The following is a 56,449-nucleotide window of genomic DNA, read 5'->3' as shown; positions in this document are numbered from 1 at the left end:
TCCAGCGCGTCCGCGGCCCGGAAGGTGAGGTCACGTTCCACCGATGACGGCAGCTGTGCGTTGCTTTCGTGGATCCAGCCGTGCAGCGCGATCTCGTGCCCGGCGTCCACATAGGACTTCGCCTCCCCGTCGTGCAGCAGCGCCGACACCGCGGGCGTGAAGAACGTCACCGGCGCCCCGAACCGGTCGAGCAGCTTCAAGAGCCGGGGCACGCCGACCCGCGAGCCGTACTCCCCCTGCGACAGCTTGCCCGGCAGGACCTGGCCGTTGTACAGCCCGCTCGTCTCGTGGTCGGAATCGAACGACAGCGCCACGGCCACCCTCGCTCCGCCCGGCCAGGATTCCGGCCGCAACGGCCGCCCGGCACGCACCCGCGCGACGTGGTCCCGCCAGGTGCGCTCGCTCCACTGCCACGGTTCGGTCATGCTTCCCCCCAAAACGACGTCAAACCCCACCCTACTCCCGTGCCACGATGAGGAACAGTAGCCCGAAAACTGGTACGATCCCGGCTTTATGCAGGAGGAAGAGGCCGACAAGCCGGCCAGCAGCGTCCGTTCGATGAACAGCGTGCTCAGCACGCTACGGGTCTTCGAGGAGGTCGCCCAGCGGCAGCCGGTCGGCGTCTCGGAGCTGTCCAGGTGCACGGAAATCCCGAAAAGCACCGTGCAGCGCGGGCTGATCACGCTCCAGCAGGCGGGCTGGCTGAAGGTCGTGGACGCCGAACGCGCTCGCTGGGGCGTCACGACGAAGGCCTTGTCCCTTGGCCTGCGCAGCGCCGGGGAAGTGGACCTCAAAGAGGTCGCCGAGCCGGTCATCAAACGGCTCGCCGCGGAGACGAACGAGACGGTCATGCTGGCCACCCGCGACGGGGACAGCCTGGTCATCGTCGCGAGCCAGGACACCGACCAGGTGGTGCGGGTCGTGCTCGACGTCGGCACCCGGGTGCCGCTGCTCGCCACCTCCGGCGGCACGGCGATCATGGCCCTGCTCGACGAAGCCGAGGTCGACGAGCTGCTCACCCACGAGCTTCCCGACTTCGCCCAGACTCCGGATTTCACCGCGCTCCGCCGCGACATCGCCCAGACCGCGAAACGCGGGTACGCGCTCAACGGGTCCTCGTCGTGGTACCGCCCGCAGGTTTCGTCCATCGGCGCGGCCATCACGAACCCGGCCGGACGTCCGGTGGCGGCAATCACACTCGCCGTGCCGGACACGCGCTACACCCGTGTGCAGGAAAAAACCTTCGCGCCGCTGGTCGTGGCCGCGGCGGCCGAGGTCAGCCGCCTGCTCGCCGCCGGCTAACCCAGGCTTGTACCGCATTGCGACACGGCGTACCGTATTACGACATGAGCGAGTTCAGCGCGTCCAGCGCGGAGTTCCCGGAGACGACCCCGTTCCGCTTGCGCGACGTCACCTTTCGCAACCGCGTCTGGATGTCCCCGATGGCCCAGTACGCCGCGGGTCTGGACGGCCTGCCGACGGACTGGCACCTGGCGCATTACGGTCCGCGCGCGCTCGGCGGCGTCGGGCTGGTCATGGTCGAGGCCACCGCGATCAGCCCGTGGAACCGGTGCACGGCGGCCGACCTCGGGATCTGGAGCGAGGAACAGGCGCTCGCGCACCGGAAGCTGACGTCGTTCGTCTCCGGCCACGGCGCGGTGCCCGCGATTCAGCTGAACGCCGTGGGCCGCAAGGGATCGCACCAGGTCCCGTGGGTCGGCGACGGGCAGAACGGGCCGGTGCCGGTCGCCGACGGCGGCTGGGAGCTGATCGCGCCGTCGGCGATCCCGTTCGGCGACCTGGCGATGCCCCGGGTGGCCACCGAGTCCGACCTGGACGACGTGGTCGAGGCGTTCGCGCACGCGACCCGGATGTCCGAGCTGGCCGGTTACCAGGCCGTCGAAATCCATGCCTCGCACGGATATCTGCTGCACCAGTTCCTGTCGCCGCTGGCCAATCAGCGCACCGACCAGTACGGCGGGAGCGCGCAGAACCGGATGCGCTTCCCGCTCCGCGTGGCCCGCGCCGTGCGGGACGCGTTCCCCCAGGACAAGCCGGTGTTCGTCCGCATCACCGCCACCGACTGGGTCGAGGACAGCATCGCGCTCGACGACGCCGCGGTGTTCGCCAAGGAACTGGCGGCCATCGGCATCGACCTCCTCGACGTCACCTCCGGCGTCCTCGTGCGCGATCGCGGGGCCCGGCCGCCGAACCGGGAGGGCGTGAACGTCGACTTCGCGGCCGCGCTCAAGGAAGCGTCCGGACTGGCTGTCGCGCCGGTCGGGCAGATCAGCGATCTGGCTTCGGCGGGCCGGATCATCCGCGAGGGCAAGGCCGACGCCGTCCTCATGGGACGCTCGCTGCTGCGCGATCCGTACCTCGCGTTGCGAAACCAGCCCACACAGGCCTGGCCCGTCCGCTACCACCGCGCGTTCTGACCGAGGAGCACTCCACAATGGACAACAACCAGGCCCGCCGCCCGGACGGTACGACAATCCATTACACCGCAACCGGTCCGGCCGACGGGTCAGTGCTGACGCTCGTCCACGGCTGGGGCTGTGACCGCGCGGACTTCGACAACATCATCCGCCATCTGCCCGAAGACCTCCGCGTGCTGGCCGTCGATCTCGCCGAGCACGGCGACTCACGGTCCACTCGCGACACTTGGACAATGGAGGAATTCGCCCGCGACGTCGCCGCCGTACTGGCCGCCGAGTCGGTCGATTCCACTGTCGTAGCAGGACATTCCCTCGGCGGCGCGGTCGCCGTCGAAGTCGCCCGGCTGCTGCCCGACACGGTCACCCAGGTGATCGCGATCGATGCGTTGCACTACCTCGGCTTGTTCCCCGCGCAAAGCGAGAACGACGTCGAAGCGTTGGTGCGACCGTTCCGCGAGGACTTCGCCGGGGCGATGCGCGGCATGGTCGAGAGCGGCTCGCCGGAGGGTACCGATCCGTCCTTAGTGGACGCTTACACCAAGAAGATGAGCGCCGTACGCCAGCCGGCGGGTCTGCACGCTCTCGAAGGCCTGGTGCGCTGGGACATGGACGCGGCGCTGCGCGAGGTCGCCCAGCCAGTCGTGGTGTTCGCCGTGCGGTCGATCATCACCCAGGAGGCCATCGACCGCTACGGCGAACGGATCCGGATCGAGCTGGTCGACCTCGGCAGCCACCACTTCCACGTCGAATCCCCCGCCGAGACCGCCCAGCTGCTGGCCGGGGTCGTGAGTGGCGATCACGGTTAGAACCGTGATCGCCACTCACGACCCCCACCTACGCCCGTCGTCCGCCGTCGACCGACAGCGTGGTCCCGGTGATGTACGACGCGGCGTCCGAACAAAGCCAGACCACGGCTGCCGCGGCCTCTTCCGGCGTGGCCAGCCTGCCGAGCGGAGTGATCGCCTCCTGCCGGGCGATCATGCCGGGGTCGTCCGCCCATTTGTCGAACCCCGGCGTCCGCGTCGGCCCCGGGCACACCGCGTTGACGCGGATGCCCTGCGCCGCGTAGTCCACCGCGGCAACCTTGGTCAGCCCGACGATTCCGTGCTTCGCCGCGACATAAGCCGGCGCGTTCGGGATCGCGTACAGCCCGCCGTTGGACGCGACGTTCACGATCGCGCCGCCGTCGAGGTGCGGCAGTTCGTACTTCATGCAGAGGAAGGTGCCCGACAGGTTCACCCGCACCACCCGCTCGAAATCGGCGGGGGTCAGCTGGTCGATCCGCTGGCGAGACGACAATCCAGCGTTGTTCACCGCGAAGTCGAGCCCGCCATACACCTCGACCGTCCGCTCGATCCCGGCGCGCACCGAGCTTTCGTCACCGATGTCCACCCGGACGGCCAGCGCCTCGCCACCGTCCTTTTTGATCAGTTCGACGGTCTCCGCCGCCGCGGCCTCGTCGATGTCCAGCACGGCCACCGCCGCCCCGCCCCGGGCGAACTCGATCGCCGCCGCCCGGCCGATCCCGCTGCCCGCCCCGGTGACGAGCCCACGCCGTCCGGTCACGACAGCGACTCGTGGTTCGCCCACGCCACCCGGTACGAATGCCGCGCCTGCCACCGCTCGATCACCTCGTGCAGTTCGGGCGCGGTGAAACTCTTCGCCAGCGTGTCCAGGTCGGCAAGGGTGACCTGCACGATCGCCGTCGCGATGAGGGCCGGGATGGCGTCCTCACCGGGGATCGGCAGGTGCTTGCGGGTCTCGACCGACTCGGCGTACCCGGTCGCCAGCATCGCCTCTTTGATATCGCTGAGGTACTGATCCAGCTCCGCGTCGGGCACCGGCTTTTCGAACGAAACAATCATCGTATGCGTGATCATGCTTCAAGTTTTGCCCGTTCAGGTGCCGATCGTCCAAGACCGGTTCGCTATTCGACGATAACCTGGAGGCATGGCTGAGCTAGAGACCCGCGAACTCGAGTACTTCCTGGCGGTCGCCAGCGAGCTGCACTTCGGCCGGGCCGCCGTGCGGCTGTCGATCGCGCAGCCCGCGCTGTCGAAGGCGATCCAGCGGATCGAAACGCGGCTCGGCGTGCCGTTGTTCTCCCGCTCCAGCAGGCACGTCGAGCTGACCGCCGCGGGCGAGGCGCTGCAGGAACACGGACGGCACGCGCTCAACGCGGTCAGCGCCGCCGCCCGCAGCGCCCGCCGTGCCGGCGAGAGCCACCTGCGCCTGGTGCTGAAGCCCGGCGGCGACGCCGGACTGCTGTCCGGGATCCTCGCCGAGTACTCCCGCCATCCCGACGCCCACCAGGTCGACATCCTGTTCAGCGGCCCCGCCGACCGCAACGACTTCCTGCTCAGCGGGCGCGCGGACGTCGGTCTCCTGTTCGTCCCGTTCGACGATCTGACCGGCCTCGCCCACGAGCCCCTGCACGCCGAGGACCGGGTGGCCATCGTCCCCAGCACGCACCGGCTGGCCCAGCGCGAGACCGTCCGGATGTCCGAGCTGGCCGGGGAGACTCTGCCGTCGTGGAAGGGGGTGCCCGGGATCGAGGGCTCCGGCCCCGAGGTCGCCGACGTGGTCCAGCTGCTGCACCTAGTCTCGCTGGGCCGGATGGTCGGCGTGCTCCCGAGGTCGCTGGTCGACCAGGTCCCGCCGGGCGTGCTGTGCGTGCCGCTCGCGGACGCTCCGCCCAGCCAGCTGGTGCTCGCCTGGAACGAGCAGGACCGGCGGCCGCAGGTGGCTTCATTCGTGACCGCCGCGCTGGCGTCCGTGCACTGAACTTCGCCAGAACGCCGCCAGCAGCAACGCCACCACCGCGAGCGCGAACCCGACGTTGCCGAGCACCGCCGTCATCCGCGGAATGTCCATGTCCCGCGCATGCTGCCAGCCGACCCAGACGTAAGTCACCAACGCGCCCGCCGCGAGCGCGAGCCGGTGCCGCGCGCCCCAGCCAGCCGACCGGCACCACCGGATCACCAGCGCGACCGCCGCCGCGACCAGCAGGCACCAGGCGACCGACACCGCCGCCTGCGGCACTCCGTCCGGCAGGAATTCCCGGCACCACACCAGACTCGTCGCCCCGAACGCCGCGACCCCCACGACCGCGGGTGCGGGAGCGACGCCGTCCCGGTGCGGCAACGACCTCTTGCCCAGCCAGAAGCCCAGCACCACCAACCCAGCGATGACGACTGCCGACCACCCCAGCTCGCCCGCCGAGGCGACGAACCCGGTCGAAGCGATCTGCATCGCGCACAACGCCGCCGACCCGGCCACGAACACCACCGCGACCACCGTCAGCCCGGCCTTGCCCAGCCACGGCTCAGTCCGGTTCCGGCAGAAGGCTTCCACGATGGCGATCGGCACGCAGATGCTCCAAACCGTGTGCATGGTCAGCACGTCCTGAAGCATCTGGACACTCGTCCCCAACGCCGGAACGTACGTTTCGGCGTACGCCGCCGCGATGTCGAACCCGCCGTAGGTCGGATTCCACAGCATCATGTCGATCGGCCCCTCCTCCAGCAGCGCGTACGCCGCCGCGAAGGGGACGATCGCCGCCCAGCCGCGCCCGGTGCGCCGCGCGACCTCACGGATCAGCAGCGCGCCGCCGCCGTACATGGGTGCGAAGAGGAAGAGCGAGCCGACGTCGGTCACCGGCGTGTTGCCCAGCAGGTACTCGCCCACCAGCGGCGAGAGGAAGAAGAGGGCGACTGCCGGGATCATGCTCCTCAGGCTAGGGAGGGTGCGCGGCGGAGACATCCGTCCGCGGTCGATCCCGGATAGCCGCCGGGCTAATCGCGTTCAGCCTTGGGGAGAAGGGGTGTCATGCTGGTCCGCGTGGAGGACATCATCGCCGCGGTCGGACCGCGGTTGCGGCATCTCCGGCGGCAACGGAACTGCACGCTGGACGAACTGTCGAACGCGACCGGGATCTCGATCAGCACCCTCTCGCGCCTCGAATCCGGTCAGCGCAAAGCGAGTCTCGAACTGCTGCTCCCGATCTCCCGCGCGCATCGCATCCCCCTCGACGAACTGGTCGGCGCGCCGCCCGTCGGGCCAGAGCCGCTGAAGCCGATCACCCGCAGCGACCGGACCGTCGTTCCGCTCACTCGCCAGCCCGGCCAGCTTCAATCGCTCAAGATGATCTTCGCTGCCGACCGCTGCGAGCCCGCTCCGCGCACCCATCCCGGCCACGAGTGGCTGTACGTGCTCAGCGGCAGGGGCAGGCTTGTCCTCGGCGAGCACGACGTCGTCCTCAAGGCGGGCGAAGCCGCCGAATTCGACACCCGGATCCCGCATTGGTTCGGCAGCACCGGCGACGGCCCGGTCGAGATCCTCAGCCTGTTCGGCAAGCAGGGCGAACGCATTCGCGTCCGGGCCACCCCGCGCTGATTACTCCGTCCGGCGGCATAACCCGTTCATCCGGCCGGAAACCTATACCCCCGCCGACCTGCGCGAATCCGAATACCCCGCCGAAAGACGGTGCCCCGCAAGAAAAATCCCGCCTTAACATCCGGGTCCCGCGGACGGACCCCCTTTTCCCTCCGCGCGTTTCCTTCGTCTACGAGGAGATGCATCGATGCGGAAACTCTTCGCCCTGCTCACTTCCGCCTTGGCGGCCGCGGCGGTCGTCGCCGGCAGCCCGCCGGTATCCGCGGCGCCGGACAGCGGGGTGGTGCCCGGGCTGACCGGGACCGCCGCGAAAGCCGCCGCCGGCGCCTCGGCGGACCGATTCCTCCAGCTGCGCCGCGAAAAAGCGGGCCACGCCATCAAACCACGCGCTCCGCAACGGCACACCTTCTGGGGCCCCGAACCACAACTGTCCACCGGCGCGGACGGGATTCTCGTGACGCACAGCGTCGTCCCCGGCCTGCGGCTCTCGAACAACGCGGACGTCGTCTACGCCCCGACAGTCAAACCCACCGGCCATTCCTGCATCGAGGTCGTCACCGCGTACGGACTCGGCCAAGCCCCGCAGGTCTGGGCTTGGGACTGGTGCGGGACAATCGGTCCGGCGAAGGTCGTCCCGCTGGACAGCTCGTTCCTCAGCAATTATACGTCCACTGTGGACGGAAACCCGGCGTTCACCGTCCAGGAGGTCCGGACTGACGCGGGCAGCAACAGCTGGACGGCCTCGTTGTACAACGTGAAGACCGGCAAGTGGGACAACCTCTTCACCCAGCGCGGAAGCGACCAGAGCACCCTCAACGAGGGCTGGGACATCTTCGAGCTGTACTCGACCGTCAACCCGTCGACCGGCCAGGCTTACTACTGCTCGGACGCCAAGGGCAAGGTCTTCGAATCGAGCAAGCTGCAGCTGCGCATCGGCGGCCAGTGGACGCCCGCGACGCAGTCGAACTCGCCGTTGCAGCCCACCTCCAACCCGAGGCCGAGCGACTACAGCTGCTCGTCGCTGCGATTCGAGGTGCCGACGCCGAACAGCAACTGGCGGGTCACCGTCTGATCCCCGCCCCGGCCGGCAGGAGTGCGTGCCACCAGCGGTCAAACGCGGCACTGCACCCCTGCCGGTTGGCGTAATCGTCAGCCACCTGCCGGTGAATCTCGTCCACCCGCGCCGCGACCGCGGTGCCCGGCCGGTAACACAGCCGAAGTTCCTGCCACAACGGCGCGTCCTCGATCGCCCGCACCACAATCCCGCCCTGCCGGTCCTCGCGGGTCGCCAACGCCGGCGCGACCGCCATTCCCTCGCGCACCAGGTCCAGCAAGGTAGCCAGGCACTGCGGCCGGTGCGGCTGATCGAGCACGACTCCGCGTTGCCGGCAAACCTCCTGCAGATACACCGACCACCGGGTGGTCCACGGCGGATCGTCCGCCCACGGAAACCCGGCGATCTCCTCCAGCCGGATCTCCGGGCGCACGGCCAGCGGATGATCCTCAGCGAGGATCACGAAAACCGGCTCCCGTGCCTGCACCACGACGCTCTCGACGCCGTCCGGAACGATCCGGTCCGGAAGCGGCGCGAGGTACACCAGCGCGAGATCGAGTTCCCCCTCCGCGAGCGCGGCCAGCGTGCGTGCCTCGTCCTGCTCCTCGTGCACCCGGACGGCGGGACACCACGGCTGGTCCCGCAACCACCGAGCCAAGGCGAGATGCAAAAACCCGCTGTACCCGCCGACCCGCACCGCCGCGGCCGGTTCCCGCCGCGCACCGGCCCGTTCGGTCAGCGCCGACATCCCGGCCAGCACCGCCCGCGCGTCCGCGACGACGTCCTCCCCGAGCGCCGTCGGCACACACCCGGTCGGCGACCGCGCGAACAGGCTCCCGCCGACCGACCGTTCGACCCGCCGCAGCAACCCGGACAACGCCGGCTGGGAAACGTGCAGCACCTTGGCCGCCCGGACGAGACTGCGCGCGTCGGCGATGGCCACGAGTGCGCGCAGATGGCGCAGTTCCAGCTCCATGAGTCCTCCGGCCGCAGGCCCCTCGCCTGGCCACTTTAACGCCGAAGATCGTGGGGAATTACCGACGCGAGTCGGTACTCGGTGAGTTCTGGTGCAGGGATTCCGCCCGTAGGGGCACCTTCGGGCGGACTCCGCAGCGAAGTCCCCGGTGTCCTGATCGCCTTGACGAACAGGAGAACTACCGAAGGAGAACACCGGTGCCCGCAAGAACAACCACGGCCTGGCTCGCCGCACCAGCGATCCTGCTTCTCACCGCGTGCGGCTCGACCGACGTCGCCGGATCACCCAGCACGCCCACGGCGAGCAGCGCGCCCAAGACGTCCGAGGCGAAGCCCGGCGCTCCGACCTACCAGGTCGCGGTCGAACGCTGGGTCACCCAGATCCTGCAGAAGCACTACGCGAAAGCCTGCCTGTCCAGCGCGCCGGTGCTGCCGCCCGGCCAGGACGCCAAGACGCTGTGCAAACGTCCCGAGGCGCAGAAGAGCGCCGAGTCGCTGCACGACGCCTGGGCCAAGCCCGGCGTTGCCCTGCCGCCGCAAGGAAAAGTCACCGTCGACGAGGTCAGCGCGACCGGAGACCAGGTCACCGTGCCGGACACCGCGGTCAAGCTCGACGGCCGTACGCTGCGCAGCCTCGAACTCATCGGAGCCACCGGGAACACCGGCTCGTTCAGCCTCACCTTCAAGGTTCAGAAGCACGAAGGAGCCTGGTACGTCCAAGGCTTCGATATCGACTTCTGAGGCGATCCCGACTTTCGTCGGTCCGATAGGTCTGGACAACCTGCCAAGTGGTCTAGACAATAGCGGCTAGGGGGCCGTATCGGACCGGAGGAACGCAATGAAGCGTGCTCGTTTCCTCGTCGTGCTCCTGCTCGCCGCCGCCGGGCTTGTCGTCGGCGGGCCCGCGCAGGCGGCGAACCTGCTCGCCAACCCCGGCTTCGAGGCCGGTTCCACCTCCGGCTGGTCCTGCCCCGCGGGCACGGCCGTGAAGACGCCGGTGCACTCGGGCACCTACGCGCTAGCCGTCTCGCCAGGCGCGGCTGACCTCGGCAAATGCACCCAAACCGTCTCCGTGCGCCCGAACACGACCTACTCGGTCTCGGCCTGGGTGCAGGGCTCGCCGGTCTACCTCGGCGTCACCGGCGGCTCCTCCACTTGGACGAATGCCGCCGCGTACAGCCAGCTTTCGCTGTCCTTCACCACCACGGCAAACCAGACTTCCGCGGAGCTGTACCTGCACGGCTGGTACGGCGGCGGCGCGTACTACGCGGACGACCTCGTCCTCGACGGCCCCGGCGGCGACACCCCAGGAGCCCCCGGCGTCCCGGGAGCCCCGACCGTCGGCACCGTCACCAGCACGTCGATCGCGTTGAACTGGGGCGCGTCCGCAGGCACCGTGACCGGCTACCGCGTCTACGAGGACAACACCCTGCGCGCCACCGTGACCGGCACGTCCGCGACGCTTTCCGGGCTGACCGCCTGCACCTCGCACAGCTATTCGGTGACCGCCTACAACGACGCAGCCGAATCCGCACACACCGCCGCGGTTTCCGCGTCCACCAGCGGCTGCACCAGCACCGGCCTGCCGAAGCACGCGCTGATCGGCTACGTCCACGCGAGTTTCGCGAACGGCTCGGGCTACCTGAAGCTCGCCGACGTCCCGCCCGCCTGGGACATCATCAACCTGGCCTTCGCCGAACCGACGTCGGTGACCTCCGGCGACGTCCGCTTCAACCGCTGCTCAGCCACCGAATGCCCCAGCGTGGAAAGCGACGCCGACTTCATCGCGGCGATCCGCGCGAAGCAGGCGCAGGGCAAGAAGGTGCTGATCTCGATCGGCGGCCAGAACGGCGAGGTCCGGCTCACCACCACCGCCGCCCGCGACGCCTTCGTCAACTCGGTCGCGGCGATCATCGACAAGTACGGCCTGGACGGCTTGGACGTCGACTTCGAAAGCCAGTCCCTGTCCCTGAACTCCGGCGACACCGACTTCCACAACCCGACCACGCCGGTGATCGTCAACCTGATCTCCGCGCTGAAGACCCTGAAAGCCCGCTACGGAGCCAAGTTCGTGCTCACGATGGCCCCCGAAACGTTCTTCGTCCAGGTCGGCTACCAGTTCTACGGAGGCGCGGGCGGCGGCGACAGCCGGACCGGCGCGTACCTGCCGGTGATCTACGCGATGCGCGACGACCTGACCGTGCTGCACGTCCAGGACTACAACTCCGGCCCGGTCATGGGACTGGACAACCAGTACCACACCATGGGCGGCGCGGACTTCCTCATCGCGATGACCGACATGCTCCGCTCCGGCTTCAAGGTCGCCAACACCGGCCAGACTTTCCCGGGCCTGCGCGAGGACCAGATCGCGGTCGGCCTGCCCGCGGCCGTCAGCGCGGGCAACGGGTACGTCGCCCCGGCCGAGGTCCAGACCGCGGTGACCTGCCTTGCCCACGGAACCGGCTGCGGCTCCTACACCTTGCGCGGCGGGCCGTCGCCGGCGCTGCGGGGGTTGATGACCTGGTCGGTCAACTGGGACCGGTACTACAACTGGGCGTTCCAGAACGCACACCGGCCGTTCCTGGACGGCCTGGGCTGAGGCCTGCTGCGCCTGCGCTGCCCCAATACAGCGCAGGCGCAGTCAGCGTCAGCGCCCGCGCGCAGTCTCCAGAGCAGGCTCCGGTGGCGCGGCATCGGGCCGACGCCGCTTCAGCAACGGCAGCAGAACCGCGGCCGCGGCAGTCAATACCCATCCAACGCAAGCAATCGCCCCGATGACCGAATACCCGCTGTCCGTAGCGAAGCTCTGCCCCGCCGCGGTATGCGCCTGCAGAATGGTCACGCTCACCGCCCCGCCGGTCGAGTAGCCGACCGTCCGCAGGATCTGGTTGAAGCTCATCGCCCGGCTCGTCTCGTTCGACGGCACGCCGCGCAGGAGATATCCCGGCAGTACCGCGAAAATGCTCCCGGTGCCGACCCCCGCGATCGCCATCACCACCACGATCTCCCAGATGCTGCCGCGCGCCAGGCTGAACACGAGCGCGCTCCCCAGCATCATCGCCGTGGACAGCGGCAGCACCACCTCGTACGACGTGCGCCGCACCAGCCACGGCACCGCCTTCGCGATCAGGTAGCTGGCCGCGGAGAACGGGACCAGCACCAAGCCCGCGACGACCACGCTGCCGCCCAGTCCGTACCCGGTGCTCAGCGGCGTCTGCACCACCGTGATCACCGGCGTGATCAGCATGTACATCCCGACCGCAGCGAGCAGGGTGACCACGCTCGCGGTCAGCACGGCGCGTTGTCCCAGCAGCCGCAGGGGAACCAGTGGCTCCGCCACCCGCAGCTCCCACCACACCCAGACGGCCAGCACCACCACGCCCGCGACGAGCAGTCCGAGCACCTGACCCGATCCCCAGCCTTGTTTCTCGCTTTCGCTGAGCGCCAGCAGCAGGCTGGCCAACCCGATACCGAGCAGTACGGCACCAGCGATGTCGAGCTTGCCCTGGCGACGCTGCGCCGACTCGGGCACCACGCGCCAGGAGACGAGCAGCGCGAGTGCCGCGACCGCTGCCCCAAACCAGTAGGCAAGGTGCACCCCGCCCGCCTTCGCGAGCAGCCCGGTGATCGGGTAGCCGAGGCCGATCCCCACGGCGGTGGTGGTGGAGAGCACCGCGATCCCGGCGCGCATCCGTTCCGGCGGCAGGGCTTCGCGGGCGGCCGCGATGGCCAGCGGCGTCAGCCCGAGCCCCATCCCCTGCAGACCGCGCCCGACGAGGAACGGGCCGAAGCCGACCGGCAGCGCCGCCAGCACTCCGCCCAGCAGCATCGCGACCAGGGAGAACAGGAAGAACTGCCGCCGGTACGGCCCGTCGCCCAGCCGGCCCATCACCGGCGTGACTACAGAAGCCACCAGAAGCGTCACCGTCAGCGACCATTGCGCGTCGGCGAGCGTCACGTGATTTTCCGCGGCGATGGTCGGGATCAGCGGCGCGCCGAGGCTGCTGACGACCGCCACCACCATGCACGCGAGCGTCAGCCCGGGCAGCAACGCCCGGCCGGCGCGCGGTCTCTCCGGTCCGTTTTCCGTTTCCCTGCGGGGGTTTCCGCGGGTCCCCCTGACCGGATCCACCGGATCCGATCGTTCCCCTCGGTTGTCCATAAACGTGATACTACAGTTCAAATGAGACGGCGTGTCAATGTTTCCGGAGCCAGCTCACCGCCGAAACCCCGCGTGGCACAATCACCGTGTGAACCTGCGGGAGAGGAAGAAGGAGCGCACGCGCGCCGAGCTACAGCGTCATGCCCTGCGCCTGTTCCGGGACCAGGGGTACGCCGAGACGACGGTGGACGACATCGCCGCGGCGGCCGAGGTCAGCCGGAGCACCTTCTTCCGGTATTTCGGCACCAAGGAGGACGTGCTCCTCTTCGACAACGTCGACCCCGTGATGTTCCGCATGATGGCCGAGGTGCCCGAGGGCGTCCCGCTGCTCGAGGCCGTACGCGGCGTGCTGCGGGATTCGTTCGCCGCGCTGGACGACGAGGCGCGGGACATCGAGGAAGTCCGGATGGAACTGGCCCGCACACCCGCCGTCGCGGCCATCCTGCGCGAGCGCAACGCGTTCGGGATCGAGCAGTACACCGGGATGATCGCGTCCGCGACCGGCCGTGAGGCCGACGACCCGGACGTGCTGCTGTTCAGCGCCATCCTGATGGGCGCCCGGCACGCCGCCCGCGCCCGGATCGACGCCGGGCACGCGAAAAGCCACGTCGAAGAACTGGACGCGATGCTCGAGCGACTGACCGGCGGCGTCCCGCTGGCCGCCGAGCCGGTCCGCGCCCAGGACCAGGTCCTGTCCCGCTCCTCCTGACCAGCGACAGCCAGTCGCCCGCCCGCCGGATGTCCGGCCGCTCCGGCGAGCCGATTGCGAGCCACATGTCCGGCTCAACCGAAGCGCAAGGCCGTCCCCTTAGCGTAGGCAATGCTTACGGCGAAGGGGACTCCCAGTCATGCGCAGCAAGGAAACACTGCATGCTCTCGTCCAGCGACAGGCGTCGATCGACGGGGACCGAATCGCAGTGGTCCACGGATCGGATTCGACGAGTTATTCCGGGCTGATTCGGCGAAGCCACGAAATCGCCGCCGAACTGCTGGCCAGAAAAGTGCGGCACGGCGACCTGGTCGGCGTCTGCCTGCCGCGCGGGATAGACGCGGTCGCGGCATTGCTCGCAATTCTCGAGGTGGGCGCGGTTTGCGTACCGCTCGCGCTAGAACAGCCGCCGGCGCGGCTGGCTTTCATCCGGGAGGACAGCGGTCTGGTCCTTACCGTGACGACGACGGAGATTTCCGGCGAGATCGGCATCGACCCAGCACAGGCGGTATGTCTCGACACTGATCTCGCGCCGGTCCCGGCACCGCGGACCACGGTCGAGGTGTCCGGCAGCGATGTCGCGTACGCCTTGTATACGTCCGGGTCGACCGGAACTCCCAAGGCCGCGCTGCTCACGCATGCCAACATGTGCAATTTCGTCCAGTTCTGCCTGGAGGAGGGCCTGGTCGACCGCGACGGCCGGGTCGTGCACGTGAACAACCTCGGTTTCGACGCGGCGATTTTCGACATCTTCGTGCCGCTGGCCGCCGGAGCGGCGGTGTGCGTCGCCGAGCGCGACGTCATCGTGTCGCCCGCCGCGACGGTGCGATGGTTCGTCGAAAACCGGATCACCGCCGGGCTTCTGACCACGAAGGTGGCCGAAGCCTGCATGGCGGAGCCATGGCCCGCCGAAACCGCCATGCGCTGCCTGGTCACCGGCGGCGAGCAGGTCACCATGTGGCTGCCGCCGGATCTTCCGTTCAAGGTCGTGCAGGCCTACGGGCCGACGGAGTGCACGGTGTGCGCCGCGACCATGTTCCTGCCTACGGAGCCAGAGGGCGGCGGCGTTCCGTCCTTCGGAAAGCCCATCCGGAACGCCCGCATTTACCTGCTGGACCCGGCGGGCCAGCCGGTGCCCGACGGCGAGCCGGGGGAACTCTACATTTCCGGAGCCGGCGTCGGCGCGGGTTATCTCGGCCGTCCCGAATTGACGGCCGAGCGTTTCCTGCCGGATCCGTTCGCTCCCGGCGAGCGCATGTATCGCACGGGAGATTTGTGCCGCCGCAACGCCGAGGGCGAATTCGAATTCCTCGGCCGGATGGACCACCAGGTCAAGCTTCGCGGCCATCGGATCGAACTCGCCGAAATCGAGGCGACTCTCGGCACCCATCCGGACGTCAGCGGTGTCGGGGTGATCGTCCGCGAGGACCGCCCCGGCGACCGGCGGCTGGTGGCCTACTTCACCGGCGGCGAACCTCCCGCCGCCGAACTGCGCCAGCACCTCGCCGACCGGCTGCCCGCCTACATGGTCCCGGCCGCCTACGTCCGGCTCGACCAGTTCCCGTTGACCACCAACAACAAAATGGACCGGGCCGCGCTGCCCGCGCCGGACAGCGTCCGCGAAATGCCGGTGGACTACCTCGCGCCGCGGACGACCGTCGAGCGCGATCTGGTCAAGCTGTGGGAAGAACTGACGGGAGCGGCACCGGTCGGCGTCGGCGATGAGTTCCACGCACTCGGCGGAGACTCGCTGATGGCGGGCCGGGTCGTCGAGTGGATCCGCGCGCAGCACGGGACTGAAATCCCGTTCTCCCGGGTCTTGGCCGGTGCGACGGTCGGCGAGCTGGCGGCGCTCATCGAAGCCGGGACCGATGCCACACCAGCACCGGGACCGACAGCCGCGATCGGCGCGCGGAAGTCCAGCGATCCGGTCACGGCGACGTCGGGCCAGTTCGGTCTTTGGCTGCAGGAAAATCTGGCCCCGCAGGGCGGCGTCTACAACGAAACGGTGCTGCTCACCATCCGGGGACGGATCGACCCCGCGCTGGTCCGGAACTGCCTGACCGATCTCGTCCGGCGGCACGAGGCGTTGCGCACCTGCCTGCGGCTGGTCGGGGGAAGGCTGCGGCAGATCGTGCTCGACCCGTCGCCGGTTCCGCTCGAACTGCACGACGAGCACAGCGGCCAGGACGACGGTGTTCTGTCGCCAGCACAACGAAAACTGGTCGACACACTGGCCCGCGCTCCCTTCGACCTGACGAACGGGCCGCTGCTGCGGGCCGCGCTGCTGCGGACGGGCCGGGAGTCGCACGTCCTCGTGCTGGTCCTTCACCACGTCGCGGTCGACGGCTGGTCGCTGGACGTGGTGTTTGAGGAGTTCACCGAAAGCTACGCCGCCGCCTCGTCGCGCGCGGCGCACGAATGGCCGCCCAGCCCCGGTTTCGCCGACTTCGCCGCCTGGCAGAACGAACAGATCCAGTCCGGCGGCTTCGCACCCGGCGTCTCCTACTGGCGGCAACAGCTGGCTGGCGCGCCCGAAGTCCTGGAACTGCCACTGGATCGTCCGCGGCCAGCCACGGCTACCGGTCCGGCGGCCGTCGTCCGCGCGACGCTGTCACCGTCGACAGTTCGGATGATCCGGAAGTTCGGCCGGTCAGAACGGCTCACCCCGTTCATGCTCGTGCTCGCCGCTTATCAGGCCGCGCTCGCGCACTGGACCGAGAGCACGGACATCGTGGTCGGCGCACCGCTGGCCAACCGGCCGGCCGGCTTCCACCGGACCGTCGGCTACTTCCTCAACCTGGTGCCGCTGCGCACCGGTTTCTCCGATCCGCTGAACTGCCGGGAGCTGTTCGGCCGGGTCCGCGACACCGTGCTGGCCGCCCACGACCACCAGATGGTCCCGTTCCCGCACCTGGTCGAGCAGCTGATGCACACCCGGCCGCCCGGCGTCGCACCGATGTTCCAGGTCGCGATCGTGTCGCAGGAGGTACAGCGGCGCACCTTCTCCGCCGCCGGGATCGACGTGGAATACCGCCACGGCGACCCCATCGGCGCGAAATGGGACCTGACGCTGCACCTCATCGCGAACCGCGGCGGCCCGCTGCCCGGGATCGACCTGGAATTGGAATATCGCGCGGACCTGTTCGAAGAAGAAACGGTGCGGCACCTCCTCGACCGATTGTGCGGGCTGCTCGACGCGGGCCTCGCCGATCCGGACTGTCCGATCGAGGAATGGATCTCGCTCGCCGAAGCTCGCCAGTTGTTGAATTCGTCGAAGGGGAATGGCAGTCATGAGTGATGCGGTTCACGTTCTCGTTGAGCGGCAGGCGTCGATCGACGGGGATCGAGTCGCGGTGGTCGACGGATCGGACTCGGTGAATTACGCCGGGCTGCTGCGGCGGAGTGACGAAATCGCCGCCGAACTGCTGGCCAGGAAGGTGCGCCGGGGCGATCTGGTCGGCGTGTGCCTGCCAAGGGGAATCGACGCTGTCGCCTCCCTGCTGGCGATCCTGCGCGTCGGCGCGGTGTGCGTTCCGCTCGCGCTCGAACAACCAGTCGCACGCCTGAAACTGATGCGGGAAGACAGCGGCGTAGTCACCACTGTGACGACCACTGACCTTTCCGACCAGATCGGGATCGATCCCCCGCAGGCGATATTCCTCGACACCGAACTCTCCGCGAGCCCGGATCGACTGGCCCCAGTCGAGGTTTCCGCCGACGATATCGCGTACGCCCTCTACACCTCGGGATCGACCGGAACCCCCAAAGCCGCGCTGCTCACGCACGGCAATATCAGCAATTTCGTCCAATGGTGCACCGACGAAGGACTGGTCGACCGCGACAGCCGGGTCGCACACGCCACCAACCTCGGCTTCGACGCGGCGATCCTGGACCTCTTCGTGCCGCTTTCGCTGGGCGCGGAAGTCCACGTTGTGCACCGGGAGACGATCGTGTCGCCCGCCGAAACGGTGAAGTGGTTCGTGGACAACAAAATCACCGCCGGCTTCCTGACCACGAAGGTGGCGCAGGCTTGCCTCGCCGAGCAATGGCCCGCCGACACCGCCATGCGCTACCTCGTCACCGGCGGCGAGCAGGTCACCACCTGGCTCCCCGAGCACATCCCGTTCCAGGTCCTCCAGGTGTACGGGCCCACCGAATGCACGGTGTGCGCGGCGACGATGTTCCTTCCCCCGGAACCCGAAGGCGGCGGGATCCCGCCGTTCGGACGGCCCATCCGGAACACCCGCATCTACCTGCTCGATCCGTCGGGCCAGCCGGTGCCCGACGGAGAAACGGGAGAGCTGCACATCTCCGGAGCCGGCGTCGGCGCGGGCTACCTCGGCCGCCCCGAACTCACCGCCGAGCGCTATCTGGACGACCCGTTCACGCCGGGCGCGCGCATGTACCGCACGGGCGACCTGTGCCGCCGGAACGGAGACGGAAACCTCGAATTCATCGGGCGGATCGACCACCAGGTCAAGCTTCGCGGCCACCGGATCGAACTCACCGAAATCGAAACGACGCTGGTCGCCCACCCGGCCGTGGACGACGCCGTGGTGCTGCTGCGCGAGGACCGCCCCGGCGAAAAACGACTGGCCGCCTACCTGACTTACCGCGGCGACGAGCCCCCGGCGGTCGGCGATCTGCGCCGGCACCTCGCCGACCGGCTGCCGCCGTACATGATGCCATCCGCGTACGTCCGGCTGTCCCAGTTTCCCTTGACCCCGAACAACAAAGTCGATCGGAGCGCATTGCCCGTGCCGGAGGAGACCCAGCGCACCGCCGGGGTGCCCGCCTTGGTGGACCGCGTCCGCGCGATCTGGGAGAAGACGATCCAGGTCACCGAAATCGGACTGGACGACACGCTGTTCGAACTGGGCGGTTCGTCGCTGCACGTACCGGAAATCCACCGCCAGGTCGCGGAGTTCGTCGACGCGCCCGAACTCGGCATGATGGCGCTCTTCACCTACCCGACGCTGCGCACGTACACCAACCACCTCGCGGAGCTGCTCGGAAACACCGCCGCGCCGGCGCGCACCGAAGCCCGGCCCGTCGCCGTTTCTGAGACGGATGACGGAGACCGCTCGATCGCCGTCGTCGGCATGTCCGGTCAGTTCCCAGGCGCGCGCACCGTCGACGAACTGTGGGCGTTGCTGCGAGACGGACGAGAAGGCACCACGCACGGCATCGCCGGCCCGATGGAACCGGACTGGGTCGCCTCGGCCGGGGTCATCTCCGACCGGAACGGCTTCGACCCCGCGTTGTTCGGCATCAACCCGGCCGACGCGGACCTGATGGACCCGCAGCTGCGCAGGTTCCTCGAAACCGCGTGGGCGGCGCTGGAGGACGCCGGATACGGCCCGAAAACGCGCGGCCTGCCCACCACCGGCGTGTTCGGCGGCTCGTCGTTCCCCCGGGACTGGGCGGAGCGGTTCGCCGCACTGCGGCCCGAACCCGGGAGCCCGGCCGAACTCCGGCTGATGAACGGGAACCCGTGGCAGAACCTGGCCACCCAGATCGCGTACCGGCTCGGCCTGACCGGGCCGGCGGTCGACGTGCAAAGCGCCTGTTCGACCTCGCTCGTCGCCGTGCACCTCGCCTGCCGGAGCCTCATCGACGGCGACTGCGACCTCGCGATCGCCGGCGGCGTCGGCCTCACCCAGGACACCGGTTACCGGTACGAGGAAGGCGGAATCCTTTCGCCGGACGGCCGTTGCCGCCCGTTCGACGCGGACGCACAGGGCACCCTGCCGGGCAGCGGAGTCGGCGTCGTCGTGCTCAAGCGGCTGTCCCAGGCGCTGGCCGACCAGGACACCGTGCACGCGGTCATCCGCGGCTCCGCGGTGAACAACGATGGTGCGCTCAAGGTCGGCTTCTCCGCGCCGAGCATCGAAGGCCAGCAGAAGGTCCTGCGCGCGGCCTGGCGGGCGGCGAACGTGTCGGCCGACAGCATTTCGTACGTCGAAACCCACGGCACCGGCACGGTTCTCGGCGACTCCGTCGAGGTCAGCGCCTTGACCAAGGCTTTCCGGGAGGACACCGGGCGGACCGCGTTCTGTGCGCTCGGATCGGCGAAGAGCAACTTCGGCCACCTCGACGCCGCCGCTGGCGTCACCGGTCTCATCAAGGCGGCGCTGGCGGTGAAGCACGGCGTCATCCCGGCCACGCTGCACTTCCGGAAGCCGAATGCCGAACTGGCGGTCCCGGACAGCCCGTTCTACGTCAACGCCGACACGATCCCCTGGCCAGATTCCGCCCCGCGCCGGGCGGCAGTCAGCTCCTTCGGCGTCGGCGGGACGAACGCCCACATCGTCGTGGAAGCCCCGCCCGCACCGCAGCCGCACGACCCCGCGACCGGACCGCAGCTGGTACCCATCTCCGCCCGGACGCCGGCCGCCCTCGACGCCGTGACCCGGCGGCTGGCCAGCCACCTCGGTTCGACCGAGCACGCGCTGGCCGACGTCGCCTTCACCCTCCGGCATGGCCGGGCCGCGCTGCCGCATCGGCGTGCGGTGATCAGCCACCGCACGGAAGACGCCGCCAGCGCACTGCGCTCGATTGAGATCAGCGGGGTAGCGAGCCCGCAGCGCCCGCCCCGGGTGGTGTTCATGTTCCCCGGCGGCGGTGCCCAGCACGCCGGAATGGGACGCGATCTCTACGACCTCCACCCCGTCTACCGCGGCGCGATCGACCGGTGCGCGGACCTGTTCGCGCACACCATCGGCATCGACATCCGGGAACTGCTGTTCCCCGCCCCCGCGGACGAGGAAACCGCCGAGAAGGAGCTGCTCCACCCGTCGAACAACATGGCGGCGATCTTCGCCACCGAATACGCGTTGACCGTGCTGCTCGATTCGTGGGGCATCCGGCCGGACGCGGTGGTCGGGCACAGCCTCGGCGAGTACACCGCGGCCTGCGTGTCCGGCATGCTGTCGGTCGAGGACGCGGCGGAACTCGTGGCCCTGCGCGGAAAACTCGGCGACGGACTGCCGGAATCGGCGATGCTCTCGGTGTCGCTCGACCTGCCCGCGCTGAGCGCCCGGATGGACGACCGCCTCACGGTAGCCGCGGTCAACGGCCCGCGCGCCCACGTCGTGTCGGGCTCCCTGGAGGCCATCGCGGAACTCAAGTCCACATTGGACGCGGAAGGGATCCGGACGCATCAGCTGCCGCTGCGGGGCGGATTCCACTCGCCGCTGGTCGAACCGGTCATGGACCAGCTCGCCAGCCGGGCGGCCACCAAGACCGTGCACTCGCCCAAGATCCCGGTGGTGTCGAACGTGACGGGCGACTGGCTGCCGGAAGGCGGCGTCACCGATCCCGCTTACTGGGCACGGCATCTGCGGCAGACCGTGCAGTTCGACCAGGGCCTCACCACGCTCCTGGACACGACGGACGACAACAACACCCTGCTCGTCGAGATCGGCCCCGGCAAGGCACTCACCACGCTCACGCAGCTGCATCCGCTCGTCAGCAAGACCCAGGCCGTGGTTCCGACGCTGTGTGCCACGACTTCCTACGGCGCCGAGCGGGACACGCTGCTGGCGGCTGTCGCGCAATTGTGGTGCGCCGGCGTAGAAATCGACTGGGACGCGTTCGACGCGGACGAGCGGCACTCCCGAGTCCGGCTGCCGAGCTACGCGTTCGAACGATCGACAAGCAGCAGCCCAGTGCAGACCCCAGCCCCGGTCGCCGCCGCGAAACCGCGTCCGGCCATCACCGACGAAGCCAGCCTGACCCGCGGCCTCGCGCAGCTGTGGAGCGAACTGCTGGGCGTCCCAGCCCCCGGTGACGCGGACAACTTCTTCCAGAGCGGCGGATATTCGCTGCTAGCCGTCGAGTTCAGCACCCGCGTCCGCCAGGAACTCGGCAGCCCGGTCGGCGCGCACCTGCTGCTGGAACACCCGACCTTCGGCGAGTTGGTCAACCACGTGAACAAGCTCGCCTTCGGCCGTGAACGACAGGTCGTCCAGCGCCCGGACGTGCTGATCGAACTCCAGCGCGGCAACCCGGGCAAGGCACCGGTGTTCCTGGTGCAGCCGGTCGGCGGCACGGTCTTCACCTACCAGGCGCTCGCCGGGCACCTCGGCACCGACCGTCCGGTGCACGCGTTCCGGGCGGTCGGGCTGGAAGCGGACGAGAAACCCTACGAGGACATCCCCGAAATGGCCGCGATGTACGTGGCCGAAATGCTGGCCGTGCAGCCCGAGGGACCGCACATCATCGGCGGCCATTCGTCCGGTGGCGTCGTCGCGTTCGAAATGGCGAACCAGTTGATCGAACGCGGGTTCAAGCGACCGCTCCTGGTCATGGTCGACACCGTGACGTCCGAACAGTCGCACAGCCTCAAGGACGCCAAGGACGTCGAAAAGCTGGTGCAGACCCTGTTCGGCATCGCTCCCGAGGCAACCGCGGCTCTACGCAAGGGAATCACCGAGGACCCGCTGATCCGGGGCGTCGTCGTGACGACCAACCTCGCGCTGTCCCGCTACTACCCGCAGCCGTGCGGCGCGGACATCGTCTACTTCCAGGCGGAAGAACGAGACGAATTCCTGGACAGCAACGCCGACGTCTGGTGGGAGAAGTACTGCGAGGGCGAAATGACCGTGCACGTCGTCCCCGGAAACCACTTCTCGGTCATGGACGAACCGTACATCGCCCGTACCGCCGAATTGCTGGGCGAGCACCTGAACCGCTGGGAAGGGCAGAACTGACATGTCCGACGAAGAGATCCAGGACGTCATCGTCGTCGGGGCCGGCCTCTCCGGACTCACCGCCGCCATTTCCTTGCAGCAGCGGGGATACTCGGTACGAGTGCTGGAACGCCGCCCGGTCGCCGGCGGCCTGTGCGGAAGCACGACCATCGACGGATACCAGTTCACGCTCGGCTCCAACGACTTCGGATCCGCGATCAAGCGATACCTGCAGCAATTGGGCGTAGACCTGGAATTCGAGCAAAACCAGACGGTTTTCTACTGCGGACGGGAGAAATACGTCCTCCCAGCCACCTCGCGCACGGTATTCGACCTGCTACGACACCTGCCGGACACGACGCGGGTCGGCCGTGCGCTGCGCAACCCCGACATCGGGAACAAGTTCGACTACGTGGGCCAGTTTCTCGACGCCACCGTGCGCAACAAGACCTTCCGGGACTTCCTGTCGTTGCCCTCGTACGTCGCCGGCCATTCCCCCGCCGCACACCGGTTCGACCTGTTCCGCCAGATCTACAGCAAGAACCCCGATTACGGCTACCACGAACTGTGCGCGCCAGCAGACGGCCCGCAAGCGATCACCGACGCCATGACCGCACGCTTCGCCGAACTCGGCGGTCGCATCGAGTTCGACACCGACGTACTCGACGTCCGCCAAACCGACGACGGCAAACTGGTGACGACCTCGCAAGGCACCTACCGCACCAAGCACCTCGTCTCCAGCGAGGCCCGAACGGGAAACCACTCCGTCCGGTCAAGCCTGGAAATCGGCGTCCTGCACATCGCCACGCGGCCAGACGTCCCGTTCCCCGCAGGAGTCCACACCGTCGGATACCTACCGTCCGGCGTACAGAACTGGCTAGGCCAACTCGACGACGGCGTACTGCCGGACCAGTTCGGCTTTCACGCTTTCCCCTGCGTCACCACCGAGGAGTACCGGTCTTTCAACGCGTACTTCTATTACCCACGCGGAGTCGAGGAATTCGACTCGCGCACCCTGGCCACAGTCGAGGAATACATCCTCAAGGAACTGGCCCGCCTGATCCCCGGCTTCGGCTCCCGCGTCCTGTTCCGGCGAAGCGTGTCACCAGCACAGTTCAAGAAGGAACACAACCTGCGCCGGGTGTCGATCGAAGACATTCTCCCGCTCGGCGTAGAAAAGCCTTCCGTCCACGACAAGGAAACCGACACCTACTACGTCGGAAACACGGTCGGACCAGTGGCCTACCACGCGTGCGCGGCAATGTACGCCGCCCTAGACGCCGCCGACCAGCTGGCCTCCGCCAATCCGCTCGCATGACCGGCACAACACCGAATCACACTTTTCCACCAGAATGGGGTAGCGCATGTTCGTCGAAACCGTAATCGTCGGCGGTGGCCAGCAGGGATGCGGCGTCGCCGGCGCGCTCGCCCGGCTCGGCTACGAGTCCGTGGTGCTGGAACGAGGCGAGGTCGGCCAGGCCTGGGCACATGACCGGTGGGACACCCTTTATGTCAACACCCCCAACCGCATGGTCGCCTTCCCCGGCCAGCCCTACGACGGCGACGACCCCGAAGGCTTCATGCCCGCCCGCGAGGTAGCCGACCGGCTGAAGCGCTACGTGTCGGACCTGGGCCTCAACGTCCGCGAAGGCACCGCCGTACAAGCGGTCGAGCCCCTGCCCGACACCCCCGCCAACGGCGCCCGCTTCCAGGTCCGCCTAGCAGACGGCGGCGAGACCATCGAATGCCGCAACGTCGTCGCCGCACTAGGCGGATACACCTCCCCGCGCGTTCCCGCACTGGCCGCCGACATCGACCCGTCGATCACACAACTGCACAGCCGCTACTACCGCAACCCCCAGTCCCTCCCCGAAGGCGCCGTTCTGGTGGTCGGCGCAGGGAGCAGCGGCCAGCAGGTCTGCGACGACCTCCGCGAAGCAGGCCGAGACGTCTACATCTCAGTCGGCCGGCACAAGACGGCCCCGCGGTACTACCGCGGCGCGTGCGTCCTCGACTGGCTGCAATTCCTGTCCATCGAAGGCCAATTCGAGTCCCCCGACCTAGGCCGCGGCGTCTCGCCGTCCCTAACCGGCGCATCAGTCCTCAGCGGCAGGGACGGCGGCCGCGACCTGAACCTGTCCATCCTGGCCCAAAAAGGCGTCACCCTGGTCGGCTCGATCCGGAGCGCGCAGGGCAAGGTCCTTGAACTGGAACAGAACGTCCGCGAAATCGCCCACGCCGCCGCCCGCGCGGAAAACAACCTCCTGGAAGCCATCGACGCCGCAATCGAAAAGCGCGGCCTGACCGTCCCCGCCCCGACCCCCGCCAGCCTCGTCGACGACTCGCTCCTCGACGGCTACGAGCCAACCCTGGACCTCATCGCCGAAGGCATCACCACCATCGTCTGGGCGACGGGTTTCGTGCCGGACTACCGAGTCCTGCCCAGCTCGGCCCTAGACGAGGACGGCGTGCCCATGCACAAAAAGGGAGTCGGCATCCTCCCCGGCCTGTTCTACGCGGGCCTGCCCGAGGGCCGGGTCGTCCGCCCGCTGCTGATCGGAAACGCCAGGGCCAACGGAGAATTCATCGCCCGGCAAATCCAGCTGGACAACCTCCTCCGCCACGATTCCCCCGCCTTCGCCGCCCAGACCCGCTGGACGACGGAGTCTCTTGACGTGGTGCGAAACCTCGGCGGAGCGTAGAAACCCCCTCGGGTGCGCGGTTCGCCGCGCACCCGAGTTCACTACGCTGGCACCCGTGGCAAGGTCTACCAAGTTATGAGCGAGTACCAGTACTACGAGTTCCTGGCGATCGACCGCGCACTAGACGATCGCGAGCAACGCGCGGTCCGGTCCCTGTCCACCCGGGCGGAGATCTCCTCGACCAGCTTCGTGAACGAATACCACTGGGGCGACTTCAAAGGCGACCCACGCCAGCTGATGGAGCGCTACTACGACGCGCACCTGTATCTCGCCAACTGGGGCACCCACCGGGTGATGTTCCGGCTGCCGCGCGCTCTGCTCGACCCCGATGTCCTCAAGGACTACTGCGTCGGCGAGCTGGCAAGCGCGTGGGTCGCGGACGAGTTCGTCGTACTCGACCTCATCAGCGAAGACGACGGCGGCGAGTCCGACTTCGACGACGACCCCGAGAACCTGCTGCCGGAGATCGTCGGTGTCCGCGCCGAACTCGCCGCCGGTGATCTCCGTCCGCTCTATCTCGCCTGGCTGGCGTCCTACGGCGCTTGGGAGCGCGACGAAGACGTTTTCGACCGCGATGCGGACAACGATCCCGAACCACCTGTCCCGCCAGGGCTGGGCACCCTCACCGCCGCACAACGGACGTTGGCCGACTTCCTCCGCCTAGACGATGATCTGCTCGCGATCGCGGCACAGGCTTCCCCCTCGCTGGACGAGACGGCAGCCGATCCCAACGACCCAGGCCCAGCCCGGCGGACCGTAGCCAACCTGCTCGACAACGCCGCGCGGCGACGGACCGGCCGTTAAACACCAGCAGTAAACGACCTCGCTACGCGATCATGCCCGGCCCCACCGCGAGCCGAAGGTAAAGTGCTGCGCGGACGCCCCGTCCCGAGCAAGAGCCTCAAGTTTTGGCGACGCTGTCCGACCAACGGGGCACCGAGCCGTCCTCGACGCTCCAGAGGACGTGCCCCGGCCAGACCCCCTTCAGGAACCAGTCGTACCTGAGTTGCAGAGCCTCGCGGTGCAAGCCTCTGTAGACGAACAGCCGTGCGCTCTCGACGTCCCGTCATCAACGGCGAGCTGCAGGACGGAGAAGACTTCCTCCAGATTGCGTCGCTCGACGCGATCAACACCCAGCATGACCGCGATCGCGAAACTGTCAATAAGATTCTCTACAAGGTTGAAAACGCGCCGAGCATTAAGTTCCTGCGCCGGGAACGCGAAGTTATGCCGGTCGAGTTTTCCTTGAGCTACGTCGACAATGCGGCTGCTCAAGCCGAAGGCGCGGGGTTCTCTCACGAGTTTCCAGTTCACATCAAGCGACAAGCTCTCACGGCCCACCGCACCACGACAGGCGAAACCGTGGTGCAAGTGCAGCAGGTTAAGGAAGAAATGGCAACACAGCGCTATATGCCAGTTGCCGACGTTCGCGCCGACTTCGTCGAACGTATCCTCGACCTCGGCCTGGTCGCCAGCACCACACACGAGCTCACGGCAGCGGAACGCATCGCCGAGCAGTTCCTCCTGGCCGCGGACGTGGTCGGCGACGAGAACGAGGCCGACTGGAGCGAACGCCGGGCCAGCCAAGCTGTCCGATGCCATATCGAACTTGATCCGTTCGAGTTACAACAACCGCCGACTCAACCCTCGATGGGCGTTCCGTACGGTCGAAGTGCCGATTCGCCAGCCCATGCCCACCGATACGGGCGACAAGTGGGACAACTACGTCAAGAACCGCTGGTTCGGCGGATGGAAGCATAACATCCAGCAGGCCGCCAGCTTCCAAGCGAAGAGCACTGAATGGGTTCTGGCCCACATATTCGACGCCTCGGACGCTGTGCAATGGTGGCTGCGCCTCTACGACCCTGGCGAGGTGTGGATCGAACGTGATAACGGCAAGAGGTACTACCCAGACTTCATCGTAATTGACAACAAAGGGTTCTACTGGGTCATCGAAGGCAAGTCGGACCGGGAAGCTCGTGATAGCGAAGTCCTCGAAAAGAAACGCGCAGCTGAAGAGTGGGCCCAGTTCGTCCGCGACGAGGCCCAGTTCGGAACTTGGCGATACATGTTCGTCACTGAAACCCATCTCAAGTCTGCATCGACGTGGGAAGAACTTCTAGTCCGAACCAAACCCATCGGTTGAGTCGCTCCGTCAAGCACGGGAATCTTTCAGGGTCAGATGTCGGGCAGGACGAAGCCCTGCCCGACATCTGTTTATGCGGCGAGCTTCGCGGCCCTGGACGACTTCTTCGGCGTGTAAGGGATGTCGGCGAACTGCAGAGTGCACCGCAGGTGACGCAGCGTCCGGTGAAGCCGGAGCAAGCCCAGCTGCGACAACGTGAACAGCTGATCCACGTCCCAGGTCCGGCCGGCGGCGGCCAAAACGATGACCGACGGGTCCATGTACGGACGTCCGGGGTCGAGCGCCCGGACTTTGGTGTTGAGCTGTTCCAGGACGTCCGACTCGTCGCGCAGGGCCTGGGCAGCAACCTGCGCTTGGATCATGAGATGGCTTGCCGCCGGTGCGCCGCCGAGCCACTTGACGTGCACCATCTCGTCTCCTGGACCGACAACGTCGCAGAGTTCGAACCGTGGATGAAAGGGCGTGGACGCGAAGTTGCGGTCCAGGCAGACGTAGCCGTCCTGCTCGGCCGTGAGTTCGCAGAACCGGTGCTCGTCGTCGCGTTGCCCGGTGGGCGTCCAGTGCGGGAACGACAGGTTGCTGCGGTTCTTGAGCAGCGCGGCGACCTGGTCGCGGATTTGGTTGACGAAGCCCTCACCGATGCGGAGCCACTTGCCCTGATGGTAGCAGTACCGGACATTGTCGATCGTCGTCTCGAACGCGAACCACTTGCGCAGGGAGGTCAACGACCCGGACTCCTCCTGCCCCACGTCGTCGATGCAGGTCACGACGCGGGCCGTCTTCAGGTTGTCCAGACGGTCTTGAGGCGAGATGAGCTTGAACCGCTCGGTAAAGGCGCTCAGCTCGATGTTCGTGTCGACGACGTACGAACTCCACGGCCCGAGACGCTGGATCCGGAACGAGCCCGCTTCTTCGACATCACGAACGGCATCGTCCGGCCACGCCAACCCGAGCACACCGGCGGCCTCGTCCCCGCCAAGCGCTGCGGCCAGCCGGGAGTCGAGTTCAGCTCGCTTGGGGTGTGACTTCGGCAGCGGGCGTGTCTGCGCGACGAAACGCAGCGCCGAATGGTCATCAGGCTCATCGACGGCCTCCCCGATCGCCCGGAGGTCAGCCAGCAGAGCTTGCGGCTCTCGAGCGAGCGGTGCCCAGAGGGCATTGCCCACCTTGATGCGATACGGCTTGCCGGTTTCCTTGCCGTAGGTCAGACCGCGGAGGTCCGCCGGCCCAGCGACCCGGTTGACGAGCTCGCCGTAGGGCTCAAGACGGAAGCCGCCCAAGTCGCTACCTCCTGGGAAAGAGGTTTGCGTCGCCCGCGCCGTGGCGTCCAGCGCCGAACTGGCCACCAAACCAAGCCGCGCACAGTCCAGACGACGGATACCGAACATCAGGCCGAAGGCTTGTTCAATCAGCTCGCTGTCAACCAGGAGATGACCAGCTCCCCAGGTCAAGGCGTACGTCCAGGGCGGCAAAGGCACCAGGAGGACCGCGAACCGCATGTCGCCTGGGAAGTCGAAGTCGATCCCGGTCAGCGATTGCACATGGTCGGCCCATGACGGCGCGTCCGAGCGCAGGACGCCGCCCATGACGAAGCATTCCACGTCGCCCAGGTAGACACGGCGGTTGACGCGTACGTCTGCGGAGTCGACGGAAAGAAGGTACTCAGCCAGGTCAAGACCACCGTCGAGGCGGTAGAGAGACACCGGGCGACACGAGGAACGTGGGGGCACGAGAATGAAACCCTTCGGTGGTGGGAGGCGCCAGGGCTACGGCACATACGCACGTGCGCCAGCACCGCCGGACAGCCAACAAGACGTGAACCCGCCCGTGATCAAGCTCGCACTAGCGGGCTGCGGCAATCGCCTCTACGCTCACCACCGTTCCCTGGTTCTTGGATGCGACTCCGGGACACTTCAGCTGGAACGTCACGCGGTTCCCTGCGCCAACAGGGGGCCGCGTTCTACTGCGGTCGTGAAGACCGCGTGATGCCATGATGCGCCGAGGGCCCAGCAGGCTCCGCAGCGCCCCCTGGTTCCTCGCCAAGCGGCCAGTGGCAGGCGGTAAGCGGCATCGAGAATTCGAGGTGCGCCGAACTGCGGTTGACGTTCGTCCGAGTGAAGGGCGACACGCTGTGTACACGCGTGATTCACTCGACCGATTTATGAGTTGTCCTTTGGTGCGCTATCCACTTGCAGGTATGTAGACATCGACACCACGGCGCGGAGCGTGATCCTGACCAACGTGGCACACCTCGACAAGAGTTGGCGCACCGCTCCGCTCCAACAGCGTTGCTGTGAACTAGCCAGGGGCAGGGCACACAAACCGGAGCCCTGTCGCCGGCTCTGCTCGCACAGGCGCAGCGGCCAGTCCCGTCGAAGCTCTAGGCGATGTTTCTACACAGCGAGCGAGTGCCCCGGAATGTCTCGTCGACGAGAGGCAACTCTTCGTGGCTCGGACGACGCAGCTCACGCTATCGGTATTGACGGCGCTGGGCCTGGACAATCCCGGCACGGGTGGCGTCTGGCAGCTCGGCAACCAGCACTTCGATGCGCTGGTCTCGTAGCGCGGCCGCCGCCCACGATCGGCCGGTCTGAAAAGGCTTGGCAGCGACCTCGTCCGAAAAACACAAGATCAACCGCGGCCGCGCGGGCAGCGTCGACGCGATCCAGCTGAGTTTGAAGGCATCGGCCAGCACTTTGTGTCGTTGAGCTGCTTTCGGCGGCCCCTGGTGTGCCCATGCCTCGACCAGCACGGTGCAGGCATCATCAACGCCGTCGACCTCGACTCTGACACCGGTCGAGGTCTCGATCGGCTGCGGGCGGAGCGCAATGCCGAGCTCGTTCGACACCCACGCGATCATCAGCAGTTCAGCAGCGCTCTGCTCGGTGCTCGATCCGGGTAGCAGCTCAGTAGGCGGAGTCACGAGCACAGCTTCCGTTGGCTCTACAGCAGTACGAGGCTCGACCGAGTCCGACGGGCTGGTCATCCGACACCGCCATTCGACTGGTCGGTTACCTGCGTCGCTTCCTTGCTCGTCTTAGCCAAACTGCGCAGTCGGCCGTCGAGCTGGCGATGCAGTGCAACGGCTCGTTCGACGCTCCATGCCACTGCCTTCTGCCGCGCGCTGCCGTCGGCATCCTCGAGGTCGAACCCTTCGAGGTAGGTGGCGATACGGCTGCCTCGGTTGTTGTTGAGTCGGTCCCAGCTCAGCTTGAAGCCAAGGGTTTGCTGCAGGTTCTCACCATCCGCGGCGAGCTGGTCGTAGATCCACTTGGTGGAGTCCTTGTCCCCGGTGTCGAGGTATATCTCGACACGGTAGCCCTGCTTGCTGAACGACAGGCAGTAGTAGCCAAACGGGCCGGCGGCGAAGCTGCACCAGCTGGTGACCTGGGTCTTCGGGGTGCGGATCGTGGGGTAGGCGGTTGCCATCAGGTCAAAGACGTCTTCGAAGAAGGCCATGCGCTGCTGGTTCTTCGGTGAGACGGCAGCCTTGGACGTCTCCTTTGCTGCTTTGGCCCAGTCGTTCGGCTCCACGACAACATCGAGCACCGGCGCACGCAGCGAATCGCCGATGTGGACCACGCTGACCTCGATGCCGAAGGCGCGGACGTCAGAGTCAGTCCGCTCGTTGAGCCAGATCAGTGCACTGCGGTGCTCCTCGCGCAGTCGGGTAGTGATCCAGATAGCGGTCGACGCTTCGAGGCCACTGGCGTAGACGAGGAGCTGTCCGAGGTGCGAGTGGTCGCTGGGCTCGAGCTGGTTCTCGATGACAACGGTCTTGCCGTCCGGGTCCGTGGCGTGAATATCGAGACGGAAGTCGCCGACCAACACCTCCTGCCCCTCGATCGCGAGCGGCAAACCGATCGCGTCGCTGAGCACGTCAATGTTCGCAGCCAGCCACGGCGTGAAGTCGCCAGCTTCGTTTTGCCAGATGTCACGAGGGCTCGCGAGCCGCTCCAGACGTCCGAGGCCGTATGCGTCTTCTCCCATCGCTCAGAGGTAGCACGCTCTATCTCATCGGCGCTATGCACAGACAAGAGTTTCCCGAATACCCGACGGCCACGTCGAACGCCCACTGTTGCGCTCACGTCACACTGTCGTCATGCCAAAGCTTGCACTCGAAATCGTAAAGGAGCTCGCTGAGTGGTCGTCTTGGGTTCCGTTCTCGTCCGCCAGGAAGACCGCTCCTCGCCGTCCTGGCGTCTACCTAGCGGCGGAGGGCTCAAGCGGCGAGCTCATCTATGTGGGGATGGCCGGGGAGCGGAGCGACACGGGCGTCCGCGGACGCCTGGTGCGGTATGCCAGCGGCAAGGCGATCGCCAGCGGACTAGGTGAAGCGGTCTTCGACCGCGCACTTGCAGATCCGGGGTGGCTACACGCACGTGTTGCCGAAGTTGAAGACGGTCAACCGAAGCGAGCAGCACAGTGGGGAAAACTGGCCTTCGAACGCGCCGACCTGCATATCTGTTGGTCAGTCACCAGCGACAAGAGTACGGCCGCCACGCTCGAGAAGCAGGTTCTGGACGCACTCAAGGAGCATGCCCTCTGGAACAGACGACGATAGCCGCTGACCGGTCCGATCTTAGTTGCAGACCCTGCCGCTACACGGCGTAACGCGACTCCCATACCGAGCGGCTCGGTATCTATGGCAATCTTCCCGCGCTCGAGATCAATTCAGCCTAATCGCTACGCTGCGTGCGGTATGCCTGCGTGTTGCGAAGCAACACATTTTGCCGGGACGCACATTCGAGTTATACTAAGTTGTGATGAAAACGCCACAGAAGCTTCACTTGCCCGAAGGCGACCTCATGGCATTTGAGGAATCGATACTTCGGGATCAAGAGCCGTCCGCCAACTACCAAAAGGTGGACGTACCTGGTATCAGCCAAGGACGTCAGTCGCGTGTCACCGTGCTGGAGTTCAAGCTCTCGCAGGGCGCTGAAGCTGTGGTGTGGAAGCGCATGGGTGTCGGCAAGGGCCTGACCGAGCAGGAAGCGGAACTGCTCCATGATCGGCTACGGAAGTACCGACGCAGTCTCCGCGATCTTGGGTGGAACATACCGAAATTATTTCACACGCATACCGTCCAGGTTGGTAGCGAGTGGCAGATCTACTCCTACGAACAGTTTATTCCTGGCGGAGACGCCGATTTTGCCGTGCGGGATGCACTGGAGCCGAACTACCGCAAGTGGCAGCTCCTGCGAGCGGCGATCGAGACGCTCGGGGAGTACCCCGAGCGTCTCCTGAAGCCTAGGGTCCTATGTGACCGCGAAGTGACCGCTCTTCCTCACGGGCTCGACCTGAAGCTCGCAAACCTCGTGAGCGATGGGTCGATCGTCTACTTTGTGGATCTTTTTGGCCCGAAAGAATTAACAAGCGCGGGTGACTGGCTGTCGTACACGCCCAAACTCGACGGCTTGCCGCAGGAAAACCTGCTTGCCGTGACGGCGACAAGAGAAGGGGCCATCCTTCGCCTGTTCCGCTTGGCTGAAAAGAGTTGGATTGAAAGCGGTTCCGCGCAGAAGGATGCGATCCGCTCCGAACTGGAATCAGTACTCACACAGTCGGGCATTCCCCAACGTGAGCGCGACTTCATTCTGATCGAGATCGACAATGAATACCCGTGGCTCGACGAGCTGTATGCCGAAAGCGCCGTGTAGGACTGCGAACACACTACAACTGCTTCATTAGGAAAACATCACAAACTGGCCGTGCGTGAATGAAGCCGACTCTCCCGGTCACTTCGGATCCAATCGGCGGGCTTTTAACAGGTCGCTTCAGGCAGGTTATCGGTTGTTCACCGGGTACCGATGATCGAAGGTTCCGCATCGAGCAGATTGAGCAGACGACCTCAGCCGGACAGGGCGTACGCACCGCGGTGCGGCCCTACATGTTCGTGTCGTCCTTCGCCGGCCACAGTTCCCATCGGCCGCGGTTGCCCTGCCGCACCTCGGCGGTCGGATACTTGGCTTGAAGCTCCTGCAGCTTTGCCATCACCTCGGCGATCGGGCCCGGCGGTACGGTGGCGAGTGGCTGCGGTTTCGGCTTGGCAGGCTTCTTCTTGATCGGCTCGGGTGCGAAGGTGGACCGCAGCAACGACGGCAGCATGGCCTGCCACTGCTCTCCGGTGAAGTCCGGCAATGCATGCGGTTCGCCCCAGCCATGGCCGATCGCGTAGCCCGTAGACGCATGACACCGCTCCCACCAACCGGGCATGAGTCGAGCGAGGACCTCCGCTTGGGATCCCTCGGCCGGCGGTGAGCGGAACAGACAGAGCGAGATGTCGTACTCGTGCCACTCGGCCGGGGCCTGGCACTCCGAGCACATCCGGGCCACGTCAGGTACCGGCATGTTCAACAACGCGGTGAACCGGCGACGGCCCCGTTTTCGCAGCTCTCGCAGCGCGGGATACCGCCAGTAGCGCATGTGCTCGCCGAGGTGTTGCTTCCGCCGTTCGGCAGGCAGGTACCCGCGCTCGTCGAGGACCTCTTCCGGATCACCAACCTGCTTACGGAGTTCCTCGGCCTCCGATTTGCATCTGGCCACCCGTCGCTCGGCGTCCTCGCGCTGCGCGGTGCTCGCCGGTTTGTCGATCACGTGCTGGAAGAAGGCGGTGTCGGCTTCTTTGCGGAGGAGCTGAAGTCGGGCGTTTGCCCGGTCCTTGTCATAGGACTGCGCAACAAGCTCGGCGCGCCGCTTCTCTTCCGCCTCGCGCTTTGCGTCCTGCTCGTCATTCCACCGCTGCACGAAGGCTTCGACTTCCTCCTCAGTCTGCTCACGCTGATCCGCGCCGTTCTCCCATTCCTCAAGGATCGCCCACACCCGGCTCTGCTCTCGACTGTGCCGGTCCTCCTCCCACCAATTCCACAGCAGCTCGACATCGGTGTGCATCCGCGTGGAAGCCGACAGCGCTTCAAGCAGTTGGGTTCCGGTTGACAGGCCGCCAGGCCGCCTAGTCCAGATCACGCCGCCCGGCGCGGTGACCTGCACCGGGCGGGTTTCGTCGGGTTCGTTGGCCATCCGGCTTCTCCGTCGGCGCTCGACAGGCCGATCTACGACGGCACCGATGGACAGGCAGCCCACGTAACCGCAGTGCTGTTCCTAGCGACTTACCCGTGTCACCGCAACCAGGAGGCGCCAGATGCATCGTGACGCTGCATGGCGCGCACTTGCCGCCGCCTGCAGCGCCGTCGCCCTGGCCCAGCTCTACCTCGCGCTCACCATGGACGTTTCGCAGGCCTGGGTTCTCGCCTCGATCTGCGCAGGGGCTGCCGTCGGATCCGGTCTCGCTGCCGCGTTGCGCCCGCGGGCCCGGCGGGGCGTAACAGCTGACTCAGCGGTGGCGACCACTACGCACGAACGCCCGTATCCAGGAGGCATCCGGCGTGCACCCAGCCACAACGATCACTCCTAACCACGAGGACTACGCACGACTGCACGGCTCCTCGACCGGTGTGTCCGCGGCACGAGCCGCGCTCGGTCTGTCGAGGCGCTGCGCCGCTACTTCGGCCGCGATGGCAGCCAGCCCTACACCGGCAACTGGTTCGAACGCTTCGCCGGTGGCGGCGACCAGTCCAACGACGCGAACGTCGTCACCGAAGCCGATGGCCTGGCCCTCAACTTCCTCAGCATCACCGACCTCGCGCACGTCGCCGTCGACGTCACGACCGTCTACCGGGACCAGATACGCGAGCTGCTCGAACAGATCCCGGTCGACCTCCCGATGCATGAGGCACCCTGGACCCACTACGCGCCCGGTTCGCCGGCATACCGGTTGTGGGAGCTCTTCAAGCACTGCGGCGGGAAGAATCGCTGGGTCACGGCCAATAAGCTCCTCGCACGCAAACGCCCGCACCTGCTGCTAATCGGCGGCTAGCGTCGCGCATCAGCGCGTGACGCGAGCACCGGGATCGCCCGGATCTTCTCCTCGCTTAGGTGCTCCCACACGATGCCTTGCGGACGACGCCGCGGTTCGCAGTAAATAACTTCATCTGGCGTGACGATGACGTCGACGCTGAAATCATGGTCGGTGTCCGGAATGTCGTCATCAACATCGCACAGCTGCGTCGGGCGATCGACGCCGGTACAGTTCCGCCGAAAGCGGCTGCCGAGTTGGCCGCACTCCTCGACGGGTTGATTGAACAAGCCGGGTCTCCGGTCGAACCCGCATAAAAAAATTCCGCTCAGGAAGCAGCCAAGTAGATCCACTCACGGTGGCCGAGTAGATCTTCTCGATCCTGCCCGCGATCGTTGAGACGAGCCGATCGGTCCCGTACCGTGATGGAGCGACTACGGGAGGGGACGCAGATGGGGTTCCGCACGGTTCCAGACGAACTGAGAGCCGCGGGCAAAGCTGCGAGCGACGCGGCAGGGGTGCTGCGCAGCGCACACTGCGCCGAGCCAGTCGGCCAGCTCCCCAGCGCACTGCCCGGCGGCGCAGCAGCCGGGGCAGCCACATCCTTCAGCCAGTCTTGGGAGTCGGACTTCACCACCTGGTGCAGCGATGCCGAACGCTTCGGCACCGACCTCGGTACCGCTGCCCGCAGCTATCAGGCCAGCGACCAGACCGCGCATAGTGGCATCAACCGCGCCGGAACCATGCGGGGACCTCAGTAATGGTCGGCCTTTCCGACGTCAAACGCTGGAACACCGGCCAGCTCGACGCGATCTTCAAAACCGTCCAGCAACGGCTTCAAGTCCTCACTCATTCCGGGGATGATTTCGGCAAAGTCATCCCGGTCGCGGACTGGTCCGGCCCCGCCGCGGACAACGCCCGCTCCGCCCACAGCAATCTCATGTTCCGCATCGACAAAATGGCTGCCGGGGCCAGCATCGTCGGCAAGGCCATCGGGCAGGCCGCCGACGCCATCACCGGCGTCCAACAAGCCATCGCCGGAGCTGAAGAACTCGCCCGCAAGTACGGCTACCAAATCGCTGACAACGGCACGGTCGCCGACCTCTATCCCGAGGGCCAAGCGCCACCGGAGCTGCACCCAGAGGACCGTGCCCGCGCCAAGACCGAAGTCAGCGACGCCATCACCCAAGCGCTGCGCACCGCCGACGACATCGACCGGGATCTCGCCTCCGTCCTGCAGCGCGCGCAACAGGGCGAATTCGGTACCGGCAACGAAGGCACCGTCACCGCCGCGGCTGCCGACGGCTCCCTCGATCCCGGTCTCACCCTGCTGGAACCGCCCAAGGACGGCAGCCCGAGCCAGAACGCCGGCTGGTGGAGTTCCCTCTCGCCCGCTGGACAGGCCATCCTCCTGCGCGACCACCCGGACTGGCTCGGCAACCTCGACGGGCTGCCCGGCGGCGTCCGGTCACAAGCCAACATCGCTCGGATGCCCGCTGAACGAGCCAGCCTCCAGCATCAGCTCGACGAGGCGAAATCCTACGTTGACCAGGTCAAAGACATGGCCTGGCCGCCACCGGGCATGCTCTCCGACGCCCTGGCCAAAGAGGATGCGATCACGGCGAAGCTGAAATCGCTAGACGCGATCGACGCGACGATCGCCAAAGGCGAGCGCCAGTTGCTGACCTTGGACACCTCAGGCGAGCGGGTCAAGGCAGCGGTCGCAGTCGGCAACGTGGACACCGCCGAACACGTCGCAGTGTTCACGCCCGGCTTCACCTCGACCGTCGACGGCAGCCTCAAAGGCTACGACAACGACATGCAGAACCTGCTCACACAGTCGCAAGGAATCTCGAACGTGTACGGCAACCACGGCGGAGTCGCCGCGGTCACGTGGATCGGCTACGAGGCACCGCAGACTGCCGACGTACTGAACCCCGACAAGTCCGTTGGCAGTGACGACCTGGCGAAGATCGGCGCGCACAAGCTCGACGGTTTCCTGAACGGTCTTGGCGCGTCCCACGACATCCACGACCAACCGCTCCACCTGACCGCTCTCGGCCACTCCTACGGCAGCCTGACTACCGGCATCGCCCTCCAGCAACCGACCCCAGTCCACGACGCGGTGGTCTTCGGGTCGCCCGGCCTCGACATGCAAACCCCGAACGACCTCAAAGTGCCACAAGGCCACATGTTCTCAGAGTGGTCGGATCGGGATCCGGTGCCGCGCCTGGACATCGCCCACAACTTCGGCACCTCTCCCTACCAGGGAATCTCCGGCGGCTCGGTCGCCAGCATCGAACAGCTCTCCACCGGCGACGCAACCGGAGCCAACGGGCAACCCCTGCACGCCACCCACGAGCACGGGCAATACTTGGACAACAACTCCACCAGCCAATACAACATGGCGAGCGTCGTAGCCGGCCGCCCGGATCTGACCGTGCACTACACGCAGCCTTGGGACGTTCCGGCTGCGCCGCCCGCGCCAGGGGAGCCCGTCCCCGCACCCCCGGGCACCGACCCGACGCCGCCCCCACGACCACGATGACGAGAGCAACCTGCCAGCACATGAAGCGTCCACTTGCCCTAGCCGCCGCACTCTGCCTGACGTTCGCGCTGAGCGCGTGCGGACCGGACGTTCCCCCGGAGACCACGGTGAACCAGAAAACCGAGCAGTTCAACGAGCTGATGAAGCGCCCTGACATCGATCAAGCCGTCGCCCGATACGACGAGATGTACGCCAAGATCCGCGCCAAGGTCACCGAAATCGTGCCAAGCCTCAGGTGGACATCAGCGAACCCCATGACCTCGGCATCCTGCGGAAACGACTTCGCCGCAGTGAACGCCGACCTCCGGAAGGACGATGCCGAGGTCAAGAGCCTGGCCAGCTGGGTCGCGCAAGGCAAAGTCCCCGACCCGCAGTGGGACTCCGTCCAGGCGGCAGTGAGCGACATCCTTCGCGGCTACGGCTTCGACTCGGGTCCGATCGTGGTGAAGAGCCAGCCGTCCGACCACTACGTGACGTACCGCGCGCCGGACGGCTCCGAAGTTGCCTTCGGCAGCTCGGTCAACACAAGCGCCACAGTGCGCACCGGTTGCCATCTGACCGCTGAGGCAAAGAAACGCGGGACCCCCGCTGCGGTACCGACGTACTGACAAGGAACGGAGGGAGAACTGCTCCGGGTGTACAAACTTTGGGCATACCCGCCACAGTCACAACTACTGATCGATAGTCACACGAGCCTTCTTCAAGAAATCCTCAAGCTTCTCATACAACCCGCGCGTGGCGTCGGACCAGAGTCGATGATCCTCGGGTTCACGCCCACTCCGGGCTGCCCGAAATCGCTCGTTCGCAGCGTTTATCAGGGCTGACATCGCATTCAGCCGAACCGCGCACCTAAGACGTACGTCAACTATGAGCTTTTCGTGCGGCTGTACATCAACCCCTTCCCAGGGGAAACGCGCATCGATCGCCTTCAACTCCGCGAGGCACAGAAGTGGGCCAACAAACTGCCTACGGTGTGCCAGTGCTGCGCACAGGGCAAAGACGCCAAGCGGCCGCGAAACAAGCAACGCTGCTGCGCGAAGGGCCGGTGCTGCGGGCAGGCACCATCCGCAAGGACCATCAGGGACATCCGGGATTGCCTGCGGAGCGCGCCGAACTACGCCATCCGCGAAGAGCTGATCACCCGCAACGTTGTTGGGTTGGTGACGCTGCCTGCCGTCCGGAAGCCAAAGCGCCAGCGGTGGTCTAACGATGAAGCCCGGAAGTTCCTGGAGTCGGCGAAGAAAGACAACGATCCGCTCTACGCGGCCTACGTCCTCATCGTGATCATGGGTATGCGCGAAGGGGAAGTGCTTGGCCTGCCCGAGGAAGCAATCAACTTCGAAACATCCGAGCTGGACATCGCCTGGCAGCTCCAGTGCGTCCAGAAGCAACTCCTGCACCGCCAGACCAAGACTCCGACGTCAGATGACACCTTGCCCATGATCGACGTCGTCACAGCGGCGCTGAAGCTGCGCATCGAGCACAGGAACCGTGAGAAGGCCGACTTCTGGCCAGACAGCAACCTGCTGTTCACCACCCAGCTCGGTACGCCTGTCGCGCCCCGCAACTTCCTTCGCTCATGGGCTGCACGCTGCGCCAAGGCCGGTGTCCGCTACATCACCGTCCACGACGGCCGACGTTCGTGCGGCTCCCTGCTCGCCGACTTGGACGTGCATCCCCGCGTCGCCATGCGGATCCTCCGCCACGCCCAGTTCTCGATGACGATGGAGATCTACACGGAGGTCTCGTCCGAGCAAACGCGGGCGGCGCTCAAGAAGCTGGGAGACAGCCTCCGATGAGCCGTTGCTGTACTTTGCTGCTGTACGGGCATGAAAAAGGCCCTCCCCGGTATCCCGGAAAGGGCCTCTGATGTGCTGTGGAGCTGAGGGGAATCGAACCCCTGACCTTCTCGATGCGAACGAGACGCGCTACCAACTGCGCTACAGCCCCTCAGGAGCGTGAGCCCCTGTTGTTCAGTGCTTGGAAAGCTTAGCAGCGCCCTCCAGGCACCGAACAGCGGGGGTCACTCTCCGACCGCCCGGCGGTACGGGCCCGCGCCTGGCTCGTCGAGTTCCTCGAAAGCGGGGTCCTCGTCGTCCAGATCGACCACGACTGCCTGCCGGCGGATGCGGGACATCGGCGACGGCTTGCGCTCAACGATGTCGCGCGGCACCTCAGGGGCGACGACCTCGACATCCTCGTCTTCTTCCTCGAACGAGTCGTACGGCTCGTAGGAAGCAGGCGCCTCGGGCGCGGACGTCGTCGAGTAGCGGGCCATCCGGCGCTGCCGGATGTCGTTCTCGATGCGGACCTGGCGACGGAGGTATACGAGATAGCCAACAAGGGCGAGGTCGACCGCGCCGTGCACCCACCACGCGAGCGAGAACGCGAATCCGGCGATCGCGGCCGTGACGACGGCGGCGATCAGCAGGATCACGACCACCCGCTGGCGGAATGCGTACTTGGCCTTGGCCGCGATCTCCGCCGCTTCCGGATCGAAGCCGCCCCGGCCGGGCCGGTAGCTGCGGCGTTCGCGGCGCGGTTCGGCGCGTTCCATCCGTTCCGCGCGCGCGGGCTGCGGGAGCGGCTCGGGCTCGGGTTCGGGCTCTTCGTCCAGGTCAGCGTCGAGTTCTGCCTCGAGTTCGGCGAGATCGTCCTCAACCGAAGGCTTCGCATTGTCGGACACGGCGTCGTCCTCCTGTCCCTCGTTGCGCGCACTGCCCCTTCGCACCACCCGGGCGGCCAGCGCGGAGGTCGGCGTCCGCGCGACTTGCTGGCGTTTGCGGGCCACCATGGGCACGAGAACGACGAGCCATGCCGCGGCGAGCGCGACGATGATCACCGAGCTGGGCATCTCCCGTCACCTCCCCCGATCCTCTGCTGTAGTCACGCTAGCCACAACAGTCACACAGGAGGCGCAGACTCGCCGGGTTCGATCACGAAAATGCATCACCGCATTAGGTGAATCTCACAGGATGTGGTAACGCGTGATCAACCTGGGACGCGTAGTCACCATCAGGCCAGGTCGGCGCGCCCGGATGCCACCAGTCGGGACACCAGGCCGTCGCCGGTCTCCTCTTTCGTCACGGCGAAACACAGGTGGTCACGCCAGGCTCCGGCGACGTCGAGGTACCGCTCGAAGAGCCCTTCCTGCCGATATCCGGCCTTGGTGAGCACGCGGATGCTGGCGTTGTTCTCCGGCCGCACGGTCGCTTCCAGCCGGTGCAGGCCGGCGACATCGAAAGCGTGATCTGTCACGAGCGCGACGGCCGCGGTGGCGACGCCTCCCCGGACGATCTCGGACGACACCCAGTACCCGACCCAGGCCGACCGGAGTGCGGCGCGGATCACGTTACCGACAGTGATCTGGCCGGCGAACTTTCCGTCCACCGTGATCGTGAACGGCAGGCACTGGCCCCGCCGTGCGAGGCCGCGCAGCGCCGCCCACTGCGACGGCCACGACCAGAACGCGTTGCGGTCGGCCCACGGCCCGATCCCGGTCGGCTCCCACTCCTCCAGGTGCTCGCGATCGCGCAGCCGGACGCGGCTCCACTCGCCCGCGTCGCGCAGCCGCACCGGGCGCACGGCGACCACGCCTGCCGGGATCCGCAGGGGTCCGAGCGTGGCGGGCCAGCCGGGGTGCCGGGTTTCGGCCGAGTCGGCGAGTGCGGCCACGGATCAGGCGCGCTGGGCGAGGAAGGTGACCTTGACCTGGTCGCCCGCTGCCACCTCGGTGAGGTCCTCCTCGACGATGATGAGGCAGTTGGCCTCAGCCAGCGACGCCAGCAGGTGCGCGCCCGACGTGCCGAGCGGCTGTACCAGGTACTCCCCGTTCGCTTCGTCGCGCAGCAGCTGCCCGCGCAGGTAACCGCGGCGGCCCTTGGTCGAGGTGATCGACGACAGCAGCCGCGCCCCGACCACCCGGCGGTGCGGGTTGCGGGTGCCGCGCGCGGTGCGGATCAACGGCCGCACCAGCACCTCGAACACCACGAGCGCGCTCATCGGGTTGCCCGGGATGAGGAACGTCGGCACCGAGTCCGGGCCGAGCCTGCCGAAGCCCTGCACCGAGCCGGGATGCATCGCGACCCGGGTCAGGTCGATGTGCCCGAGATCGGACAGCGCGGCGTGCACCTCGTCGCCGGAAGTTCCGCCCGCCCCGCCCGCGACGACCACGATTTCGGACATCAGCAGCCGTCCTTCGACGACCTCGCGCAGCCGTTTCGGGTCGCCCGGCACGATGCCGACCCGGCTCACCTCGGCGCCGGCGTCGCGCGCGGCCGCGGCCAGCGCGTACGAGTTGACGTCGTAGACCTGGCCGACCGACGGCGTGCGGTCGATGTCCACCAGCTCGTCGCCGACCGACACGATCGACACCCGCGGCCGCGGGTAGACCAGCACCTTCGCGCGGCCGACCGCGGCCAGCAGCCCGACCTGCGCGGAGCCGATGGTGTCGCCCTTGCGCACCGCGACGTCGCCGATCTGCACGTCCTCGCCGGCCCGGCGCACGTAGCCGGCCGACGGCACGGACCGGTTGATGGTGACCTTGGCCTGGTGACCGTCGGTGTAAGCGGTCGGAACCACGGCGTCGGCGAGCGTGGGCAGCGGCGCGCCGGTGTCGACGCGCACCGCCTGCCCGGGCTGCAGCCGCCGCGGCTGCCGCGAACCAGCCGGGATCTCGCCGACGACCGGCAGCTGGACCGGTTCCTGGCCAGCCGTTTGTACGTCAACGCTGCGAACCGCGTATCCGTCCACCGCGGCCTGGTCGAACCCGGGCAGCGCGTGCTCGGCGACCACTTCCTCCGCGCACAGCAGGCCCTGCGCTTCGGAGATCGCGACCCGGACCGGCCGCGGGCGCACGGCGGCGTCGAGGGTCAGCGCGATCTGCTCGTCGACCGAGCGGAAATCCCCGGGTATCTCAGCGGATTCTTCCGCCGGGACAAAGACTTCCGCCGATTCCGCCGCGGCGACGGCCGGAACCGCCGGATCGGTCGCGACGGCGTCTTCGGCCGGGGTGACTGGAGTGGAATCGAGAGAGTCCGTCATGGGCGATCGTTTCCGATCCGTTCGGTCAGCCAGGTGCGCAGCGAGGGCCCGTAGTCTGGGTCCTCGAGCGCGAAATCGACGGCGGCACGCAGGAATCCGCCGGGGTTGCCCAGGTCGTGCCGCCCGCCGCGGTGGACGACGATGTGCACCGGGTGCCCTTCCTGGATCAGCAGCGCGACAGCGTCGGTGAGCTGCAGCTCGCCGCCCGCACCGGGCTCGATCCGGCGCAGCGCGTCGAAAATCGCCCGGTCGAGCAGGTACCGCCCAGCCGCGGCGTAGGTCGACGGCGCGTCCTCCGGCTTGGGCTTCTCGACCATGCCGTGGACCTGCTTGACGTCCGGGTCGTCGGTGTCGGTGACGTCGAAGACGCCGTACGGCGAGATCTGCTCTTTCGGGATGTCGAACGCGCAAAGCACGCTGCCGCCGTACTGGGCGCGGACGGCCGACATCCGGTCGAGAACCCCGGCGGGCAGCACCAGGTCGTCGGGCAGCAGCACGGCGACCGCGGTGTCCTCGTCGGTGAGGTTCGGCTCGGCCTGCGCGACGGCGTGCCCGAGCCCGAGCGCCTGTTCCTGGATCGCGACCTCGACGTCCAGCAGCTCCGGCCCGCGCCGGACCTTCGCCAGCAGCTCCGTCTTGCCCTTGTCTTCGAGCGTCTTCTCCAGGTCCGGCTTCGCCTCGAAGTACCGGACGACAGCTTCCTTGCCCGGCGAGGTGACGATCACCAGCCGCTTCGCACCCGCACTCGCCGCCTCGGTGGCGACGATCTCGATCCCCGGCGTGTCGACCACCGGAAGCAGCTCTTTGGGCACCGCTTTCGTAGTCGGCAGGAATCGCGTGCCAAGGCCTGCGGCAGGCACGATGGCGGTTCTGAACGTCTGGGTGGTTGAGGCGCCCGTCATGGGCGCAAAGCCTAACCTGGTCTCATGCACGAGCCGGGCAATGAGACCCCGAGCAAGGCGGAGTGGCGGACACGAATCCTTCGCACCCGCGCCGAACTGCCCCCCGAAGCCCACGCTCGCGAGGCAGCCGCCCTGGCGACGGCGGCGTCGTCCATCCACGCGGAAACGGTCTGCGCGTACCTCCCTTTCGGCACTGAGCCTGGTCAAATCTCCCTGGTGAACGCCCTGGCCACCACTGGCGCTCGCGTCCTGCTGCCCGTCATCCCGGACACTCCCGGCCCGCTCGACTGGGCCGAGTACACCGGCCCGGACGCCCTGGCCCCCGGACGCCTCCGCGGCGTCCTGGAACCATCCGGCCCACGCCTTGGCGTCGCGGCGGTGGCGGCGGCACAGGTGCTGCTGATCCCAGCCCTGGCCGTCGACCGCCACGGCACCCGCCTAGGCCGCGGAGCCGGCTACTACGACCGCACCCTGACCGCCGCGACAGGCACCGCCCGCGTGGCTGTAGTGCGCGCAGACGAGCTAGTCGACCGTCTCCCGGCCGAACCCCACGACGTGCCCATGACCGCCGTCCTGACGCCCTCCGGCCTCATCCAGCTGCCAGCTGCCGCCGCGGCCTCGTGAGGCAGTGGTCAAGACCACTCGCCCGGGTTCGCCCGCGCTCTCAGCGTCCAGCCACGAGCCAGCATCCAGCCACGCCCGCACGAACCACCCAAACCACGCATCCACACCCACTCCGCGCCGCCAGCCACACCCGGCGGCCGCCAAAACCACCGGAACCACCGCAGCCAAGCAACCCGCAAGCACCGCTCTGGCCCCACCCGACCAGCCCAGCGACAGCCCACCCGACCGGACCAGTCACAGTCCCGCCGCGGTCCAGTCGCGGCCCAGCCGAACAGCCGTCCCCACGACAGGCACCCTGACCAGCGCCAACCCGCCGCTACCCCTTCCGCCGCCGCACTGTGAGCAAGGGGTAATTGCGCCGGGGGAATGTCGTCCAGCACAATTGGGTTAGCACTCTTGTAGGTCGAGTGCCAGTGCATGAAGGAGCTTCAGTGCCCACGTACCAGTACGCCTGCAAGGAATGCGACCACCGCTTCGAGGCGGTGCAGTCCTTCTCCGACCCCAGCCTGACCGTCTGCCCGCAGTGCTCCGGTCCACTGCGCAAGGTCTTCAGCTCGGTCGGCGTGGTCTTCAAGGGCAGCGGGTTCTACCGCACGGATTCGCGTGAATCGAGCAAGTCGAGCACTTCCGCGACCCCGGCCAAGTCCGAGAGCGCCAAGTCCGACTCGTCGTCGACCACCTCCTCTTCCTCGTCGTCGACGTCTTCTTCGTCCTCGACCACATCTTCCACCTCGAGCACGACGAAAACGGCTTCCACGCCCTCCTGACCCCCGAGTTATCCACAAGGGGCCAGTTGTCCACAGGTTCGCGAATCGGCTCTTCCGGCCGGTTCGCGACGTCCTTAACGTCGGATTCGTGCGGCATCCCGTCGCATCGGAACCGACGAGGGGACAACCGTGAACACCTTGCTCAGCCGCCTTCCCGCGCTGCCTGACCTCCGTCTGCCGCGCGGGCGGCGAGCCCGGATGCTCCGCCGGTGTCTCGCGGCGGCCCTGCTGCTGGCCGGCCTGCTCGTCCTGCTTCTCCCGCCCTCCGCGCGGGGCGCACCCGCCACCTCGACGGTGGTTTCCGCACGCGACCTGCCCGCGGGCTCCGTCCTGCGCGCCGCGGACGTGCGGACTGTCGCGCTGCCGGATGCCCTCCGCCCGTCCGGAGCGCTATCGGCATCCGACGCGGCAGTCGGCCGGCTTTTGTCCGGAGCCGCCCGGGCCGGTGAGCCCATCACCGACGTCCGGCTCCTCGGCAACAACCTCCCCGTAACGGGTGAACCCGGAACCGTCACTGTCGCCGTCCGGCTGGCGGACGCGGCCGTCGCAGAGCTGCTTCAGCCGGGACAGCGCGTTGACGTCGTCGCGGGCGCGGATACCACAAATTCCGCGTCTGTGCTGGCCAGAGGCGCGACCGTGGTCACCGTCCGGCGATCCGACGACGCCGGGAACCGCGCGCTCGGCCCACCGCAGAAGGGCCCGCTCGTCCTGCTCGCGCTGCCGATGCAGGGTGCCACGCAGGTCGCCGCTTCCTCGCTCGAACGACCGGTAACGGTTACTCTCCGCTAACCCGACCCTGTCCCGACGGGCGACGGCTGTCTGAGGACGGCCAGACGCCCGTCCTGATTTCTCCTGGGAGCAGCAGTGCTGAAAGGTTTCAAGGACTTTCTGATGCGCGGCAACGTCGTCGACCTCGCGGTCGCGGTCGTGATCGGCGCCGCGTTCACCGCGATCGTCACGGCGTTCACCAACGGCCTGATCAAGCCGTTGATCAACGCGCTCGGCGGCTCGGACGCGGCGAAGGGCCTCGGCTTCAACGTCCTGCACGGCAATGACGCGACGTTCATGGACTTCGGCGGCGTGATCAACGCGGCGATCAACTTCGTGATCGTCGCCGCGATCGTCTACTTCCTGATCGTCCTGCCGATGAAGCACATCCAGGAGCGGCGCAAGCGCGGCGAGGAGAAGGGCCCGGCCGAGCCGACTGACGTCGAACTGCTCACCGAAATCCGCGACCTGCTGCGCGCGCAGCAGGGCAACGGCCCCTCCAGCCGCGGCTGAGGGGTCACCGATCGTGATGCGGGGGCCGGTTCTCGAGATACCACGAATCCGGAGTGGTCTCCGGGCCCCGGCCCCGCTCATCGGACGTGGTCTCCGGCAGCACGTCGCCGAAGACCTCGTCGACCCGGCGGCGGCGCTGGGCCTCGGTCACGCGGGGACGTCGTTCCTCGTGCGGCATAGGTCCATCGTCCCACCTGCTGTTTGACAAGTGCAGAGAGATACCCGTCCGGGCTCAGACCTCTTCGAGGCCGGAAAGCTCGTCGATCACGTGCGGGACCAGCGACGAAAGGGTCGCCATGCCGTCGCGCACCGCCGCGCGCGAGCCGGCGAGGTTGACCACCAGCGTGCTGCCCGAAACGCCGGCCAGCCCGCGGGAGATCCCGGCGTCGACCGCGCCCGCGGCCAGGCCGGAGGCGCGCAGGGCCTCGCCGATGCCCGGAATCGGGCGGTCGAGGACCCCGGCGGTCGCGTCCGGCGTGCGGTCGCGCGGCGACACCCCGGTGCCGCCGACCGTGATCACCAGGTCCGCCCCGCCGATCACCGCCGTGTTGAGCGCGTTGCGGATGCCCGCGGTCTCGGCCTCGACCACCACGACGCCGTCGACGATGAACCCGGCCTCCTCGAGCAGCTCGGTGACGAGCGGCCCGGAGGTGTCCTCGTGCTCCCCGTGCGCGACCCGGTCGTCCACAATCACCACGAGTGCCCGGCCCAGCCGCTGTGCGCTCCGTTCCATGCCGACACCGTATCCGGTTCCAGGCCCGCTTCGCCGCCACGGGCCCGGTGATTTCTGACGATTCGGTGACGTGGTCCGCGCGGGCCGCGCGGACCACCGGGCGGGCGGCCTACCGTCGGCCAGGTGCGAGTGCTCCTCACCGGCGGCGCCGGGTTCATCGGGTCCCGGATCGCCGACCAGCTGGCCGACGACGGCGACGAGGTCGTGGTGCTGGACAACCTGCTGTCCACCGCGCACGGCTCCACCACGCCACCCGAATACACGCGGCGGCACCGCTTCCTGCGCGGCGACGTCACCGACACTGAAATCGTCGCCGAGCTGCTCGACGGCGTCGACGCGGTCTGCCACCAGGCCGCCGTGGTCGGGCACGGAGTGGATCCCTCCGACGCACCCTCATACGCGCTGAACAACGACTACGGCACCGCCGTGCTGCTGGCCGCGATGCACGCGACGAAGGTGCGCAAGCTCGTGCTCGCCTCGTCGATGGTGGTCTACGGCGAGGGTCGTTATGCGTGCACGGAACACGGTGTCGTTCCGCCGTCACCTCGCCGGCAGTCCGATGTGGACGCCGGACGATTCGAACCCGCCTGCCCGCGTTGCGGTGCCGAGTTGGGCTGGCGACTCGTGCCCGAAGACGCACCGCTGCTGCCTCGAAGCACCTACGCGGCAACGAAACTGGCGCAAGAACACCTCGCAGGCGCCTGGGCACGGCAGACCGGCGGCACGGTCTGGGCGTTGCGGTACCACAACGTCTATGGCCCGCGGATGCCGCAGAACACGCCCTACGCCGGGGTGGCATCCCTGTTCCGGTCGGCGCTGGAGCGCGGCGAAGCGCCGACCGTGCTGGAGGACGGACAGCAGCAGCGGGACTTCGTGCACGTGGACGACGTGGCCCGAGCGAACGTCCTCGCGCTCCGGAACGACGGTCCGGAGGCAGACCTCACGCCGCTGAACGTCTGTTCCGGACAGCCGCACAGCGTCGGCGATCTGGCCCGGGAACTGGCCCGTGCCTGCGGCGGGCCGGAGCCGCGGATCGTCGGCGGTGCGCGGCCAGCCGATGTCCGCCACGTGGTCGCTGACCCGGCCCGAGCACGGGAGCTGCTCGGGTTCCGGGCGGAAACGTCCTTCGCGGACGGCATCGCCGCGTTCGCCACTGCGGAGCTGCGCGCGCCCGTCACCTGATGAGGTGAAGATCACGTTCCGGAATGAATTCGCCCTACCGGATCTTGATGCTGGGCATGCGTTCCATCGTGGTGGGGGACATCGAAATCCACGCACTGACCGACGGACGGCTGCAGCTGCCGTCGTCGTTCTTCCCGGGACTACAGGGCAAACGCTCGGCGCCGAGCACGGTCCCGGTAGTCGTCGGCGCATTCCTGATCCGGACGGGCGGCCGCACTGTGCTGGTCGACGCCGGTTTCGGTCCGCGTCCGTCCGGTGAGCCGCATCTGCCGCAGCACTCCAGAGAGCAGTTGCACCCGGTGGTCAGCGCCGCCGAACCGGAGCACACCGGAGGCTTGCCCGCAGCGCTCGACGAAGCCGGGGTCGCCCGCGAAGACGTCGACACCGTGGTGCTGACTCATCTGCACGCGGACCACATCGGCTGGGTCGCGCCGAACGGCGAACCGTACTTCCCGAACGCCGAAGTGCGGTACGGCGCGCCCGACTGGGCCGCGTTCGTCGAGCCGGCCGGACGGCACGATCGCGGCCGTGTGGCGCTGGAAGCCCTTCACGCCCAGGGCAAGCTGCGCACGTTGCAGGACGGTGAAGCGGTCGCTCCCGGCGTTACCGTTCGGCACGCGCCTGGCCACACGCCAGGGCACTACGTGCTGGAGGTGGCAGACCAGGACCGTCGCGCGGTCCTGATCGGCGACGTCTTCCAGATTCCGGAGCAGATGGCCGATCCGTCGATCGGTGCCGCGTCCGACGCCGATCCGCGCCAGGCGGAGCTGACCCGTCGCCGCTGGCTCGGTGAGGTGACTGGCACCGGCACGATCGTCGCCGCGGCGCATTTCCCGGACGAGCCGTTCTTCCGGATCTCCGCCGACCGCACGGTGGAGCCGGTCTCGGCGGTCACCACTTCCTGACCGTCCACAACAGACGGATCAGGACGCCGCCAGCGGCAACCGCACCTCGAAGCGGCATCCCGGGCCGTGGTTCTGCACCCCGATCCGCCCCCGATGCGCCTCCACCAGGCCCTTCGCGATCGCCAGGCCCAGCCCGCCGCCGCTGGTGGTGCCGCTGCGGTCGGGGGTGCGGGCTTGGGTGCCGCGGAAGGCGACGTCGAAGACCCGGCTGATCTCGTCGTCCGGAATCCCGCCGCAGCCGTCGTCCACGGCCAGCAGCGCCTGGTCGCCGTCGATGCCGATCTGCACGGCGACCGTGCCGTCCGGCGGCGTGTGCCGGATGGCGTTGGACACCAGGTTCCGCACGATCCGCGCCAGCTCCGGATCGCTGCCGGACACCACCGGCCACGCCGACGCGTTTTCCAGCACCCGCACATGTTTGCGGTCGGCCACTGGTGCCTGCGCGGCGACCGCGTCGCTCACCACGTCGCGCAGCGGCACCGCCGACATGCTCAGTTCGAGCGCTCCCGCGGTGATCCGGGACAGCTCGAACAGGTCGCCGACCATGCCGGACAGCCGGGTGGTCTCGCCGCTGATGCGCTGGGCGTAGTCGGCCACCTCAGCGCGTTCGGAGACCACCCCGTCGGCCAGTGCCTCGGCCATGGCCTGGATTCCGGCCAGCGGGCTACGCAGGTCGTGGCTGATCCACGCGACCAGTTCGCGCCGCGATTTCTCCGCCGCGCGTTCGCGTTCCCTGGCCTCGCGTTCCCACACGCTGCGCCGCGCGATGACCCGGCCCAGCACCATCGCCGCGGGCACCGCCACCAACGCGACCAGCAGGCACACGAGCAGTTCGGTGGTCAGGGCCTCGGTGAACATGAAGCCGCTCACGCCGAGGATCCCGACCAGCATCGCGGCGATCGGGGTCAGCACGAGGGTGGTCATCGTGGTGGCCAGCGACCGGTGCCGCAGCAGGTAAAGCGCGAGCCCGCCCAGCGCCGCCACCGGCAACGCGAACAGCAAGGCGAGCGGCAGAATGTGCAGGACGTGGACGAACATGTCCCACGCCGACTCACCCGAGCCGATCACGGCTGTGCCCGGTCGTAGCGGTAGCCGACGCCCCACACCGTCGCGACGCGGATCGGCTTGGCGGGGTCATGTTCGATTTTCTCGCGCAGCCGCCGTACGTGGACGGTGACCGTGGACTGATCGCCGAAGTCCCAGCCCCACACCTTCTCCAGCAGGTCAGCCCGGCTGAACGCGACGCCGGGATGGGAGAGAAAGAACGCGAGAAGGTCGAACTCGCGCGTGGTCAGCGGCAGCACCGCGCCGTCGAGCGTCGCCTGGCGGGCGGTCATCTGGAGCCGGAGGTTGCCGTCCACCAGCTCCGCCGTGGGCGGCTCGGGCCGCGGCATCCGGGCCCGGCGCAGCACGGATGCCACCCGCAGGGTGAGTTCCTTGGGGCTGAACGGTTTGGTGACGTAATCGTCGGCGCCCAGCTGCAGCCCGGCGATGCGGTTCTCCTCCTCGCCGAGCGCGGTGAGCATGACGATCGGCACCTGGCTCGTCTGCCGCAGCCGGCGGCAGACCTCCAGGCCGTTGAGACCGGGCATCATCACGTCGAGCACGACCAGGTCCGGCACGCGCTCGGCGAACCGGGTGAGCGCCGCCGCGCCGTCCCCGGCGAGGTCGACCGTGAAGCCGGCGGCTTCGAGGTAACGACGGACGACGTCGCGCACGGTCTCGTCGTCGTCCACCACGAGCACGCGACCCGCTTGGTCCTCCATGCCTCACCTCACCAGTTCGTCAGCAGCAGGTGGTTGACCGCGAGCGTCACCACCGCCTGTCCGGCCAGCCACCAGCGGCGGTGGCCCGCCGGAAGCAGCGCCGTGGCCGGGATCAGCCACGCGCCGAACGGTAGCCAGATCCGTTCTACCTCAGCCTTCGACAGGCCGGACGAATCGGCGAACACGATCGTGAGCACGGCGGCGACCACGATCAGCAGCACCGGATCGCGCAGGAGCGTCCGGCGCGACGGCAGGAAGACCGCCGAAGCCACCCCTCGCCGGGCCGCCGCGACCACTGCTGGCCCGCACGCGACCGCCACCGCGGCCAGATCGGCCCACACCCAGTAGGAATACGGCCGCACCACCGCGACGCCCTGGTAGTAGCGCTCGACCACTAGGTGGTAGCCGTCGAACCACCAGAAACCGGCGAGCGCGAACACGGCGACCACGGCCAACGCGCCGACGACAGCGGTTACCGCGGCACGCCATTGCCTGCCGAGCAAGGCGACAGCCAGCGCGACCAAGCCGAGCAGGACGAGGCCGTAGGAAAGGAAGATGCCGAATCCAATGAGGATCCCGGCTGCCAACGCCGTGGGCCAAGCGTAACCACGGCGTTCGCGGAAGGCCACCGACGCGAGGGCGAGCAGGGCGATGCCGGTGGCGGTCACGCCGGCGAAGAGGCCGTCCGCAGACACGCCCAGCCACACCGCGCCCGGGCTGAGCACAGCGAACGGCAGCGCCGCGCGGGCCGCGTCCGGACGGCCGAGCAGGGCGATCGTCGCTGGCACCGCGACCGCGACCAACGCCGCCACCAGCACCACGGCGGTCGACGCCCAGGCACCTCCGTGCAGGCCGAGGCGGTCGAGCCAGACGAAGACCAGCGTCGCGCCTGGCGGGTGGCCGGACACGTGGGTGGTCCACGAGTTCGGCTGGAAATCGAGGATGCGCGAGGAGAACTCGCGGAGGAATCGCGGAATGTCCGTGATGCCGGGGACTTCGTGCAGGTATTCCTGCGGAGTGGTGAGTCGGCCGGTGAAGCCGCGCGTCCAGCCGTCCACCATCGCGAGCGAGAAGATCCAAGCGAGGGACGCCAGGTAGCCCGCGGCCAGGGCGCGCCGCCATCGCAGCCGGGCGGCCAGGGCCGGGCCGTACAGGACGACGCCGGCGGCGATCAGGACGGCGAATACCGAGCCGGGACCGACGTGCGGCAGCCAATACGCGAACAGCGGCGGCGCGAACGCGTAGATCACCACGCCCGAGCCTGGCCGGTTGTAATACACGCCAACGGCCGTCGCGGCGGCGATCACCACCAGGGTGACGCCGACCGTCACGAGGTCAGCGCGAAACCGGGGACGGACGGACATCGGGGTTGGCGGCTCGGCGAGCCGGGCAGCCTTCGTCGACTCGCTCATCGCCGGTCACGATAACCCCGCGAGCGGCGGTTCGGCGGCGTTCCGGCCGATCCGTGAGAACTCGGTAAGATCTGGCCTGACGTCAGGATTTGGTAAGCACCGCAAGGGTTCTGCACTGTCCTTTCCAGACTTACCGTACGCCTCGTGAACGAATTCGGAGTGGACGTCGTCCTCCCCTGCCTCGACGAGGCGGCCGCGCTCCCTGGCGTGCTCGCCGGTCTGCCGCCGGGGTATCGCGCGATCCTCGTGGACAACGGGTCCCGCGACGGCTCCCCTGGCGTCGCGGCGGCGCACGGTGCGAAAGTCGTCGACGAGCCGCGGCGTGGTTACGGTGCCGCCGTCCACACCGGGCTGGAGAACGCGACCGCCGACATCGTCTGCTTCGCGGATGCCGACGGGTCGCTCGATCTGGCCGAGTTGCCTCGTCTCGTCGCCGCGGTCGTGGACGGTGCTGATCTCGCCGTCGGGCGACGGGTGCCGGTGTCGAGGGCGGCTTGGCCGTGGCATGCCAGAGCGGGAAACGCTCTGCTGTCACTCCTGCTGCGGTCACGTGGCCTGCCGGTGCGAGACATCGCGCCGCTGCGGGCAGTGCGTCGTCAGGAGTTGCTGGCTCTTGGCGTTGCCGACCGCGCGTTCGGCTACCCGCTTGAGCTGCTGGTGAAGGCTCAGCGCGCGGGCTGGGCGGTCCGGGAATTCGACGTCACCTACCGGGAACGAGCGCAGGGCACGAAATCGAAGGTGTCCGGGTCCGTGCGCGGCACGTTGCGGGCGGTGCGGGACTTCGGGCGGGTGTTGGTCCGATGACGTTCTGCCTGCTTGTGGTCGCGAAAGCGCCGGTGCCGGGGTTCGCGAAGACCCGGCTGTGCCCACCGGCGACGTCCGAACAGGCGGCGGAGATCGCCGCGGCCGCGCTGCTGGACACGTTGGACGCTGCGTTCGCCACTTCCGATGCGATCACCGTGGTGGCGATGACGGGCGACCTCGCCGCGGCGGCCCGAGGTGCCGAGATCGGCCGGGCGCTGCGGAATGCGACGGTGATCGCGCAGCGAGGCTGGGATTTCGGCACCCGGCTGGCCAATGCGCATGCCGATACCGCTGCGGTGCATGCCGGTCTGCCCGTGCTGCAGATCGGCATGGACACCCCGCAGGTCTCCCCCGCGTTGCTGGCTTCGGCGATCGAGCCGGTCGTCGCCGGAGAAAGCCGTGCGATGCTGGGCGACGCGGAAGACGGTGGCTGGTGGGGGCTTGGGCTTGCCGATCCGCGGCAGGCGCAGGTGCTCGCCGGGGTCCCGATGTCACGGCCGGACACGGGATTCCGTACTCGCACGGCGTTGACGGGCGCGGGTCTCCGCGTTGGCGAGCTGCCGACGTTGTCCGATGTGGACACCATGGCGGACGCGCTGCGGGTGGCAGCGCTCCGGCCCGACGGCAGGTTCGCCGCCGCGGTCGACGCGGTGGGGGTGGTGGCGTGAAACTCGCGACTGGCCGGGAATTCGATCGCGGACTGCTTGGCCACCACTGCTGGCTGGAACTCGCGAACGGCGACCGGATCGAGCTTCCGGTCGGCCGTTGGGCGGACGGGTGCGGCGCGGGCGACGCCGTGCTGCTCGACGCGTGCGAGGGTCCGACGCTCGACGTCGGCTGCGGACCTGGTCGGCTCACCGCGGCACTGGCGCGCCGAGGCGTGGTGACTCTCGGCGTGGACAGTTCGCCGATCGCGGTGCGGCTGACTCGACGGCGCGGAGCGAGCGCGTTGCAGCGCAACGTTTTCGCGCGTCTGCCCGGCGAAGGGCGATGGAATCACGTGCTACTAGCTGACGGCAACATCGGGATCGGCGGCGATCCCGATGCGCTGCTGCGGCGAGTGCGCGAACTGCTCACGCCGGACGGGGACGTGCTCGTGGAGCTGGAGGAACCGGGCCACGGTGTGCGCCGGGACCACGTCCGCCTGCGGCCGGATCCCGCTGACGGGCGGTGGTTCACCTGGGCGTGGGTGGGAGTCGACGCCATCGCGGAAATCGCGGTACGGACTGGGTTTCGAGTGGCGTGGACGACCAGTCGAGGACGCCGTTGGTTCGCGAAACTGGAACGCGCGTGAAACGCGGGCGGCTGGCTGCCGCGTGGCGTGAACTCGACACCCGAGTCACCGAAGCGCAGGCCCGCGTTCCGAAGGCTGAGCAGTTCAAAGGCGGCGCGCACGGCGAACGCGCGACAGCATGGGTCGGCAGCCTGCTCGGGCTCGCGTTCCTGATCTGCTTCGTCACCGGTCTGTTGAGCCACTTGATCCAGCATCCACCGGAGTGGTTCTTCTGGCCCAGCCGGCCGGTCTGGCTGTACCGGGTCACGCAGGGCGCGCACGTGCTGTCCGGGATCGCGGCGATCCCGTTGCTGCTGGCCAAACTGTGGAGCGTCTACCCGAAGCTGTTCGAGCGGCCGCTGGTGCGCTCGGTGCCGCACGCGGTGGAGCGGCTGTCGATCCTCGTCCTGTCCGGGGCGGCGTTCTTCGAGCTGAGCACGGGGCTGCTGAACGTCGCGCAGAACTACCCGTGGAATTTCTACTTTCCGCAGGTGCACTACGCGGTGGCGTGGGTGGCGATCGGGTCGATCCTCGTGCACGTCGCGGTGAAACTCCCGGTGATCCGGCGGGCGTTGACGCGGGAACCTGCCCCCGTCGAGCGGCCGGGCCCCGGGTTGTCGAGGCGAGGCTTCCTGACCACCACGGGGATCGCGACCGGGGTCGCGGTGCTGGCCACCGCGGGAGCGACGGTTCCCGCCCTGCGGAACGTCTCTGGGTTGTCGTGGCGGTCGGGCAAGGGAACGCAGAAGCTGCCGGTCAACCGCACGGCGGTGGCAGCGCAGGTCACGCGGGCCGCGCAGGATCCCGGATGGCGGCTGTCTGTGGTCACTCCGGCGGGGACGCGGCAGTTCACGCTGGCCGAGCTGCGGGCGTTGCCGCAGACCACTGTGGACTTGCCGATCGCGTGCGTCGAAGGCTGGAGCCAGATGGCGACGTGGCGCGGCGTCTCGTTCCCGGAACTGCTGCGTGCGGCAGGCAGCTCAGCCGGCGTGGACGTGCGGGTGTCGTCGCTGGAGAAGGCCGGTCTGTACGGCGTCAGCGTGTTGCCTGGCGAGCACACGGCTGACCCGCTCACCTTGCTGGCGTTGGAGCTGAACGGCGAGGTGCTGAACCTCGACCACGGCTATCCGTGCCGCGTCATCGCGCCCAGCCGGCCGGGCGTGCTGCAGACGAAGTGGGTCGCGAAGCTGGAGGTGCAGTGAAGATCGCGCGGATTGTGCTGGCGCTGCCCGGGTTGGCGGCGCTGGCGTACGGGATCGTGCTGTTCCTCGACTACGCGACGTCGGCGTGGCCGGACAGCTTCACGACAGTGCTGTGGATCGGCGGCGGCCCGATCGTCAACGACGCGGTGTTCGCCCCGGTCGCGGGTGTGGTGGGCCTGTTGGTGGCGCGGGTCCTGCCGAAGCCGTGGCGAGGGCCGGTGCAAGTCGGCGCGGTGTTGACCGCGGTGCTGGGTTTCGTGGCGTTCCCGCTGCTGTGGCGCACCTATGGCGCGGCACCGCAGCCTGGGTTGCATGACGGGAACACCTGGCTGGGGCTGATGGTGACGCTCGCGGTGGTGTGGAGCGCCGTGCTAGTCGCGGCGATCGTCCGGATTGTCCGGGTCCGGCATCGCGCGAGCCAGAAAATTCGGCCTCGCGCGCATAGCTGACCTGGGTTTTCGTCCGGTACCGGAATTTTCCCGCGGATTCGGCGTTTGGCTCAGCGTGCGCGTGGGCACCTCACCGCACGCGGAGAGGCTCTCCGTGTCGAGTCGGAGGCGACACGGAGAGCCTCTTCGTATTTTCGTGCGCGGGCCGGTTTTCGCGCGCTGGCCAGAAAAACGGCCACGCGCGACCGGCTTCGCTTACTCCGGTCGCGCGTGGCCTTCAAAGGTTCGGCCCCAGCGCGGATAGGGGGTCGAGCCGTGGCTGGTCTCGGCCGCGCCAGGGCGGCCGAGCGATCTAGTTGGCCGGTACGGCCTGTCCGCCAAGGGTGACCTGCACCGTGCGGCCGTCGGCCAGGGTGAAGGTCGTCTGGTCGTTCGGGGCGCGGGTGCGGATCGCGGCGACGAGCGTGTTGGCGCTGTCGATGACGC

Annotated in this window: 55 protein-coding genes and 1 tRNA gene (2 of these 56 only partly in view); 33 read left to right on the top strand and 23 right to left on the bottom strand. The window is 67.8% G+C overall.

The features are described 5' to 3' along the window. Positions 1–425 carry the beginning of a polysaccharide deacetylase family protein gene (locus ACFSVL_RS02815; RefSeq protein ID WP_378300097.1) on the bottom strand. Its footprint begins 493 nt before the window's first position, so 425 of the gene's 918 nt are visible here — the first part of the coding sequence; its start codon is at positions 423–425; the stop codon falls past the left edge of the window. Positions 426–513: 88 nt separating this feature from the next. Between ACFSVL_RS02815 and ACFSVL_RS02810 the strand changes: the two genes are divergently transcribed. Genes ACFSVL_RS02810 through ACFSVL_RS02800 form a run of 3 tightly spaced genes read left to right on the top strand, consistent with a single transcriptional unit; the run spans position 514 to position 3,244 of the window. Further along, positions 514–1,302, top strand: coding sequence for an IclR family transcriptional regulator (locus ACFSVL_RS02810; protein WP_378300095.1), 789 nt, complete (start codon positions 514–516; stop codon positions 1,300–1,302). A gap of 44 nt (positions 1,303–1,346) precedes the next feature. After that, the gene (locus ACFSVL_RS02805; RefSeq protein ID WP_378300093.1) at positions 1,347–2,438 is read left to right on the top strand and encodes an NADH:flavin oxidoreductase/NADH oxidase; all 1,092 of its coding nucleotides are present in this window, start codon (positions 1,347–1,349) and stop codon (positions 2,436–2,438) included. A gap of 17 nt (positions 2,439–2,455) precedes the next feature. Then, entirely contained in the window at positions 2,456–3,244 is a 789-nt protein-coding gene (locus ACFSVL_RS02800) for an alpha/beta fold hydrolase (RefSeq protein WP_378300091.1), read from the top strand. Positions 3,245–3,272: 28 nt separating this feature from the next. On the opposite strand, the gene ACFSVL_RS02795 is transcribed toward ACFSVL_RS02800, so the two are convergent. Both ACFSVL_RS02795 and ACFSVL_RS02790 read right to left on the bottom strand, forming a co-directional pair. After that, positions 3,273–4,004, bottom strand: a complete 732-nt coding sequence (locus tag ACFSVL_RS02795; RefSeq protein ID WP_378300089.1) for an SDR family NAD(P)-dependent oxidoreductase — start codon at positions 4,002–4,004, stop codon at positions 3,273–3,275. Further along, entirely contained in the window at positions 4,001–4,318 is a 318-nt protein-coding gene (locus ACFSVL_RS02790; protein WP_378300087.1) for a hypothetical protein, read from the bottom strand. The genes ACFSVL_RS02795 and ACFSVL_RS02790 overlap by 4 nt, the downstream gene beginning before the upstream one ends. A 70-nt stretch (positions 4,319–4,388) precedes the next feature. Here ACFSVL_RS02790 and ACFSVL_RS02785 point away from each other — a divergent pair, with 70 nt between their 5' ends. Continuing rightward, on the top strand, positions 4,389–5,222 hold the full coding sequence (locus ACFSVL_RS02785) for a LysR family transcriptional regulator (RefSeq protein WP_378300085.1): 834 nt from the start codon (positions 4,389–4,391) through the stop codon (positions 5,220–5,222). On the opposite strand, the gene ACFSVL_RS02780 is transcribed toward ACFSVL_RS02785, so the two are convergent. Continuing rightward, positions 5,187–6,164: a hypothetical protein gene (locus ACFSVL_RS02780; protein WP_378300083.1), complete on the bottom strand. Its 978-nt coding sequence runs from the start codon at positions 6,162–6,164 to the stop codon at positions 5,187–5,189. The genes ACFSVL_RS02785 and ACFSVL_RS02780 overlap by 36 nt on opposite strands. A 114-nt stretch (positions 6,165–6,278) precedes the next feature. Here ACFSVL_RS02780 and ACFSVL_RS02775 point away from each other — a divergent pair, with 114 nt between their 5' ends. Next, positions 6,279–6,833: a helix-turn-helix domain-containing protein gene (locus ACFSVL_RS02775; protein ID WP_378300391.1), complete on the top strand. Its 555-nt coding sequence runs from the start codon at positions 6,279–6,281 to the stop codon at positions 6,831–6,833. A 187-nt stretch (positions 6,834–7,020) separates the two neighbouring features. Next, entirely contained in the window at positions 7,021–7,905 is an 885-nt protein-coding gene (locus ACFSVL_RS02770) for a carbohydrate-binding protein (protein WP_378300081.1), read from the top strand. Here ACFSVL_RS02770 and ACFSVL_RS02765 read toward each other — a convergent pair. Beyond that, positions 7,895–8,863 (bottom strand): LysR family transcriptional regulator, encoded by a 969-nt coding sequence (locus ACFSVL_RS02765; RefSeq protein ID WP_378300079.1) that lies wholly within the window; start codon positions 8,861–8,863, stop codon positions 7,895–7,897. The two genes, ACFSVL_RS02770 and ACFSVL_RS02765, sit on opposite strands and share 11 nt — an antisense overlap. Before the next feature lie 197 nt (positions 8,864–9,060). Here ACFSVL_RS02765 and ACFSVL_RS02760 point away from each other — a divergent pair, with 197 nt between their 5' ends. Both ACFSVL_RS02760 and ACFSVL_RS02755 read left to right on the top strand, forming a co-directional pair. Further along, positions 9,061–9,603, top strand: coding sequence for a hypothetical protein (locus ACFSVL_RS02760; RefSeq protein WP_378300077.1), 543 nt, complete (start codon positions 9,061–9,063; stop codon positions 9,601–9,603). Positions 9,604–9,700: 97 nt separating this feature from the next. Then, entirely contained in the window at positions 9,701–11,461 is a 1,761-nt protein-coding gene (locus tag ACFSVL_RS02755) for a chitinase (RefSeq protein ID WP_378300075.1), read from the top strand. A gap of 48 nt (positions 11,462–11,509) precedes the next feature. Here ACFSVL_RS02755 and ACFSVL_RS02750 read toward each other — a convergent pair whose 3' ends face one another. Then, positions 11,510–12,886, bottom strand: a complete 1,377-nt coding sequence (locus ACFSVL_RS02750) for an MFS transporter (RefSeq protein WP_378300073.1) — start codon at positions 12,884–12,886, stop codon at positions 11,510–11,512. A gap of 226 nt (positions 12,887–13,112) precedes the next feature. Between ACFSVL_RS02750 and ACFSVL_RS02745 the strand changes: the two genes are divergently transcribed. From ACFSVL_RS02745 to ACFSVL_RS02720, 6 genes are all read left to right on the top strand, one after another. Continuing rightward, the gene (locus ACFSVL_RS02745) at positions 13,113–13,733 is read left to right on the top strand and encodes a TetR family transcriptional regulator (protein WP_378300071.1); all 621 of its coding nucleotides are present in this window, start codon (positions 13,113–13,115) and stop codon (positions 13,731–13,733) included. Between the two features lie 139 nt (positions 13,734–13,872). Beyond that, complete coding sequence (locus ACFSVL_RS02740) at positions 13,873–17,034, top strand: amino acid adenylation domain-containing protein (RefSeq protein WP_378300069.1); 3,162 nt, start codon at positions 13,873–13,875, stop codon at positions 17,032–17,034. Next, positions 17,027–22,450, top strand: coding sequence for an amino acid adenylation domain-containing protein (locus ACFSVL_RS02735; RefSeq protein ID WP_378300067.1), 5,424 nt, complete (start codon positions 17,027–17,029; stop codon positions 22,448–22,450). The genes ACFSVL_RS02740 and ACFSVL_RS02735 overlap by 8 nt, the downstream gene beginning before the upstream one ends. A 1-nt stretch (position 22,451) precedes the next feature. Further along, a complete protein-coding gene (locus tag ACFSVL_RS02730; RefSeq protein WP_378300065.1) occupies positions 22,452–23,747 on the top strand; it encodes a phytoene desaturase family protein in 1,296 nt (431 codons plus the stop codon). Positions 23,748–23,793: 46 nt separating this feature from the next. After that, on the top strand, positions 23,794–25,131 hold the full coding sequence (locus ACFSVL_RS02725; protein WP_378300063.1) for a flavin-containing monooxygenase: 1,338 nt from the start codon (positions 23,794–23,796) through the stop codon (positions 25,129–25,131). Between the two features lie 75 nt (positions 25,132–25,206). Beyond that, on the top strand, positions 25,207–25,935 hold the full coding sequence (locus tag ACFSVL_RS02720; RefSeq protein ID WP_378300061.1) for a hypothetical protein: 729 nt from the start codon (positions 25,207–25,209) through the stop codon (positions 25,933–25,935). 97 nt (positions 25,936–26,032) lie between these two features. Here ACFSVL_RS02720 and ACFSVL_RS02715 read toward each other — a convergent pair whose 3' ends face one another. After that, positions 26,033–26,158: a DUF3291 domain-containing protein gene (locus ACFSVL_RS02715; RefSeq protein WP_378300059.1), complete on the bottom strand. Its 126-nt coding sequence runs from the start codon at positions 26,156–26,158 to the stop codon at positions 26,033–26,035. A gap of 20 nt (positions 26,159–26,178) precedes the next feature. Between ACFSVL_RS02715 and ACFSVL_RS02710 the strand changes: the two genes are divergently transcribed. Both ACFSVL_RS02710 and ACFSVL_RS02705 read left to right on the top strand, forming a co-directional pair. Further along, positions 26,179–26,892 (top strand): hypothetical protein, encoded by a 714-nt coding sequence (locus ACFSVL_RS02710; RefSeq protein ID WP_378300057.1) that lies wholly within the window; start codon positions 26,179–26,181, stop codon positions 26,890–26,892. After that, positions 26,822–27,277, top strand: coding sequence for a hypothetical protein (locus ACFSVL_RS02705; protein WP_378300055.1), 456 nt, complete (start codon positions 26,822–26,824; stop codon positions 27,275–27,277). The genes ACFSVL_RS02710 and ACFSVL_RS02705 overlap by 71 nt, the downstream gene beginning before the upstream one ends. A gap of 71 nt (positions 27,278–27,348) precedes the next feature. Here ACFSVL_RS02705 and ACFSVL_RS02700 read toward each other — a convergent pair whose 3' ends face one another. The 3 genes from ACFSVL_RS02700 to ACFSVL_RS02690 all read right to left on the bottom strand — a co-directional run bounded on the left by ACFSVL_RS02700 (position 27,349) and on the right by ACFSVL_RS02690 (position 31,267). Continuing rightward, positions 27,349–28,980, bottom strand: a complete 1,632-nt coding sequence (locus ACFSVL_RS02700; RefSeq protein WP_378300053.1) for a TIGR04141 family sporadically distributed protein — start codon at positions 28,978–28,980, stop codon at positions 27,349–27,351. Between the two features lie 767 nt (positions 28,981–29,747). Further along, positions 29,748–30,125 (bottom strand): hypothetical protein, encoded by a 378-nt coding sequence (locus ACFSVL_RS02695; RefSeq protein ID WP_378300051.1) that lies wholly within the window; start codon positions 30,123–30,125, stop codon positions 29,748–29,750. Positions 30,126–30,259: 134 nt separating this feature from the next. Beyond that, positions 30,260–31,267 (bottom strand): DUF4268 domain-containing protein, encoded by a 1,008-nt coding sequence (locus ACFSVL_RS02690; protein ID WP_378300049.1) that lies wholly within the window; start codon positions 31,265–31,267, stop codon positions 30,260–30,262. Between the two features lie 112 nt (positions 31,268–31,379). Between ACFSVL_RS02690 and ACFSVL_RS02685 the strand changes: the two genes are divergently transcribed. Together ACFSVL_RS02685 and ACFSVL_RS02680 are read left to right on the top strand one after the other, a co-directional pair. Next, complete coding sequence (locus tag ACFSVL_RS02685) at positions 31,380–31,841, top strand: hypothetical protein (protein WP_378300047.1); 462 nt, start codon at positions 31,380–31,382, stop codon at positions 31,839–31,841. Positions 31,842–32,043: 202 nt separating this feature from the next. After that, positions 32,044–32,937, top strand: coding sequence for a hypothetical protein (locus tag ACFSVL_RS02680; RefSeq protein ID WP_378300045.1), 894 nt, complete (start codon positions 32,044–32,046; stop codon positions 32,935–32,937). Between the two features lie 226 nt (positions 32,938–33,163). Here ACFSVL_RS02680 and ACFSVL_RS02675 read toward each other — a convergent pair whose 3' ends face one another. Then, the gene (locus tag ACFSVL_RS02675) at positions 33,164–34,297 is read right to left on the bottom strand and encodes a hypothetical protein (protein ID WP_378300043.1); all 1,134 of its coding nucleotides are present in this window, start codon (positions 34,295–34,297) and stop codon (positions 33,164–33,166) included. Between the two features lie 472 nt (positions 34,298–34,769). Here ACFSVL_RS02675 and ACFSVL_RS02670 point away from each other — a divergent pair, with 472 nt between their 5' ends. After that, positions 34,770–35,153 carry a DUF6308 family protein gene (locus ACFSVL_RS02670; RefSeq protein WP_378300389.1) on the top strand — a complete coding sequence of 128 codons (384 nt, stop codon included), beginning with the start codon at positions 34,770–34,772 and terminating at the stop codon, positions 35,151–35,153. Here the strand turns inward: ACFSVL_RS02670 and ACFSVL_RS02665 are convergent. Beyond that, positions 35,150–35,422 (bottom strand): hypothetical protein, encoded by a 273-nt coding sequence (locus ACFSVL_RS02665; protein ID WP_378300041.1) that lies wholly within the window; start codon positions 35,420–35,422, stop codon positions 35,150–35,152. The two genes, ACFSVL_RS02670 and ACFSVL_RS02665, sit on opposite strands and share 4 nt — an antisense overlap. Positions 35,423–35,892: 470 nt before the next feature. Between ACFSVL_RS02665 and ACFSVL_RS02660 the strand changes: the two genes are divergently transcribed. From ACFSVL_RS02660 to ACFSVL_RS02650, 3 genes are all read left to right on the top strand, one after another. Next, positions 35,893–37,680 carry an alpha/beta hydrolase gene (locus ACFSVL_RS02660; RefSeq protein ID WP_378300039.1) on the top strand — a complete coding sequence of 596 codons (1,788 nt, stop codon included), beginning with the start codon at positions 35,893–35,895 and terminating at the stop codon, positions 37,678–37,680. A gap of 107 nt (positions 37,681–37,787) precedes the next feature. Next, on the top strand, positions 37,788–38,288 hold the full coding sequence (locus ACFSVL_RS02655) for an LppA family lipoprotein (protein ID WP_378300037.1): 501 nt from the start codon (positions 37,788–37,790) through the stop codon (positions 38,286–38,288). Positions 38,289–38,558: 270 nt separating this feature from the next. After that, the gene (locus ACFSVL_RS02650) at positions 38,559–39,479 is read left to right on the top strand and encodes a site-specific integrase (protein WP_378300035.1); all 921 of its coding nucleotides are present in this window, start codon (positions 38,559–38,561) and stop codon (positions 39,477–39,479) included. A 78-nt stretch (positions 39,480–39,557) separates the two neighbouring features. Here the strand turns inward: ACFSVL_RS02650 and ACFSVL_RS02645 are convergent. The 5 genes from ACFSVL_RS02645 to ACFSVL_RS02625 form a co-directional block, all read right to left on the bottom strand. Continuing rightward, positions 39,558–39,630 (bottom strand) — tRNA-Ala (locus tag ACFSVL_RS02645). Between the two features lie 73 nt (positions 39,631–39,703). Then, entirely contained in the window at positions 39,704–40,534 is an 831-nt protein-coding gene (gene sepX / locus ACFSVL_RS02640) for a divisome protein SepX/GlpR (protein ID WP_378300033.1), read from the bottom strand. Positions 40,535–40,695: 161 nt separating this feature from the next. Then, entirely contained in the window at positions 40,696–41,355 is a 660-nt protein-coding gene (locus tag ACFSVL_RS02635; RefSeq protein WP_378300031.1) for a GNAT family N-acetyltransferase, read from the bottom strand. 3 nt (positions 41,356–41,358) lie between these two features. Next, positions 41,359–42,723, bottom strand: a complete 1,365-nt coding sequence (gene glp / locus ACFSVL_RS02630) for a molybdotransferase-like divisome protein Glp (RefSeq protein WP_378300029.1) — start codon at positions 42,721–42,723, stop codon at positions 41,359–41,361. Beyond that, positions 42,720–43,625 carry a UTP--glucose-1-phosphate uridylyltransferase gene (locus ACFSVL_RS02625; protein WP_378300027.1) on the bottom strand — a complete coding sequence of 302 codons (906 nt, stop codon included), beginning with the start codon at positions 43,623–43,625 and terminating at the stop codon, positions 42,720–42,722. The genes glp and ACFSVL_RS02625 overlap by 4 nt, the downstream gene beginning before the upstream one ends. Before the next feature lie 24 nt (positions 43,626–43,649). Here ACFSVL_RS02625 and ACFSVL_RS02620 point away from each other — a divergent pair, with 24 nt between their 5' ends. The 4 genes from ACFSVL_RS02620 to mscL all read left to right on the top strand — a co-directional run bounded on the left by ACFSVL_RS02620 (position 43,650) and on the right by mscL (position 46,297). Continuing rightward, positions 43,650–44,249 carry a 5-formyltetrahydrofolate cyclo-ligase gene (locus ACFSVL_RS02620; RefSeq protein WP_378300025.1) on the top strand — a complete coding sequence of 200 codons (600 nt, stop codon included), beginning with the start codon at positions 43,650–43,652 and terminating at the stop codon, positions 44,247–44,249. 431 nt (positions 44,250–44,680) lie between these two features. Continuing rightward, positions 44,681–45,016, top strand: a complete 336-nt coding sequence (locus ACFSVL_RS02615; RefSeq protein WP_378300023.1) for an FmdB family zinc ribbon protein — start codon at positions 44,681–44,683, stop codon at positions 45,014–45,016. 129 nt (positions 45,017–45,145) lie between these two features. Beyond that, on the top strand, positions 45,146–45,805 hold the full coding sequence (locus ACFSVL_RS02610; protein WP_378300021.1) for an SAF domain-containing protein: 660 nt from the start codon (positions 45,146–45,148) through the stop codon (positions 45,803–45,805). A 75-nt stretch (positions 45,806–45,880) separates the two neighbouring features. After that, positions 45,881–46,297 carry a large-conductance mechanosensitive channel protein MscL gene (mscL, locus tag ACFSVL_RS02605; RefSeq protein ID WP_378300019.1) on the top strand — a complete coding sequence of 139 codons (417 nt, stop codon included), beginning with the start codon at positions 45,881–45,883 and terminating at the stop codon, positions 46,295–46,297. A 4-nt stretch (positions 46,298–46,301) separates the two neighbouring features. On the opposite strand, the gene ACFSVL_RS02600 is transcribed toward mscL, so the two are convergent. Together ACFSVL_RS02600 and ACFSVL_RS02595 are read right to left on the bottom strand one after the other, a co-directional pair. After that, positions 46,302–46,448: a hypothetical protein gene (locus ACFSVL_RS02600; protein WP_378300413.1), complete on the bottom strand. Its 147-nt coding sequence runs from the start codon at positions 46,446–46,448 to the stop codon at positions 46,302–46,304. 81 nt (positions 46,449–46,529) lie between these two features. Then, a complete protein-coding gene (locus tag ACFSVL_RS02595; RefSeq protein ID WP_009083558.1) occupies positions 46,530–47,030 on the bottom strand; it encodes a MogA/MoaB family molybdenum cofactor biosynthesis protein in 501 nt (166 codons plus the stop codon). Between the two features lie 123 nt (positions 47,031–47,153). On the opposite strand from ACFSVL_RS02595, the gene ACFSVL_RS02590 reads away from it, so the two are divergent. Together ACFSVL_RS02590 and ACFSVL_RS02585 are read left to right on the top strand one after the other, a co-directional pair. Next, positions 47,154–48,212: an NAD-dependent epimerase/dehydratase family protein gene (locus ACFSVL_RS02590; protein WP_378300017.1), complete on the top strand. Its 1,059-nt coding sequence runs from the start codon at positions 47,154–47,156 to the stop codon at positions 48,210–48,212. A gap of 56 nt (positions 48,213–48,268) precedes the next feature. Continuing rightward, positions 48,269–49,117, top strand: coding sequence for an MBL fold metallo-hydrolase (locus ACFSVL_RS02585; protein ID WP_378300015.1), 849 nt, complete (start codon positions 48,269–48,271; stop codon positions 49,115–49,117). A gap of 18 nt (positions 49,118–49,135) precedes the next feature. On the opposite strand, the gene ACFSVL_RS02580 is transcribed toward ACFSVL_RS02585, so the two are convergent. Genes ACFSVL_RS02580 through ACFSVL_RS02570 form a run of 3 tightly spaced genes read right to left on the bottom strand, consistent with a single transcriptional unit; the run spans position 49,136 to position 52,295 of the window. After that, the gene (locus ACFSVL_RS02580) at positions 49,136–50,185 is read right to left on the bottom strand and encodes a sensor histidine kinase (protein ID WP_378300013.1); all 1,050 of its coding nucleotides are present in this window, start codon (positions 50,183–50,185) and stop codon (positions 49,136–49,138) included. Next, positions 50,182–50,883, bottom strand: a complete 702-nt coding sequence (locus ACFSVL_RS02575) for a response regulator transcription factor (RefSeq protein WP_378300011.1) — start codon at positions 50,881–50,883, stop codon at positions 50,182–50,184. The genes ACFSVL_RS02580 and ACFSVL_RS02575 overlap by 4 nt, the downstream gene beginning before the upstream one ends. Positions 50,884–50,891: 8 nt before the next feature. Next, positions 50,892–52,295, bottom strand: a complete 1,404-nt coding sequence (locus tag ACFSVL_RS02570; RefSeq protein WP_378300009.1) for a hypothetical protein — start codon at positions 52,293–52,295, stop codon at positions 50,892–50,894. Positions 52,296–52,454: 159 nt separating this feature from the next. On the opposite strand from ACFSVL_RS02570, the gene ACFSVL_RS02565 reads away from it, so the two are divergent. The 5 genes from ACFSVL_RS02565 to ACFSVL_RS02545 are packed head-to-tail and all read left to right on the top strand — an operon-like array spanning position 52,455 to position 56,023. Continuing rightward, entirely contained in the window at positions 52,455–53,099 is a 645-nt protein-coding gene (locus ACFSVL_RS02565) for a glycosyltransferase family 2 protein (RefSeq protein ID WP_378300387.1), read from the top strand. Continuing rightward, positions 53,096–53,767 (top strand): TIGR04282 family arsenosugar biosynthesis glycosyltransferase, encoded by a 672-nt coding sequence (locus ACFSVL_RS02560; protein ID WP_378300007.1) that lies wholly within the window; start codon positions 53,096–53,098, stop codon positions 53,765–53,767. Before ACFSVL_RS02565 ends, ACFSVL_RS02560 begins: the two co-directional genes overlap by 4 nt. Beyond that, a complete protein-coding gene (locus ACFSVL_RS02555; RefSeq protein ID WP_378300005.1) occupies positions 53,764–54,393 on the top strand; it encodes a methyltransferase domain-containing protein in 630 nt (209 codons plus the stop codon). Before ACFSVL_RS02560 ends, ACFSVL_RS02555 begins: the two co-directional genes overlap by 4 nt. Before the next feature lie 11 nt (positions 54,394–54,404). Beyond that, on the top strand, positions 54,405–55,574 hold the full coding sequence (locus ACFSVL_RS02550; RefSeq protein ID WP_378300385.1) for a molybdopterin-dependent oxidoreductase: 1,170 nt from the start codon (positions 54,405–54,407) through the stop codon (positions 55,572–55,574). Continuing rightward, a complete protein-coding gene (locus tag ACFSVL_RS02545; RefSeq protein ID WP_378300003.1) occupies positions 55,571–56,023 on the top strand; it encodes a hypothetical protein in 453 nt (150 codons plus the stop codon). The genes ACFSVL_RS02550 and ACFSVL_RS02545 overlap by 4 nt, the downstream gene beginning before the upstream one ends. Positions 56,024–56,315: 292 nt before the next feature. Here ACFSVL_RS02545 and ACFSVL_RS02540 read toward each other — a convergent pair whose 3' ends face one another. Next, on the bottom strand, positions 56,316–56,449 hold the 3' portion of the coding sequence (locus ACFSVL_RS02540; protein ID WP_378300001.1) for a S1C family serine protease. It continues 1,513 nt past the right edge of the window; 134 of the gene's 1,647 nt are visible here — the last part of the coding sequence; its start codon lies off the right edge, out of view; it ends in the stop codon at positions 56,316–56,318.

It is taken from the genome of Amycolatopsis silviterrae (assembly GCF_042684085.1).
Lineage (GTDB): Bacteria > Actinomycetota > Actinomycetes > Mycobacteriales > Pseudonocardiaceae > Amycolatopsis > Amycolatopsis silviterrae.
This window is presented reverse-complemented; position numbering and strand designations above follow the sequence as displayed.

What these genes read in the sequence shown, in the direction of transcription:
- ACFSVL_RS02810 (WP_378300095.1), top strand. Translation starts at nt 514, where the DNA reads ATGCAGGAGGAAGAGGCCGACAAGCCGGCCAGCAGCGTCCGTTCGATG.
- ACFSVL_RS02805 (WP_378300093.1), top strand. Translation starts at nt 1,347, where the DNA reads ATGAGCGAGTTCAGCGCGTCCAGCGCGGAGTTCCCGGAGACGACCCCG.
- ACFSVL_RS02800 (WP_378300091.1), top strand. Translation starts at nt 2,456, where the DNA reads ATGGACAACAACCAGGCCCGCCGCCCGGACGGTACGACAATCCATTAC.
- ACFSVL_RS02790 (WP_378300087.1), bottom strand. Translation starts at nt 4,318, where the DNA reads ATGATCACGCATACGATGATTGTTTCGTTCGAAAAGCCGGTGCCCGAC.
- ACFSVL_RS02785 (WP_378300085.1), top strand. Translation starts at nt 4,389, where the DNA reads ATGGCTGAGCTAGAGACCCGCGAACTCGAGTACTTCCTGGCGGTCGCC.
- ACFSVL_RS02780 (WP_378300083.1), bottom strand. Translation starts at nt 6,164, where the DNA reads ATGATCCCGGCAGTCGCCCTCTTCTTCCTCTCGCCGCTGGTGGGCGAG.
- ACFSVL_RS02770 (WP_378300081.1), top strand. Translation starts at nt 7,021, where the DNA reads ATGCGGAAACTCTTCGCCCTGCTCACTTCCGCCTTGGCGGCCGCGGCG.
- ACFSVL_RS02765 (WP_378300079.1), bottom strand. Translation starts at nt 8,863, where the DNA reads ATGGAGCTGGAACTGCGCCATCTGCGCGCACTCGTGGCCATCGCCGAC.
- ACFSVL_RS02755 (WP_378300075.1), top strand. Translation starts at nt 9,701, where the DNA reads ATGAAGCGTGCTCGTTTCCTCGTCGTGCTCCTGCTCGCCGCCGCCGGG.
- ACFSVL_RS02750 (WP_378300073.1), bottom strand. Translation starts at nt 12,886, where the DNA reads ATGGTGGTGGCGGTCGTCAGCAGCCTCGGCGCGCCGCTGATCCCGACC.
- ACFSVL_RS02740 (WP_378300069.1), top strand. Translation starts at nt 13,873, where the DNA reads ATGCGCAGCAAGGAAACACTGCATGCTCTCGTCCAGCGACAGGCGTCG.
- ACFSVL_RS02735 (WP_378300067.1), top strand. Translation starts at nt 17,027, where the DNA reads ATGAGTGATGCGGTTCACGTTCTCGTTGAGCGGCAGGCGTCGATCGAC.
- ACFSVL_RS02730 (WP_378300065.1), top strand. Translation starts at nt 22,452, where the DNA reads ATGTCCGACGAAGAGATCCAGGACGTCATCGTCGTCGGGGCCGGCCTC.
- ACFSVL_RS02725 (WP_378300063.1), top strand. Translation starts at nt 23,794, where the DNA reads ATGTTCGTCGAAACCGTAATCGTCGGCGGTGGCCAGCAGGGATGCGGC.
- ACFSVL_RS02720 (WP_378300061.1), top strand. Translation starts at nt 25,207, where the DNA reads ATGAGCGAGTACCAGTACTACGAGTTCCTGGCGATCGACCGCGCACTA.
- ACFSVL_RS02705 (WP_378300055.1), top strand. Translation starts at nt 26,822, where the DNA reads ATGCCCACCGATACGGGCGACAAGTGGGACAACTACGTCAAGAACCGC.
- ACFSVL_RS02690 (WP_378300049.1), bottom strand. Translation starts at nt 31,267, where the DNA reads ATGGGAGAAGACGCATACGGCCTCGGACGTCTGGAGCGGCTCGCGAGC.
- ACFSVL_RS02685 (WP_378300047.1), top strand. Translation starts at nt 31,380, where the DNA reads ATGCCAAAGCTTGCACTCGAAATCGTAAAGGAGCTCGCTGAGTGGTCG.
- ACFSVL_RS02680 (WP_378300045.1), top strand. Translation starts at nt 32,044, where the DNA reads ATGAAAACGCCACAGAAGCTTCACTTGCCCGAAGGCGACCTCATGGCA.
- ACFSVL_RS02675 (WP_378300043.1), bottom strand. Translation starts at nt 34,297, where the DNA reads ATGGCCAACGAACCCGACGAAACCCGCCCGGTGCAGGTCACCGCGCCG.
- ACFSVL_RS02660 (WP_378300039.1), top strand. Translation starts at nt 35,893, where the DNA reads ATGGTCGGCCTTTCCGACGTCAAACGCTGGAACACCGGCCAGCTCGAC.
- sepX (WP_378300033.1), bottom strand. Translation starts at nt 40,534, where the DNA reads ATGCCCAGCTCGGTGATCATCGTCGCGCTCGCCGCGGCATGGCTCGTC.
- glp (WP_378300029.1), bottom strand. Translation starts at nt 42,723, where the DNA reads ATGACGGACTCTCTCGATTCCACTCCAGTCACCCCGGCCGAAGACGCC.
- ACFSVL_RS02625 (WP_378300027.1), bottom strand. Translation starts at nt 43,625, where the DNA reads ATGACGGGCGCCTCAACCACCCAGACGTTCAGAACCGCCATCGTGCCT.
- ACFSVL_RS02620 (WP_378300025.1), top strand. Translation starts at nt 43,650, where the DNA reads ATGCACGAGCCGGGCAATGAGACCCCGAGCAAGGCGGAGTGGCGGACA.
- ACFSVL_RS02595 (WP_009083558.1), bottom strand. Translation starts at nt 47,030, where the DNA reads ATGGAACGGAGCGCACAGCGGCTGGGCCGGGCACTCGTGGTGATTGTG.
- ACFSVL_RS02585 (WP_378300015.1), top strand. Translation starts at nt 48,269, where the DNA reads ATGCGTTCCATCGTGGTGGGGGACATCGAAATCCACGCACTGACCGAC.
- ACFSVL_RS02575 (WP_378300011.1), bottom strand. Translation starts at nt 50,883, where the DNA reads ATGGAGGACCAAGCGGGTCGCGTGCTCGTGGTGGACGACGACGAGACC.
- ACFSVL_RS02570 (WP_378300009.1), bottom strand. Translation starts at nt 52,295, where the DNA reads ATGAGCGAGTCGACGAAGGCTGCCCGGCTCGCCGAGCCGCCAACCCCG.
- ACFSVL_RS02560 (WP_378300007.1), top strand. Translation starts at nt 53,096, where the DNA reads ATGACGTTCTGCCTGCTTGTGGTCGCGAAAGCGCCGGTGCCGGGGTTC.